The 57,671-nt window shown below is 35.4% G+C and carries 49 protein-coding genes, 1 tRNA gene, 1 pseudogene and 1 CRISPR repeat array (2 of these 52 running past the window's edge); of the genes and pseudogenes, 30 read left to right on the top strand and 21 right to left on the bottom strand.

The window, feature by feature from the left end; genetic code table 11:
* The 4 genes from AC5LXV_RS16025 to AC5LXV_RS16010 form a co-directional block, all read left to right on the top strand.
* Nucleotides 1–1,295, top strand: the 3' portion of a protein-coding gene (locus AC5LXV_RS16025; protein WP_110432528.1) for a citrate/2-methylcitrate synthase. The gene continues 61 nt to the left of window position 1, outside the view; only the last 1,295 of its 1,356 coding nucleotides appear in the window; the start codon falls outside the window, past its left edge; the stop codon is at nucleotides 1,293–1,295.
* 138 nt (nucleotides 1,296–1,433) lie between these two features.
* Nucleotides 1,434–2,972: a murein biosynthesis integral membrane protein MurJ gene (gene murJ, locus AC5LXV_RS16020; RefSeq protein WP_493467015.1), complete on the top strand. Its 1,539-nt coding sequence runs from the start codon at nucleotides 1,434–1,436 to the stop codon at nucleotides 2,970–2,972.
* A gap of 22 nt (nucleotides 2,973–2,994) precedes the next feature.
* On the top strand, nucleotides 2,995–3,918 hold the full coding sequence (locus AC5LXV_RS16015; protein WP_493467014.1) for a hypothetical protein: 924 nt from the start codon (nucleotides 2,995–2,997) through the stop codon (nucleotides 3,916–3,918).
* A gap of 26 nt (nucleotides 3,919–3,944) precedes the next feature.
* Nucleotides 3,945–4,889, top strand: coding sequence for a hypothetical protein (locus AC5LXV_RS16010; protein WP_493467013.1), 945 nt, complete (start codon nucleotides 3,945–3,947; stop codon nucleotides 4,887–4,889).
* 11 nt (nucleotides 4,890–4,900) lie between these two features.
* Here the strand turns inward: AC5LXV_RS16010 and dusC are convergent, their stop codons facing one another.
* The 6 genes from dusC to AC5LXV_RS15980 form a co-directional block, all read right to left on the bottom strand.
* The gene (gene dusC / locus AC5LXV_RS16005) at nucleotides 4,901–5,860 is read right to left on the bottom strand and encodes a tRNA dihydrouridine(16) synthase DusC (RefSeq protein ID WP_493467012.1); all 960 of its coding nucleotides are present in this window, start codon (nucleotides 5,858–5,860) and stop codon (nucleotides 4,901–4,903) included.
* Nucleotides 5,851–6,630 carry a molybdopterin-synthase adenylyltransferase MoeB gene (locus AC5LXV_RS16000; RefSeq protein WP_493468013.1) on the bottom strand — a complete coding sequence of 260 codons (780 nt, stop codon included), beginning with the start codon at nucleotides 6,628–6,630 and terminating at the stop codon, nucleotides 5,851–5,853. The genes dusC and AC5LXV_RS16000 overlap by 10 nt, the downstream gene beginning before the upstream one ends.
* A gap of 76 nt (nucleotides 6,631–6,706) precedes the next feature.
* The gene (locus tag AC5LXV_RS15995) at nucleotides 6,707–8,026 is read right to left on the bottom strand and encodes an amidohydrolase (RefSeq protein ID WP_493467011.1); all 1,320 of its coding nucleotides are present in this window, start codon (nucleotides 8,024–8,026) and stop codon (nucleotides 6,707–6,709) included.
* A gap of 20 nt (nucleotides 8,027–8,046) precedes the next feature.
* Nucleotides 8,047–8,496 (bottom strand): hypothetical protein, encoded by a 450-nt coding sequence (locus AC5LXV_RS15990; RefSeq protein WP_279085003.1) that lies wholly within the window; start codon nucleotides 8,494–8,496, stop codon nucleotides 8,047–8,049.
* 10 nt (nucleotides 8,497–8,506) lie between these two features.
* Entirely contained in the window at nucleotides 8,507–9,283 is a 777-nt protein-coding gene (locus AC5LXV_RS15985) for a DUF3100 domain-containing protein (protein WP_493467010.1), read from the bottom strand.
* A 68-nt stretch (nucleotides 9,284–9,351) separates the two neighbouring features.
* A complete protein-coding gene (locus tag AC5LXV_RS15980; RefSeq protein ID WP_493453038.1) occupies nucleotides 9,352–9,897 on the bottom strand; it encodes a cysteine hydrolase family protein in 546 nt (181 codons plus the stop codon).
* 286 nt (nucleotides 9,898–10,183) lie between these two features.
* Between AC5LXV_RS15980 and aspS the strand changes: the two genes are divergently transcribed.
* The 5 genes from aspS to AC5LXV_RS15955 all read left to right on the top strand — a co-directional run bounded on the left by aspS (nucleotide 10,184) and on the right by AC5LXV_RS15955 (nucleotide 15,653).
* Entirely contained in the window at nucleotides 10,184–11,941 is a 1,758-nt protein-coding gene (gene aspS / locus AC5LXV_RS15975) for an aspartate--tRNA ligase (protein ID WP_493467009.1), read from the top strand.
* A gap of 10 nt (nucleotides 11,942–11,951) precedes the next feature.
* Nucleotides 11,952–12,419 carry a dihydroneopterin triphosphate diphosphatase gene (gene nudB / locus AC5LXV_RS15970; RefSeq protein ID WP_110432538.1) on the top strand — a complete coding sequence of 156 codons (468 nt, stop codon included), beginning with the start codon at nucleotides 11,952–11,954 and terminating at the stop codon, nucleotides 12,417–12,419.
* Nucleotides 12,416–12,832, top strand: a complete 417-nt coding sequence (locus AC5LXV_RS15965; RefSeq protein ID WP_110432539.1) for a hypothetical protein — start codon at nucleotides 12,416–12,418, stop codon at nucleotides 12,830–12,832. The genes nudB and AC5LXV_RS15965 overlap by 4 nt, the downstream gene beginning before the upstream one ends.
* Nucleotides 12,833–12,924: 92 nt before the next feature.
* Nucleotides 12,925–14,388: a 4-hydroxy-3-polyprenylbenzoate decarboxylase gene (ubiD, locus tag AC5LXV_RS15960; RefSeq protein ID WP_493467008.1), complete on the top strand. Its 1,464-nt coding sequence runs from the start codon at nucleotides 12,925–12,927 to the stop codon at nucleotides 14,386–14,388.
* A 191-nt stretch (nucleotides 14,389–14,579) separates the two neighbouring features.
* Nucleotides 14,580–15,653 carry an SEL1-like repeat protein gene (locus tag AC5LXV_RS15955; protein WP_110432541.1) on the top strand — a complete coding sequence of 358 codons (1,074 nt, stop codon included), beginning with the start codon at nucleotides 14,580–14,582 and terminating at the stop codon, nucleotides 15,651–15,653.
* Nucleotides 15,654–15,665: 12 nt separating this feature from the next.
* Here AC5LXV_RS15955 and ppc read toward each other — a convergent pair whose 3' ends face one another.
* A complete protein-coding gene (gene ppc, locus AC5LXV_RS15950) occupies nucleotides 15,666–18,314 on the bottom strand; it encodes a phosphoenolpyruvate carboxylase (protein WP_493467007.1) in 2,649 nt (882 codons plus the stop codon).
* A gap of 330 nt (nucleotides 18,315–18,644) precedes the next feature.
* On the opposite strand from ppc, the gene AC5LXV_RS15945 reads away from it, so the two are divergent.
* The 12 genes from AC5LXV_RS15945 (at nucleotide 18,645) to AC5LXV_RS15890 (ending at nucleotide 30,711) form a co-directional block, all read left to right on the top strand.
* Nucleotides 18,645–19,136: an NADH-quinone oxidoreductase subunit J family protein gene (locus tag AC5LXV_RS15945; RefSeq protein WP_110432543.1), complete on the top strand. Its 492-nt coding sequence runs from the start codon at nucleotides 18,645–18,647 to the stop codon at nucleotides 19,134–19,136.
* Between the two features lies 1 nt (nucleotide 19,137).
* Complete coding sequence (nuoK, locus tag AC5LXV_RS15940) at nucleotides 19,138–19,440, top strand: NADH-quinone oxidoreductase subunit NuoK (protein ID WP_493467006.1); 303 nt, start codon at nucleotides 19,138–19,140, stop codon at nucleotides 19,438–19,440.
* Entirely contained in the window at nucleotides 19,437–21,287 is a 1,851-nt protein-coding gene (locus tag AC5LXV_RS15935; protein ID WP_493467005.1) for an NADH-quinone oxidoreductase subunit 5 family protein, read from the top strand. The genes nuoK and AC5LXV_RS15935 overlap by 4 nt, the downstream gene beginning before the upstream one ends.
* 17 nt (nucleotides 21,288–21,304) lie before the next feature.
* Nucleotides 21,305–22,846 carry a complex I subunit 4 family protein gene (locus AC5LXV_RS15930; RefSeq protein WP_110432545.1) on the top strand — a complete coding sequence of 514 codons (1,542 nt, stop codon included), beginning with the start codon at nucleotides 21,305–21,307 and terminating at the stop codon, nucleotides 22,844–22,846.
* A 6-nt stretch (nucleotides 22,847–22,852) separates the two neighbouring features.
* A complete protein-coding gene (locus tag AC5LXV_RS15925) occupies nucleotides 22,853–24,631 on the top strand; it encodes an NADH-quinone oxidoreductase subunit N (RefSeq protein WP_493467004.1) in 1,779 nt (592 codons plus the stop codon).
* A gap of 122 nt (nucleotides 24,632–24,753) precedes the next feature.
* Nucleotides 24,754–25,086, top strand: coding sequence for a preprotein translocase subunit YajC (gene yajC, locus AC5LXV_RS15920; protein ID WP_110432547.1), 333 nt, complete (start codon nucleotides 24,754–24,756; stop codon nucleotides 25,084–25,086).
* A gap of 57 nt (nucleotides 25,087–25,143) precedes the next feature.
* Nucleotides 25,144–27,000 (top strand): protein translocase subunit SecD, encoded by a 1,857-nt coding sequence (secD, locus tag AC5LXV_RS15915; RefSeq protein WP_493467003.1) that lies wholly within the window; start codon nucleotides 25,144–25,146, stop codon nucleotides 26,998–27,000.
* A 12-nt stretch (nucleotides 27,001–27,012) separates the two neighbouring features.
* On the top strand, nucleotides 27,013–28,011 hold the full coding sequence (gene secF / locus AC5LXV_RS15910; RefSeq protein WP_493461380.1) for a protein translocase subunit SecF: 999 nt from the start codon (nucleotides 27,013–27,015) through the stop codon (nucleotides 28,009–28,011).
* A gap of 126 nt (nucleotides 28,012–28,137) precedes the next feature.
* Nucleotides 28,138–28,213 (top strand) — tRNA-Ala (locus tag AC5LXV_RS15905).
* 948 nt (nucleotides 28,214–29,161) lie between these two features.
* Nucleotides 29,162–29,845, top strand: a complete 684-nt coding sequence (locus AC5LXV_RS15900) for a hypothetical protein (RefSeq protein ID WP_493467002.1) — start codon at nucleotides 29,162–29,164, stop codon at nucleotides 29,843–29,845.
* 308 nt (nucleotides 29,846–30,153) lie between these two features.
* Nucleotides 30,154–30,333: a hypothetical protein gene (locus tag AC5LXV_RS15895; protein ID WP_034883415.1), complete on the top strand. Its 180-nt coding sequence runs from the start codon at nucleotides 30,154–30,156 to the stop codon at nucleotides 30,331–30,333.
* A gap of 63 nt (nucleotides 30,334–30,396) precedes the next feature.
* The gene (locus AC5LXV_RS15890; protein ID WP_493467001.1) at nucleotides 30,397–30,711 is read left to right on the top strand and encodes a chorismate mutase; all 315 of its coding nucleotides are present in this window, start codon (nucleotides 30,397–30,399) and stop codon (nucleotides 30,709–30,711) included.
* 123 nt (nucleotides 30,712–30,834) lie between these two features.
* Here AC5LXV_RS15890 and ureG read toward each other — a convergent pair whose 3' ends face one another.
* From ureG to urtA, 12 genes are all read right to left on the bottom strand, one after another.
* The gene (gene ureG / locus AC5LXV_RS15885; RefSeq protein ID WP_110422592.1) at nucleotides 30,835–31,452 is read right to left on the bottom strand and encodes an urease accessory protein UreG; all 618 of its coding nucleotides are present in this window, start codon (nucleotides 31,450–31,452) and stop codon (nucleotides 30,835–30,837) included.
* A 41-nt stretch (nucleotides 31,453–31,493) separates the two neighbouring features.
* Nucleotides 31,494–32,162 carry an urease accessory protein UreF gene (locus tag AC5LXV_RS15880; protein ID WP_493468012.1) on the bottom strand — a complete coding sequence of 223 codons (669 nt, stop codon included), beginning with the start codon at nucleotides 32,160–32,162 and terminating at the stop codon, nucleotides 31,494–31,496.
* A 1-nt stretch (nucleotide 32,163) separates the two neighbouring features.
* On the bottom strand, nucleotides 32,164–32,631 hold the full coding sequence (ureE, locus tag AC5LXV_RS15875) for an urease accessory protein UreE (RefSeq protein ID WP_493467000.1): 468 nt from the start codon (nucleotides 32,629–32,631) through the stop codon (nucleotides 32,164–32,166).
* A gap of 19 nt (nucleotides 32,632–32,650) precedes the next feature.
* The gene (ureC, locus tag AC5LXV_RS15870; protein ID WP_493466999.1) at nucleotides 32,651–34,354 is read right to left on the bottom strand and encodes an urease subunit alpha; all 1,704 of its coding nucleotides are present in this window, start codon (nucleotides 34,352–34,354) and stop codon (nucleotides 32,651–32,653) included.
* Nucleotides 34,347–34,676, bottom strand: a complete 330-nt coding sequence (locus AC5LXV_RS15865) for an urease subunit beta (protein WP_493466998.1) — start codon at nucleotides 34,674–34,676, stop codon at nucleotides 34,347–34,349. Before AC5LXV_RS15865 ends, ureC begins: the two co-directional genes overlap by 8 nt.
* Nucleotides 34,677–34,688: 12 nt before the next feature.
* Nucleotides 34,689–34,991, bottom strand: coding sequence for an urease subunit gamma (ureA, locus tag AC5LXV_RS15860; protein WP_493466997.1), 303 nt, complete (start codon nucleotides 34,989–34,991; stop codon nucleotides 34,689–34,691).
* 33 nt (nucleotides 34,992–35,024) lie between these two features.
* A complete protein-coding gene (locus AC5LXV_RS15855; protein ID WP_493466996.1) occupies nucleotides 35,025–35,867 on the bottom strand; it encodes an urease accessory protein UreD in 843 nt (280 codons plus the stop codon).
* A complete protein-coding gene (gene urtE, locus AC5LXV_RS15850; protein ID WP_144189901.1) occupies nucleotides 35,864–36,559 on the bottom strand; it encodes an urea ABC transporter ATP-binding subunit UrtE in 696 nt (231 codons plus the stop codon). The genes AC5LXV_RS15855 and urtE overlap by 4 nt, the downstream gene beginning before the upstream one ends.
* Complete coding sequence (gene urtD, locus AC5LXV_RS15845) at nucleotides 36,552–37,412, bottom strand: urea ABC transporter ATP-binding protein UrtD (RefSeq protein WP_065577750.1); 861 nt, start codon at nucleotides 37,410–37,412, stop codon at nucleotides 36,552–36,554. Before urtD ends, urtE begins: the two co-directional genes overlap by 8 nt.
* Nucleotides 37,409–38,509 (bottom strand): urea ABC transporter permease subunit UrtC, encoded by a 1,101-nt coding sequence (urtC, locus tag AC5LXV_RS15840; RefSeq protein ID WP_493466995.1) that lies wholly within the window; start codon nucleotides 38,507–38,509, stop codon nucleotides 37,409–37,411. Before urtC ends, urtD begins: the two co-directional genes overlap by 4 nt.
* 2 nt (nucleotides 38,510–38,511) lie before the next feature.
* Nucleotides 38,512–40,086 carry an urea ABC transporter permease subunit UrtB gene (gene urtB, locus AC5LXV_RS15835; protein WP_493445407.1) on the bottom strand — a complete coding sequence of 525 codons (1,575 nt, stop codon included), beginning with the start codon at nucleotides 40,084–40,086 and terminating at the stop codon, nucleotides 38,512–38,514.
* A 116-nt stretch (nucleotides 40,087–40,202) separates the two neighbouring features.
* A complete protein-coding gene (gene urtA / locus AC5LXV_RS15830) occupies nucleotides 40,203–41,498 on the bottom strand; it encodes an urea ABC transporter substrate-binding protein (protein WP_493466994.1) in 1,296 nt (431 codons plus the stop codon).
* Nucleotides 41,499–41,827: 329 nt separating this feature from the next.
* Here urtA and AC5LXV_RS15825 point away from each other — a divergent pair, with 329 nt between their 5' ends.
* Together AC5LXV_RS15825 and AC5LXV_RS15820 are read left to right on the top strand one after the other, a co-directional pair.
* Nucleotides 41,828–42,343: a ClbS/DfsB family four-helix bundle protein gene (locus AC5LXV_RS15825; protein ID WP_110423284.1), complete on the top strand. Its 516-nt coding sequence runs from the start codon at nucleotides 41,828–41,830 to the stop codon at nucleotides 42,341–42,343.
* 36 nt (nucleotides 42,344–42,379) lie between these two features.
* Nucleotides 42,380–42,613, top strand: coding sequence for a helix-hairpin-helix domain-containing protein (locus tag AC5LXV_RS15820; RefSeq protein WP_493466993.1), 234 nt, complete (start codon nucleotides 42,380–42,382; stop codon nucleotides 42,611–42,613).
* 154 nt (nucleotides 42,614–42,767) lie between these two features.
* Here AC5LXV_RS15820 and AC5LXV_RS15815 read toward each other — a convergent pair.
* Nucleotides 42,768–42,857: pseudogene (locus AC5LXV_RS15815) on the bottom strand (hypothetical protein); the annotation flags it as partial.
* Between the two features lie 210 nt (nucleotides 42,858–43,067).
* Between AC5LXV_RS15815 and AC5LXV_RS15810 the strand changes: the two are divergent.
* From AC5LXV_RS15810 to AC5LXV_RS15790, 5 genes are all read left to right on the top strand, one after another.
* Nucleotides 43,068–43,802, top strand: coding sequence for a DUF4123 domain-containing protein (locus AC5LXV_RS15810; RefSeq protein ID WP_493466992.1), 735 nt, complete (start codon nucleotides 43,068–43,070; stop codon nucleotides 43,800–43,802).
* Nucleotides 43,803–43,831: 29 nt separating this feature from the next.
* Nucleotides 43,832–49,117, top strand: a complete 5,286-nt coding sequence (locus AC5LXV_RS15805) for an RHS repeat-associated core domain-containing protein (protein WP_493466991.1) — start codon at nucleotides 43,832–43,834, stop codon at nucleotides 49,115–49,117.
* Nucleotides 49,117–49,590 (top strand): hypothetical protein, encoded by a 474-nt coding sequence (locus AC5LXV_RS15800; RefSeq protein WP_493466190.1) that lies wholly within the window; start codon nucleotides 49,117–49,119, stop codon nucleotides 49,588–49,590. Before AC5LXV_RS15805 ends, AC5LXV_RS15800 begins: the two co-directional genes overlap by 1 nt.
* 236 nt (nucleotides 49,591–49,826) lie before the next feature.
* A complete protein-coding gene (locus AC5LXV_RS15795) occupies nucleotides 49,827–50,300 on the top strand; it encodes a hypothetical protein (protein ID WP_493466990.1) in 474 nt (157 codons plus the stop codon).
* Nucleotides 50,301–50,553: 253 nt separating this feature from the next.
* Complete coding sequence (locus tag AC5LXV_RS15790) at nucleotides 50,554–51,024, top strand: hypothetical protein (protein WP_493466989.1); 471 nt, start codon at nucleotides 50,554–50,556, stop codon at nucleotides 51,022–51,024.
* Nucleotides 51,025–51,251: 227 nt separating this feature from the next.
* Nucleotides 51,252–52,012: a CRISPR direct-repeat array (repeat unit 29 nt; unit sequence CGGTTTATCCCTATGTGTATAGGGAACAC).
* Nucleotides 52,013–52,136: 124 nt separating this feature from the next.
* On the opposite strand, the gene cas3 is transcribed toward AC5LXV_RS15790, so the two are convergent.
* A complete protein-coding gene (cas3, locus tag AC5LXV_RS15785; RefSeq protein ID WP_493466988.1) occupies nucleotides 52,137–54,851 on the bottom strand; it encodes a CRISPR-associated helicase Cas3' in 2,715 nt (904 codons plus the stop codon).
* Between the two features lie 432 nt (nucleotides 54,852–55,283).
* Between cas3 and AC5LXV_RS15780 the strand changes: the two genes are divergently transcribed.
* Together AC5LXV_RS15780 and AC5LXV_RS15775 are read left to right on the top strand one after the other, a co-directional pair.
* Complete coding sequence (locus tag AC5LXV_RS15780) at nucleotides 55,284–57,209, top strand: extracellular solute-binding protein (protein ID WP_493466987.1); 1,926 nt, start codon at nucleotides 55,284–55,286, stop codon at nucleotides 57,207–57,209.
* A gap of 1 nt (nucleotide 57,210) precedes the next feature.
* A protein-coding gene (locus AC5LXV_RS15775) for a microcin C ABC transporter permease YejB (protein ID WP_493460769.1) crosses the window boundary here: on the top strand, nucleotides 57,211–57,671 show its start. It continues 628 nt past the right edge of the window; 461 of the gene's 1,089 nt are visible here — the first part of the coding sequence; its start codon is at nucleotides 57,211–57,213; the stop codon falls past the right edge of the window.

Raw genomic sequence — 57,671 nt, 5'->3', positions numbered from 1 at the left:
AATCCCAGTTATTCGAACAGTTTAATGTAAAACGTGGATTACGTAATGCTGATCATACCGGTGTGTTAGTTGGATTAACCAAAATTGGTGATGTATTAGGTTATGAACGCTTAGATGATGGCTCACTAAAACCAATTGCAGGTAAATTATTATATCGTGGTATTGATATTGAAGAGCTTGTACATAATGCCCAACAAGAGCGACGAACAGGTTTTGAAGAAACCATTTACCTCTTATTATCTGGTTATTTACCTGATAAAGAAGAATTGCGGGATTTTTCACGTTTACTTTGTGAATCCATGGCATTAGAAAAACAAACTAAGATTGCTATTATGGAACTTGAAGGTCATGATGTAATGAACATTTTGGCTAGAACTGTTCTTGAAATGTACACTTATGATCCTGAGCCTGACGATACCTCACGTGATAATTTAATGCGTCAATCTATTGATTTGATTGCTAAATTTCCGGCAATCATCGCTTATGCTTACAATATGTTAAGTCATAGTGCAAAAGGTAAATCCTTACATATCCGTCACCCACACGAAGATTTTTCGATTGCGGAAAATTTTCTCTATATGATGAAAGGATCAGGACGATATACAGAACTTGATGTAAGAGTGCTTGATTTAGCCATGATAATTCATGCCGAACATGGCGGTGGGAATAACTCAACTTTTACTGTTCGAGTAACGAGCTCAACGGGTACTGATACTTACTCATCGATTGCCGCAGGAATAGGATCATTGAAAGGTCCATTACATGGTGGGGCAAATTTGCAAGTAGGGAAAATGCTCAAACATCTTGCTCAAGAGATTAAAAATTGGACTGATGCCGATGAGATTGATGCCTATTTACAACGTATTTTAAATAAGGAAGTGTTCGATAAAAAAGGGTTAATTTATGGTATTGGCCATGCTGTTTATACTGTATCGGACCCGAGAGCCATGTTATTAAAAGAGATGGCTCATCAGCTGGCTCAAGAAAAAGGACGCGAGGAAGAATATAACTTCTTAAATTTACTTGAGCAACGAGCTATTCATGCGGTAGTGAATCGAAAAAATGCCAGAACGAAAAAACAAGTCTGTGCTAATGTCGATTTTTATTCTGGTTTTGTTTATGACATGATCGGCTTACCTAAAGAAGTATATACACCATTATTTGCTATGTCGCGAATTGTAGGTTGGTGTGCTCATCGTATTGAAGAACTTAATTTTGATGATCGTCGAATTATCCGTCCTGCTTATAAAAATATTGGCGAACTTAAGCCTTTTATCCCTTTAAAAGATCGTTAGCTTATTTGCCGTCAGTATCATTCTGACGGTTATATTAAAACAACTGTTTATTAAAAAATCGTGGTGATTTAGAACAATAGTTTGTAGACTATGTGGAATTAATCGTTTTTGGCTATGTAATAGGTACATAGATCGTATATGAATCTTTTAAAATCTTTAGCTACAGTTAGCTCGATGACAATGGTTTCACGCGTTTTAGGATTTGTTCGTGATGCTATTATTGCCCGCTTTTTTGGTGCGGGAATGGCAACGGATGCCTTTTTTGTTGCCTTTAAGTTGCCTAATTTACTTCGTCGTATTTTTGCTGAAGGTGCATTCTCTCAAGCTTTTGTCCCCATTCTGGCTGAATATAAAAATCAGCAGGGCATTGAGGCATCACGTACTTTTGTGGCCTATATTGCAGGTTTATTAACGTTGGTATTAGCTATTGTTACGTTAATTGGTATTGTGACAGCGCCATTTATCATAATGATAACTGCGCCAGGTTTTATGCAAGAATCAAGCGATAAATTTGAACTTGCAACGGTTATGTTGCGAATTACGTTTCCTTATATCTTTTTTATCTCACTTGCCTCATTAGTGGGAGCCATTCTTAATACCTGGAATCGTTTTTCAGTACCAGCATTTGTGCCAACATTTCTAAATATTAGCATGATTGCTTTTACTTTATTTTTAACCCCTTATTTTAATCCGCCTGTACTTGCGTTAGCGGTTTCAGTCGTTGTGGGCGGTGTTATACAGCTACTTTATCAATTACCTTATTTGAAAAAGATTGGCATGTTAGTTTTGCCTCGGATAAGTTTTAAAGATAGTGGTGTTTGGCGAGTGTTAAAACAGATGGGGCCGGCTATTTTAGGGGTGTCAGTTGGACAAATATCACTGATTATAAATACGATTTTTGCTTCATTCCTAATTTCAGGTTCTGTTTCATGGATGTATTATGCCGATAGACTAATGGAATTCCCAGCCGGGGTATTAGGTGTTGCATTGGGAACTATTTTATTACCATCGTTAGCCAAAAGTTTTGCCAAAGGTGACCAAAAACAATATTCAGAGCTATTAGATTGGGGGCTTCGTCTCTGTTTTTTATTAGCTTTGCCAAGTACCGTAGCATTGGGTGTTATTTCAAAGCCATTAATATCAACTCTTTTTGAGTATGGACAATTTACTTTGAATGATACTTTGATGACTCAACGTGCTTTAGTCGCTTACTCAATTGGTTTACTTGGACTTATTTTAATTAAAGTATTAGCTCCAGCATTTTATTCCCGACAAGATATTAAAACACCGGTGAAAATTGCATTAATAACCCTTATTTTAACACAATTGATGAATCTGGCTTTTATTGGTCCTTTACAACATGCAGGTCTTTCATTATCAATTGGGCTGGCAGCGTGTTTTAATGCTGGGCTGTTATTTTGGCAACTTCGTAAAAAGAAACTCTATCAACCACAGCCAGGTTGGTATCGATTTTTAATCAAGCTCATTACTGCAGTTTTATTGATGTCGGCAGTATTGTGGTTTGGGGCAGAGTTATTACCAGATTGGTCTACTGGCTCAATGTTAACTAGAATTAGCCGGCTATTTTTGTTGGTTATAATTGGTATTGGCATCTATTTTGGATCGCTGGCTTTAATGGGTTTTAAAATAAAACATTTTATTAAACGAATTGAATAAATATAGATAACAAGGAAGTAAGATGGAGAAAATGTCTTTTTTTAAATTGTCGATGATAGGTAGTACAATTTATTTGTTTCTGAGTCTTTTACTGATTATATTGTACCGCTCTTGTCAACCAGATATAGGTTTTTCACAAGAATTATTTTGGCATTATCTTAACTCCGTTAGCTTATTAGATTCGTTTTTTTTATATCAATTTTTCGAAGCGTTATGGCTTTTTGGTTTATTAACATTATTTCTTCATTTTAATAATATTTATCTTGTTAACAAACATAATGTCCTTTTATTATTGCTATTAATATTAGTGTATTCAGGCATCACTTTTTGTATATGGCGTTCTATTGACACTTATATTGATGAGTTATCTTCTTCATCACAGAGTGTATTATGTTATTCTGCATTCATTTTTCTTCATTATATTTTTTATTCTTTACTTTTATATTATTTGGTTGAATTATCGAAAAAATATTTTTTAAAAAATCGGCAAGCTTTTTGTTTAACGTCCGAAAATAGTAGTTTAATTCATGCGATACTTTTTTTAGCATTTATTTGTCCAATTTTGTATAGTGGATTTGAAATAATTGAAAATTTAATTATGGTTTTGGGCCATGGATCTGTTAATCGTGATTTAAAATTTACTTTTATCCTTTTTATACTATTTTGTATGCGTGTTAGTAAAAAAAATTTCATGATTTCTTTTGATGAAATTCAATACGCAAGGTTGTTTAAAAGTGTATTCGTATCTAGTGTCTTGTTGTTACTTAATGTTTTAATTTGTTTACTTCTTAGAGGAGAGTCTAGAAGTTTTTATTTTGATTATTCCTCGTTAATCTTAGATTATGTTAAACTGTTTTTTTTAGTCGTATTTTTTCTTTTATTAACTTATTTAATTTTCAATAAAGTGACTAAATATTATTTTTTAAAATTTGATAATAAAAAATAATTAATGAAATGGGATGCAATATACATATGGAAAAGAGTTTTTTTAAGCTACCGTTGATAGGTTGTTTAATCTATTTTATGTTAAGCATACTATTTAACGTATTTTTTTTATATTTGCACGCAGATGAATTTTTCCTAGGAAATTTTACTTGGTATGTATTTTTTGATGTGCCTTTTTCATTTTTATTAAGGCTTTTTTTTGAACACTATTTTACCGATACCTTATTGATTTTTGGCCTTTTAACTCTATTCTTTCATTCTGCCCATGTTTATATTGTTAATAAAGTTAATATTACTTTGTTGATCATTATAATGTCGGTTTATTCTATAGTTACCTATCTCATTAAAATTAATACAACTGTTTATTTAAAAACAGTATTTTCTTTGTTACCAATATTCCCTATAGCATTGGCTATTATTCATTATTTACTTAATGTGTTACTTTTATATTATTTGATTGTTTTTTGTAAAGGTTATTTTATTAAAAGTCAAAATGAATTTATTTTAACTAAAAAAAACTCCCCAAAAATTCATTTTATTCTTTTTTCTATGTTTAGTTGCTTTATATTGATTAAGTGTTTTATTTTTATGAAACGAGCCTTTTCAATAAATGTATTTAGTGGTTCCATTTATAATCATTTAACAGCTATTTATAACCATTTAATGGTTATTTATCTGGTTGCGATATTGTTTGGTCTGGTGTTTAGCAAACAATCTTTTCATGTTTTCTTTGATAAAATTCAATATGTAAAACTTTTTAAAAGTGTATTAATATCAAATGTTTTAATTTTATCCATTGCTTTAATTGCCTTTATTATCATTGATAATAATCCATCAAAATACTATTTTGACTCATTTATATCTATTTTTGACAATATTAATAAATTACTTTTAGTGATATTGCTTATTTCATTGATTTGTCTAACTCTTAATAAAATAACTAAATATTATTTTGGTAAGGCGGCATTTTGAAAGAGTCAAAATTAGTTAGATTTATTATCTAATTTGGTTTTCAAAAAATTACAGATTTCATTTTGTGATTTTAGTTGTCTGATTTCCGGTAATACTATTGATGCTTGAGGGTAATTTTGCCTTAAATAAGCCAACCACTGTTTTATTCTAGCTGAATGGTAAAGAGGTTTAGCATCTTCGATAGGTGTCATTGCGTAGCGTAGCAGTAATTGCATTACTTCTTGCCAATTTAATGGTGAATGATTAAAGCGAATTGTATTGGCTAAATTAGGAATATTAAGTATTCCTCGACCAAGCATAATGTCATTTGTTTGGCTTTGCGTTAAGCAATTTTGAGCATCTGCAATAGAAAATATTTCACCGTTAGCAATAACCGGAATGGTTAATTTTTGTTTAATTTTACCAATGGTTGGCCAATCAATTTTCTCGGCTTTATATCCATCTGCTTTAGTACGGCCGTGAATAACAATTTCATTAGCTCCAGCTTGTTCAATTGCTTCGGCTATTTGGTAACAGTGGGATTTATTATCCCAGCCTAATCGAATTTTAACCGATAAAGTTGGCATAGTACCAATTGCTGTCCTAACTTGAGTCACAATATTAAATATTTGATCGGGATATTGTAATAGATAAGCACCACCATGGCTGCCAACAACGGTTTTAGCTGGACAACCAAAATTGATATCTATGCCATAAGAACCAAGTTCAAGCGCTTTAATGGCATTTTCTGCCATCCATTCAGGCGATTGTCCTAATAACTGAATACGGACAGGCGTGCCTGATAAGGTTTTGCCGTCATTATACAGTTCAGGACATAGCCGATAAAAAGTACGGTTGGATAATTTATGCTGGGTTACTCTTACAAACTCAGTGACACAATAATCAAATTGATTGATTTCAGTTAATATTTGCCGGACATGATAATCAAGAACCCCTTCCATTGGAGCTAAAATAATGCGATTTAATTGCATTTTAGCTCCTGTTTAGTCTGTTGATTTCCACAAACAATACAATTAGCTTGTTTAGCAAATGTGAATTGGTTAAATTCCATCGTCATGCTATCAACCATTAGTACTCGACCAATTAAAGGTTTGCCATAATGGGTAAGTACTTTGATTGCCTCTAGAGCTTGCATTGAACCGAACATGCCAACTAATGGTGCCATTACCCCGGCTTCAATACAAGTAAGTTGGTTTTTCCCAAATAATTGACTTAAGCATTGATAGCATGGTTGATTATCCTGATAATTGAATACAGAGAGTAAGCCTTCCATGCGGATTGCCGCTCCAGAAACTAATGGTTTCTTTTCGATAAAACAACAGCGATTAATTTGTTCACGGCTGGTTAAATTATCGGTGCAATCAATAACGATATCATGTTGTTTAATTAAGGAAATTAGTTCATTATCACTCAGTTTCTGGTTAATAGCTTCAATAATCAAATTGGCATTAATATTACCCAATGCTTGTTTTGCGACTTCAACCTTATATTGCTTTATTGATTGTTGCGTATATAAAATTTGTCTATTTAAATTCGACTCTGATATGGTGTCAAAATCATTCAATGTCAGTTTACCGATGCCTGATGCTGCCAAATAGGCGGCAGCGGCACAGCCTAACCCGCCTAACCCGATAATTAAGGCTGTACTATTTTTTAAAACTTGCTGCTTGTCGATATCGAAACCTTGCAAAGTGATTTGCCTGTCATAACGAAATAATTCTTGGTCGGAAAGCGTTAACATATGAAGTAATAACAGTTGATAATGAAGTGCATAGTATAACAAAAACTAGGCACAAGATTGTGCCTAGTTTTTTACTTTATTTGTCAAAACCCGATAGGAATTTTAAATATTCTTCTTTTGTCATAAGTGGTTGGTAATTTGCCATTAGCGTTTCTGCCGATTTTGCATCATCATAAAGTAAATCAATAATGGTGCAAGCCATCATTTGAGCAGGGCGGATATAAGCCATCTCTTCATCAAATACAGTATAATCTTTGCCATGTAATACGCCTCTAACTGAACCAATCCAAGGATGACTCACCGGCATAATATGTGACAGATCCCCGGTATCGGTACTGCCTGTCATATGTGGTGCAATTGAAACGTTTTCTTCCCCAATTAAATTTTCAGCATTTTGCTTTAAAAGATCATTGAGTGTTGGGTTGTTATTTAGCGGTAGATAACCAGGAAGATCTTTAATTTCACAAGTGGCACCGACTGCCATTGCGCCAGCTTTTAGTGCTTGATTAATTCTTTCGTTAGCATCAATCATGGCAGGAACATTGCCCGCCCGCACATAACTTTCCATTCTTACATCGCTTGGTACCACATTTACTAAATCACCGCCTTGAGTAATAATTGGATGGAAACGAATATAATCTTTTTCTTGAAAGGTTTCACGAATAGCGTGCACACCCATCATTCCCATCATGGCGGCATTTAACGCATTTACACCAGCATGAGGAGCCGCCGCTGCATGGGAAGCTTCACCTTTATATTTAATTAATTTACCAATAAAGCCATTACTCGTGGTTGAAATCTCAATAAAACCATCTTGGCGTTCATTTGGTACACTGGTTAAATGAATTTGTAATGCCATATCAACATCATCAAAATCACCGCGTGCAATCAGCTCTGGTTTACCACCAATATATTTAATCTTACCTTCTTCTATTAATCGATTTCGATAAGTAATTTCAACATATTCTTCAGCTGGAACGGCAAATGGTACCACATCACCTGCTAAAAATTGCATGGCTCCTGAGTCAATAAGTCCCATAGTGACCGCCATCATGTTGGCGATTTGCGCATTATGTCCACAGCAGTGAGCAGCGCCGGATGTTTCATCAGCAGCAGGGTGGTCAGCACAGATGATCGCATCTAGCTCACCAATAACCGCTATACTATATTTGCTACCTTTACCGCCTTTAAGACGACCTTTTACCCCGGTTAAGGCTAATTTATTTTTAAAAGGAACACCTAATTTCTCAAAAGCATCTTCTACTTTTTTAGCGGTTTTATGCTCTTTATAACCGAGCTCTGGTTCGGACCAAATCGCTTCAGCAATCGATTTGATGTCTGCTTTTCGGTTTGCAATCGCGTCACAAACTTTTTTCTTTAGTTCTTCTTTAGTCATAAATTAAATCCCTATCTAAATTAGATAACGCCTTCCCAATGCAAAGTGACTTGAGCAATTATAGCTGCAAAAATAAATGTACCAGAAAAAACAGCTAAAGATACGGGAATAATGCGCCAAGAGATATTTTTAAATAACGCAAGATCTTTACCGATAGCTAATCCTGCATAAGCAAGTATAGGCGTACAAACTGCAAGTAATGTCACTTGATCAGTAATTGCAACAATTTCTTGATGGTATGGGAATATTGGTGATGACATGATAGCGGCAACCACAGATACCCATAAAATTACCGGTAATTTATTAAATCCGGGTAACTTACTTATTAACAGCCCTACAATAGAGATAATAACTAGCATCGCTACTGCTTCAAGCGATGAAATCAAATCAATTTTATATCCCACAGTGTTACCAGCTGCCATAATAATGGCGACTAAAATAAATACAAAAATCGTCTCGAAAATCTTCATTATGACATCCTTATTTCTTGCGTCGAAAACGGTCTAAAGTGTTATACATAAAAGAAGCGAAAGGCAAAGAAAATAGTGTGTAAATATACATGCCCACCATTCCCGACATTAAATTCGCGGTGGTAGCATAAGCATTAATGTTTTCTGATAATTCAGGATATAATGCACTTATCGGTGCAAGCGAGGCCGCCATCATGCTTCCACTACCCACGCCAGCTCCCATTGCTAGTGCATATGGGTGAAGAATGTTCAATTGTGCTATTAAGCTAGCAAGGATACTCATCCAAATTGCACCATAAAGGGTACCGCAAATATACATAGCCATAACGCCACGACCTTCAGGTGAATCAAGTCCATATTTATCTGCAACAATAGCAATATTAGGTTCGCGGGCAACAGAGTAAGTTGCGCCCACAGCTTCTCGTTTCATACCTAATAACATTGCTAACGGAAGCCCAAGTAAAATGGTTCCGGCAAAATGGCCTAATTCTTGAAAAATTAAGGCTAGCTTGGCATCTTTTAAAATCATATCAATTTTGGGACCTACAGCTAAACCAAGTTTTGCAACGAGTAGAATCAATGTAACCATCATCACTAGACTTGCATTTTGCATATTTTTGTTGGTTAGTATTTTTAGTTTAGGTAAGCTAATGATGCCACCAAAAATCATTGCATATAACATGGGAAAAACGGCAATAATCCATATAAATTGTTCGCCGATAAGCTCACAAATAATTACTACCAAAAAGGCAATTAAATGCAATTTATAGTCTTTTAAAACTTCCATTCTTGCTCCTTCTTATTTTTATCTTTTTTCTCTACATTTCTTACACTACACTTTTGATACTATACTTTTTATACTACAGTTGCCCCTAAGGTATTTTGAAAGTGTTTTAAAGCCCATTGATGACCAATAGGATCAAAGCTTGCAACTGCATTTTGATGAATAACTATTTTATAACCTAAGTTATAGGCATCTACGGCTGTATGTAAAATGCAAATATCCGTACAAACACCAATTAAATGGATTTGAGTAATATCTCTTTCGCGTAAGCGTAGATCGAGATCCGTACCACAAAATGCTGAATAGTGGCGTTTATTGATCCAATAAATATTATCTGAATTCTGATGTTTCTGATAAAGATGATGTAAATTACCAAATAATTGTTGGCCAACACTTCCAACAATATTGTGAGGGGGAAATAGCGAATTTTCCGGATGGTATTTATCTGAAGGGTTATGGGCATCAATAGCAAAAACGATAAACTGATTATTTTTAATAAATGATTGAGTTATATTTAGGATTTCTGATTCAATTTTTTGACCTACAGAGCCAGTTGTTAATGCACCATCATCAGCAATGAAATCATTGGTGTAATCAATTGAAATTAAAGCTTTCATATTCAATAAAATAGTAAAGAAATAATGTTAAAGCTTATTGATAAATAGCTGATATGACAAGTTATTAAATTAATCATTTTTAAAATTTATTTATAAAATAGATATTTCACTTAATTATCTTATTGAATTTAAAATGATTTATAAATAAACCTATAAAGTAAAGTTATTATCATAAACCGAGTATAAATAAAATAAATAGTGATTATTTTAAAACATAGTCTTTATACCCGGATAAATTGCTCTATAATAATTATCATTTTTGGTAATTGTACACAGGATATATTTAATGAGAACAATTTATTGCGGACAATTAAACGCAAGTTATATTAATCAAGAAGTCACACTATGTGGATGGGTCAATAAACGCCGAGATTTAGGTAAAATGATTTTTATTGATATGCGTGATCGTGAAGGAATTGTGCAAGTTTTTTTTGATCCTGATTATCAACAAGCATATCAATTAGCTGGCGAGTTACGTAATGAATTTTGTATTCAAATTAAAGGAAAAGTGAGAGCTAGACCTGAGGGCCAAATTAATAAAGATATGGCAACCGGTGAGGTTGAAGTACTAGCAACTGAACTGGTAATTTTTAATCGTAGTGATGTTTTACCATTGGATTTCAACCAAAACAATAGCGAAGAACAGCGTTTAAAATACCGTTATATAGATTTACGCCGCCCAGAAATGACCTCTATCTTTAAAACTCGCGCACAAATTACCGCATTTGTTCGTTCATTTATGAATGAGCATGGTTTTTTAGATATTGAAACACCAATGTTAACCAAAGCGACGCCAGAAGGTGCGCGTGATTATCTTGTTCCAAGTCGAATTCATAACGGTGAGTTTTATGCACTTCCTCAATCTCCGCAACTGTTTAAACAGTTATTGATGATGTCTGGCTTTGATCGTTATTATCAAATTGTTAAATGTTTTCGTGATGAAGATCTTCGTGCTGATCGCCAACCTGAATTTACTCAAATTGATGTTGAGACCTCTTTTATGAGAGCTGAACAAGTGCGTGAAATTATGGAGAAAATGATTCGCGAACTTTGGTTACATGTAAAAAATATCGATTTAGGCAAGTTCCCAATATTAACTTTTGCAGAAGCAATGAGACGTTTTGGTAGTGATAAACCTGATTTACGTAATCCTCTGGAAATTATTGATGTAGCGGATCTAGTTAAAGATATCGATTTTAAAGTTCTTTCAGAACCTGCGAATGATCCAAAAGGCCGAGTAGCCTTGCTTTGCGTGCCAAACGGTGCTCAACTAACTCGTAAACAACTAGATGATTATACGAAATTAACTTCAGTCTATGGCGCTAAAGGTATGGCATGGATTAAAGTTAATGAGCGTAGTAAAGGCCTTGAAGGTGTGCAAAGTACAATAGCTAAATTCTTTAATGAATCTCAAATGGAAGCATTACTCAATCGTGCTAATGCGAAAGATGGTGATATTTTATTATTTGGTGCTGATAGCTATAAAGTGGTTAGTGATGCATTAGGTGCATTACGTTTGAAAGTTGGCAAGGATTTAGGCCTCACAGATGAAAACAAATGGGCGGTACTTTGGGTCGTTGATTTCCCTATGTTTGAAGAAACCGATGAAGGTTTAAGTGCTATGCACCATCCGTTCACCTCACCAAAAGATTTCACGCCAGAGCAATTGATGAGCAATCCTGAAAATGCAGTCGCTAATGCTTATGATATGGTAATCAATGGTTATGAAGTTGGTGGTGGCTCTGTACGTATTCATCGTAGCGAAATGCAGCAAGCTGTCTTTTCAATTTTAGGCATAAATGAACATGATCAGCGTGAAAAATTTGGCTTCCTGCTTGATGCATTAAAATATGGTACGCCACCACATGCAGGTTTAGCATTTGGCTTAGATAGATTAACTATGTTATTAACAGGAACGGACAATATTCGTGATGTTATTGCCTTCCCGAAAACAACTGCTGCAACATGCTTGTTAACCGATGCACCAAGTCCTGCAAATCCAACCGCTTTAAAGGAACTTGGCATTGAAGTAACTAAAAATTAACGGTATTTATATGCAAAAATATAAGAACCCAGAGTCAGTATTAGTTGTTATTTATTGTAAACGGACTTTGCGTGTTCTTATGTTGCAACGTAAGGATGATCCTAATTTTTGGCAATCAGTCACGGGTAGTATGGAAGATAACGAATCGCCTACAGATACGGCAATTCGTGAAGTTTTTGAAGAAACCGGTATAGATATTAATGGAAAAAATCTTAAATTAATTGATGCAAAACATGTGATTGAGTTTGAAATTTTTCCTCAGTTTCGATATCGATATGCACCAGAAGTAAAGATAAATAAAGAACATTGGTTTTATTTACCTCTAAATGATGAAATAATACCTGTACTTAGTGAACATCTATCTTATCAATGGTTAACTATAAAAAATGCCGCCAATATTACTATATCGCCAAATAATTGTGAGGCTATAAGTAAAATTGATTCAATTGATGAATTTAGTTTGAGGAATCTAAAATGAAACTTAACCATTATTTTATTTTGTTATTTAGTCTATTTTTTTTCGTGTCAAGCAGTCATGCAGACATCGATATCAAAAAATGTAAAGCTAACGAAGGTGAATATGTCATTTTTGATGAATATGATTCACAAATAGCCGAAAAAATTATTGATCATCTATTACATAATCAACCAGAAAAGCGTGAAAGTAGCATCATCAAGATATTTGCTAATGAAAATAGTGATGATCGTAATTACTGGTTATCTTCATTCCAATTTGATGACCAGACACATCAATATCTTTTTTATCAGGTAGATACTGATAATTTTATTGAAATCGATCAAAATCAATTTGAAAATCTATTACCTAATATTGTTGAGTGTAATCAAAATAAACAAACACCTATTTATAGTGAAAATTTTGATGAAGACTAATTGCGTATCGTAGGAATAATTGTCTAGAGGATTATAAGTTACCTTTAGATTTATTTAAGAAAAGGTAAATAAGTAATAGAGAGTGATAATAAATGAACTTTTCAGATTTTCGTGGATTTTTAGATTATCTTGAACAGCATGGAGAATTAAAACGTATTACTTATCCAGTTAACCCTTATCTTGAAATGACCGAAATAGCTGATAGAGTCTTACGTTCACAAGGGCCAGCATTATTATTTGAAAATCCCATAGGTTATGACATTCCTGTGCTGTGTAATCTTTTCGGTACGGCTAAACGAGTCGCTATGGCTATGGGACGAGAAGAAACCACAGAATTGCGAGAAATTGGCGAATTACTCGCTTTTTTACGAGAGCCTGAACCACCTAAAGGTATTCGACAATTTTTTAATGTTTTGCCTAAATACAAACAAGTTCTCAATATGCCGGTAAAACGTCGGTCTTCAGCACCTTGTCAGGAATTAATTTTTAAAGATGATGAGGTCGATTTAAGACAATTACCTATTATGCATTGTTGGCCAGGAGATGTTGCTCCACTATTAACTTGGGGCTTAACTATCACTATGGGGCCATATAAAGATCGTCAGAATATTGGTGTTTACCGCTTACAACTATTAGGTAAAAATAAATTAATTATGCGGTGGTTGTCGCATCGCGGTGGGGCGCTTGATTTTGCTGAATGGCAACAAGCACATCCAAATGAAAAATTTCCAGTTAGTATCGCAATTGGCGCAGATCCTGCTACTATATTAAGTGCAGTTACGCCGATACCGGATACGTTATCAGAATACGCTTTTGCAGGATTGTTACGAAACAGTCGAACAGAAGTTGTAAAATCATTATCAAATGAATTAGAAGTGCCAGCGACAGCTGAAATTATTCTCGAAGGTTATATCGATCCCAACGAACTAGCTGCTGAAGGCCCTTATGGTGATCATACAGGTTACTATAATGAAGTTGAAAAATTTGCAGTGTTCACGGTGACTCATTTAACTAGACGCAAAGATGCAATTTATCATTCTACTTATACTGGTAGGCCACCAGATGAACCAGCAGTAATGGGATTAGCATTAAATGAAGTGTTTATTCCAATATTGCAAAAACAATTTCCTGAAATTGTTGATTTTTATCTACCACCAGAGGGATGTTCTTATCGTATTGCTATCGTCACAATTAAAAAACAATATCCCGGACATGCTAAAAGAGTAATGATGGGTGTTTGGTCTTATTTAAGACAATTTATGTATACTAAATTTATTATTGTCTGTGATGATGATATTAATGCTAGAGATTGGAAAGATATAATATGGGCTATCACAACAAGAATGGATCCGCAGCGAGATACAAGCTTTGTTGATAATACGCCTATTGATTATCTAGATTTTGCTTCACCAATTTCTGGTTTAGGATCTAAAATGGGATTGGATGCGACTAACAAATGGCCGGGTGAAACTAATCGTGAATGGGGTAAAATCATTACTAAAGATGCAAAAGTAGTTACCCATATTGATGAAATTTGGAATCAACTTGGTTTGTGACATAGTTAATTAAATGGCGATTTACTATTTACTACCATGGCTTAACTTAGCGGTTTAAATATATTGGCAATGTATAAAAAACATTAATTTTCATTTAAGTAATGAAAAAAAGTGAATTTTAAAAAACAAAACTATTCCCTTTTTAATCAATTATGTATAATTATTGTTAATATTATGGCATTTAAACAATTATGAAAAAACTTCAAATTATATTAGCGTTGATGTTATCTATCTCTTGTGGCGCAAGTGCAAGTGAAGCTAAAACACAACCCAATACCGAATTAAAAGTAAGTGATCCTAGTTCGTTAATCCCTTCTTTGCTACTTTCAGCGGAAAAGGGCGATATGCAGTCTCAATACACGTTAGCAACAATTTATAAACAGGGATTAGGTATTGAAGTTAATGATCATAGAGCTTTCTTTTGGTTCAGAAAAGCAGCCGAACAAGGATTAGATAAAGCTCAAAATAATTTAGCTTATATGTATCAAAATGGTTTAGGTACTAAAGCTGATTTATCGCAAGCATTCAAATTTTTCAAATTAGCCGCCGATCAAAATTATGCTTTAGCTAAATATAATTTAGCTTTGATGTATAAAAATGGTGAAGGTGTAAAAAAAAATACGCCAACTGCGATTAACTATTTTACCCAAGCTGGTGATCAAGGTATTTATGATGCTTATTTAAATCTTGGCATAATGTACTTTTTTGGGGATGGCGTAGAAAAAGATCGCATGGTAGCGGCTGATTGGTTTAGTAAAGCGGCGAGAGATAATAATCCCGAGGCGCAATATTATCTTGGATTGATGTCCCAAGAAGGTGATGGTTTAACACAAGATAGTGTTGCAGCTGTTTATTTTTACACTCAAGCTGCAGAACGTGGCTATGTGCTAGCAATGTATAATTTAGGCATTATGTATGCAACGGGTACAGGAACAAAACCAGATAATTCTCAAGCTGCCTATTGGTTTAATAAAGCAGCAGAAGGTGGTAATGCTGATGCTCAATATAACATAGCGGTTATGTATGATGTTGGTGGTGGTGTACCTAAAGATATAGCAAAAGCAATAGAATGGTATACCAAAGCTGCTAAACAAGGAAATGTTGATGCTCAATATAATCTCGCGGTTAAATATCTTGAAGGCGAAGGCGTTAAACAAAATAATAACCTAGCGACTTATTGGTTTATTCAAGCCAGCAAGCAAGGTGATGAGGATGCGCAGGCCTATTTAGAAGAACTTTCTCAACAAAATAAAAAGGGCAAATAAGCCCTTTTTTTATTATCCTGAATTTCGCATTCCTGCCGCAATACCAGAGATGGTTATCATTAACCCTTGTTCAACTATGGTATTTTCATCATCATCAGTATTTTGACGCGAACGACTTAATAATTCTGCTTGTAATAAATTTAGCGGTTCAATATAAGTATTTCGTAAAGCTACTGATTCAGCAATCCAAGGTAGGTCTGCCATTAAGCTAATATCATCAGTAATAGTTAGTACTGTATTGATATCATTAGTTAATAAGTTTCGTAATTCCTCACCTAATGGCCATAATGTTGGAGAAACCAATCTTTGTTCATAGTATTCATGAATATTGGGCGCCGCTTTAGCGTAAACCATTTCTAACATTCCTAAACGAGCATTAAAAAATGGCCAATTATGATACATATCCCTAAGTTGCTCTTTTTTTCCTTCATTGATAACTAGTCTAAGTGCACTTCCAGCCCCAAGCCATGATGGAACCATTAAGCGATTTTGTGTCCAAGCGAAAATCCATGGTATTGCTCGTAAACTCTCTATTCCGCCACCGGTTCGACGTTTTTGCGGTCGGGAGCCTAATGGAAGTCTGCCAAGCTCGGTTTCTGGGGTGACGGCGCGAAAATAATCAACAAATTCAGCCTTTTCTCTAATATAACTACGATAACATTGGCATGAATAATCAGACATCTCATCCATAATATCTCGCCAGACTTGCTTAGGCTCTGGAGGTGGAAGTAAATTTGCTTGTAAAATCGCTGATGCATAAAGCATTAAACTACTCAGTGCAACTTCTGGTAACCCGAGTTTGAATCGAATCATTTCACCTTGTTCTGTAACACGTAACCCCCCTTTTAATGATCCAGGTGGTTGTGATAGTAAAGCTGCGTGAGCTGGTGCGCCACCACGTCCAATTGAACCACCGCGACCATGGAATAACACCAAGTTAATATTATATTGTTCAAACAAATTAACTAATTCTTCTTGTGAACGATACTGTGCCCAAGATGCTGCAAGGGTTCCGGCGTCTTTTGCTGAATCCGAATAACCAATCATGACCATCTGTTTGCCATTAATTTTTTCTCGATACCAAGGAATATCTAAAAGTTTTTGCATAACAGATTTCGCATTATTTAAATCTTCTAAAGTTTCAAATAAAGGCGCGACCGGAATATTTTTTTGACAATCAACAATTTTTAGAAGTAAGTATACCGCTAAAATATCAGAAGGCGCTTTTGCCATCGAAATCACATAAGAAGCAATCGATTCCTCACCGGCTTTTTTGATTACGCGGCAGGTATCTAGGACCTCTTGAACCATTTCATCAGGTTGCCAATTGTAGGGTAGTAGTGGTCGATTAGATTGTAATTCAGTCAATAAAAACTGTTGTTTTTCTTCTTCTGACCAGGAAGCATAACTACCTAAATTAAGTTCCTTGGTTAAGGCATCTAATGCTTCAGTATGAACCGAACTATCTTGACGGATATCCAATCTAACTAACTGCAATCCGAAACTTTTAATACGTCTTAATGTATCTAATAACGGCCCATGAGCAATAGTTGACATTCCATTCTCAATTAACGATTCATAACAAGTATAGAGCGGCGTCCATAATTGTTCATTTTTTATTAAAAGATCGTTAGGCGCTAAAACTTGTTCATTATTCAACAGTGCCACTATATAGCTATGAGTTTTAGTCAAACGAGAGCGTAACTGTTTCATTACCGCTCGATAAGGCTCAGATGCGGCTTTATTTTGTTCATCTAATAAATCAATAACTGATTGACTACACTCTGTCATTGATAATTCGCGAACTAAGATTTGAATATCAGCTAAAAATAGCTCTATTGCTTTTAACCTAGCTTGCAACATCACTCTTGCGGTAACTTTTGCCGTTACATTGGGGTTACCATCGCGATCTCCACCCATCCATGAGGTAAATTTAACCGGAACATGTTCGACGGAGAGCTCTTCATTAAACGCATCGACTAATTGATCATTAAATTCGCGTAAGAATAATGGTACACCTTCCCATAAACTATCTTCAATTACCGAGAACCCCCACTTGGCTTCATCAAGAGGAGTAGGACGTTTTTTACGAATTTCATCGGTGTACCATGCCTGGCAAACAAGTTGTTTTAATCGACGCATAATTCGCTCTTTTTCATAATCAGCTAAATCATTATGGTCAAGTTGTGATAAACAACTATTAATTGCGGTGTAAGTATTAATCATCGTACGGCGATTAATTTCTGTTGGATGCGCAGTGAGCACTAACTCAATAGATAAATTATCAATCGCTTGTTTAATTGTTTGAGGCACGAAATTTAAACTTTTAAGGGATTTAAATAGTTCGGTCATCTTTTTCGGGCTACTAGATGCCTCGCCATGTGGAGAAATGCCATAATACTCGGCAGCAGTATTAACTAAATTTAAAAACTGATTAAACGCACGTGCAACATGAAGTAAATCTTGGTTATTAAGATTTTCAATTAACTTAAGTAATTCATTATGCGCTTGCTTATTTCCTTGTTGCGCGGATTTGGATAATTGACGGATTTTTTCGACTAAATCGAATGTTTCATTACCTGTTGCGCGTTTAATCGCATCGCCCAATAGGGTTCCTAACATATTGACGTTGCTTCGCATGGATGAGTATTGATTATTCATTCTATTCTCTACTTGTTAATATTTTGCCTAAGTGCCTTTAAGCTGCTTGCCTCAAAATGACAATTTAAAGAAGAAGGTATAAATATAGGTTAATTGCACAGGATATATACTTTATAACAATGTTGTATTGAATTTAAATAATAAAATTTTATAGTTTTTTTAATTTCTACTGTTTTTATTATATTGGCTAAAGATGCGACTCTGGTTACTATACAAAGTTAATAATTCATTTAGAGATAATTTTTTGTATTAACACAACGTTAGTAAACTGTATATTATCGGCGATTGGGTATATACTAGTAAAATATGAAATAAATATTGGATTATTTAATGATCGTTGTTTTTTATATTGCATCGATAATTGCTGTTGTTGCTAGTATAATAGTGATTTTTTGTAGACGAGTAGAAAAGGCAATTTTATATCTTGCTATTTCACTCTTTGCATCAGCATTGATATTTATTCTACTTAAAACTTATATTTCAGCTGTTTTGTATATCCTCTTTTTTATATGTGGTGTAATACTTCTTTTTTTAGCGGTCTCTATTTTGCTAAAAATTCATAAAGACAGTGTTGAAACCAATAAACATGGTATTAGTCCTAAAATTTGGTTGGGGCCACTAGTCTTAGCGTTTATATTATTAGTTATTCTTATTTATGGTGTAGTGGGTACTGACTATTCGCAATTTAAGCAATCACATGAATTAATGCACCAAATGTCGATATATGCTTATATTTTGATGATTGAGTTAGCGGCATTTTTATTATTAGGTGCTGCAGTTATAGCTTATTATTTTATACATCGAATGTTTTCGGAGAAATAACGTGATACCACTTATGTATGGACTAATTGTTGCTTCTATCTTGTTTGTTATCGGACTTCTAGGGGTAATGATTAGACGAAATCTCTATTTTTTATTGTTAAGTCTTGTCATCATGAATAACGGTGCAATAACGGCGCTTTTTGTCGCGAGTAGTTATTGGCAACAATCTGATGGAGAAGTCCTTGCTATCTTAGCGGTAACTACCGTTTTAGCTCATATAGTTGTTGGACTCACTTTACTTGTCAAATTAATTTATCGCCGTAAAAACTTTAATATTGATTCATTGAGTGAAATGAAAGGATGAATTTACTTTATTTAACTATCATTGTTCCATTGCTATCTTTTCTGATATTGGTTTGTTTTGGACGACAAATACGATCGATTAATGTTATGTTAATCGGAATTTGTACTATCTTTGTTATTGGTTTAATAACCATATTTTCTTGTGTTGATTTTATTACCAACACTGTTCCTGATATGACTCTGGTTTATACGAGAAATTTATGGACTTGGTTTTCTGTCGGGGATTTAGAAGTTCCGTTTTCCTTAACTTTGGACGGTTTATCATTAACATTTTTAGTGTTGATTTCTTTCTTTGGATTATTGATTTATTTTTTTGCTGCTTGTTATCTAAAATCAAAGGAAGATATTTATAATTTTTATGCCTATAGTAACTTACTGATAACCAGCATGTTAACTGTTGTGTTAGTTGATAATTTATTTGTGATGTTGCTTGGTTGGGAAGGTGTGAGTATAAGTACTTACTTACTTATTGGTATCTACTATAAACAAGCGCGTAATAGTTATGCTGCGGTTAAAGCATTTGTTATGATGCATTTAACCGATATTTTTCTAATCATTGGTATATTTTTACTTTATCAAACTTTAGAAACCTTAAAAATCAGCACTTTGTTAATCAAAGCGCAAAATGATTTGGCTATCGATTCAGATATTATCTTTTGGATCACCATTATGTTGTTCCTCGGTGCCATGAGTAAATCAGCGCTTTTTCCTATGCATACTTGGTTTACAGAAACAACATTAGCGCCAATGCCAGCTGTTGCACTATTACAATCTTCGACGGTTATTTTGGCTGGAGTTTATCTCGTTTTAAGACTAAGCAATCTGTTTATGATGTCTAGCGATACCCTCTATATCATGCTTTTATTCGCTTCATTAACTGTCATATTTGCTAGTAGTATTGCTTTAGTTCAAAATGATATAAAACGAATTGTAACTTATATCAATTTAACTCAAATTAGTTATCTATTTTATGCTTTTTCAACGCAAAACTGGAGTTTGTCATTAAACTGTTTGATAAATTATTCAGTAACCAGTACATTGTTGATCCTCGCTACGGCAATTTTAGTAAAACAATGTCGCGGCGAACGTGATATCAGCAAACTTGGTGGCTTATTAAAATCTAACCCGGTATTGTATATTATCTTTTTAATTATAATGCTTTCTCTGAGTGCTTTCCCTTTGATTTCTTCATCATTTTATATCAAAGGTGATATTATTCTTGGGTTAATGGCACAAGGTAATTTATTGGTAGGCACCATTAGTTTATTAGGTATCTTATTATCTAGCTTAAGCATTTTGCGTTTAATCTTTTCAGTTTTCCATCATAAGCCTAATAAGAACAATCAATTTGTTAAAATTAAAAAGTTAAATTATTTACCGATTTTTATCTTAGTGATTTTTACCACCGCATTTTTTATATATTACCCTGTGCCAACTCAAGGGATTCTGCCGATTGCAGCTCTTGATACCCAAGGGCAATTACCATTTCGACTACTGTTAGCTGCGGTGACTTTATTAAGTTTAGTTATTGCTTATATTTTTTATGCATATCCTAACAGTGAAGTCCATGAAATACTTAATACTCCGATGGTGAAAAGTTTAGTAAAACTCTGTAAAAGCAATTGGTGGTTTGATTTTATCTTAAATAATATTTTTGTAAAACCGTATATCTATTTAGCTAATTGGTTGAAAAAAGATCCATTTGCCATATGGGATAATTGGGTAATGTGGGGAATCAAGAAAATAAACTCATATATTGTTAGTCTAGAAAATGGACAAATAAGATGGTATCTGGTTTCGATGGTTATAGGTAGCATTATTATATTAATGTTATTAATTTTTATTTAATAAAGGTGTGAACTTTCATGTTGTTATGGCTTGTCTTCTTACCTGTAATTGGTGGATTCATTGGTTGGCTATGTAATGTATTCTTACAAAGAAATATAGCTGCAACTAATGGGCAATTGCGTTGGCAATGTTTACCAATGATGGTTGCTTTCACGACTATATTAATCACATTAATTTTAGCAATAATTTTATGGATAAATGCAATCAATATAGAACCAAATTCAAGTTGGAATAAAGAAGTCAATATTGACTGGATTCCATTACTTGGGATTCATTTTCATCTGGTTTTAGATGGCTTATCATTAGTCGTGATTACTGTAACACTATTTATTGTACTGTTAGTTATTGTTAATTCCAGTAAAGAAAACCTCAGTAATGTTGGATTATTTTATTTATGTATATCATTTATGACATCCGCCATTATGATGTTATTTGTCATTACTGATCTCTTTTTAATGTTTTTCTTTTGGGAAGCGGTAGCCATTCCAATTTATTTCTTAATCTCTTTGTGGGGAAGGCGAGATTTAAATTCTCAATTACGCTTTAATGGGGCTAATAAATTTTTAATATATACCCAAATAAGTAGCTTATTAATGCTTATATCTATTGTTTCATTGGCATTAATCAATTGGAATTTGACCGCGCAGTGGACTTTTGATTATCAAATTTTAACTAAAACACCAATTTCAACTAATACCGAATTTTTATTAATGTTAGGATTTTTAGCGGCTTTTATTATACGTATTCCGTTAGTTCCATTTCATAATTGGTTTATTGAGGCGCATATTGAATCCTCAACAAGTGGTTCTATAATGATAAGTGGTTTATTGCTCAATACTGCTACATTTGGTTTATTGCGTTTTGTAATACCACTTTTCCCGAACGCATCTTTAGCCATTATGCCGGTTATTTCAACAGTGGCGATGTTTACTGTTTTTTATGCTGCCCTACTCGCATTCAATCAAACTGATATTAAAAAATTAATAGCTTATATTCATATCGCTTTAATGGGATTTGTTACTGCAATTATCTATAGTGGAACAGTGATAGCGTTTCAAGGCGTTGTTATTCAAATGATAGCGATAACTTTAGCGATTGTAGGCATGTTCATGATAAGTGGACTATTGGTTGAATGTTACTTAACCCGAAATATCAACCAATTTATTGGATTAAAAGAAAAAGTAAGATATTTGTCTTCTTTTACTCTATTTTTTATGTTGGCTGTGTTAGGCATACCAGGTACAGCTAATTTTGTCGGTAATTATATGATGTTATTAGGTAGCTATACCTCATATCCTTATTATACAGTATTACTAGTAATCGGCTTGTTATTACTATCAATTTCTTTAATTATGCGCATGCAACCTATTTTTTATGGGGCGGTGGATAACGGTGAAGTGGCCAAACAGTTTATAAGTAAAAAAGATATTCTGTTATTATCAAGTGTATTGATTGTCCTTATCTTTATCGGATTATATCCTAAAGTGGTGTTAGATGTTTCTTATTCTACCGTCAACCAAACAATACAGTATATAACAGCAGAACGAGTGGGAGAGTAATAATTTATGATCGCTTTATTGCCAATATTCATATTGAGCTTTGCCATAATTGTTTTGCTCATAGCGCTGTTTGTTTATAAATTAGAAACAAAAAAATGTGCTATTTTAGCAACATCAGCTTTAATCTGTGCGTTAATTAGTTCTTCTATTTTAGGAATTTTAATTTCCTATAATACCCCAGCAATAACCGATATTAGCAGCGACAATATGCAAATATCAGTGGCTACGCCACAAGATACTTCATCGCAGGATACTTCATCACAAGGTACTACAACGCAAGAAACAACATCACAAGATTCAACTGATACTGATTTATCAACTGAACAGACCATAGCTGTTGATGCAGTACCAACGGAACAAGAAACGTCGTCTGCTCAAAATGAGCAAATTTCAGAGCCAATTGTTCAAGAAATTGATGATTTTGTTGGTCCTCCTCAAAATATTGATGATAACCCACAAGTTGATAATACGCAAAGCAAGTGGCGCGCTCATCAAATTACCGCACTATTTACTTGTGATGGCTATGGATTACTGTATACCAGCTTAATTTTAATTATTGCAATTGTGGTTGCATCGTTGGCTTATCAATGGTTTATTCAGGAAAAGGTTGAACATGGTTTATTTTATGTGATTTTACTGTTTATGGCATTAGGTGGTATAACCCTAGTTTATGCTAGCCATTTGATGTCATTCTGTCTTGGTGTTGAAATGCTTTCGATTCCATTTGTAGGATTGATCGGTTATCAGTATATGCAAACTCATGCATTAGAAGCGGCCATCAAATATATGATTTTATCAGCAATCGCTAGTTCGTTTTTATTAATGGGGATTGCTTTTTATTATGCAGCTACCGGTGAACTGACATTTAGTGGCTTAAGTTATCAACTATCAACAATGTCTTATCCAAGCATATTATTATTAATTGGAATTTGTTTAATATTAGTTGGAATTGGATTTAAACTTTCATTGGTACCTTTTCAACTTTGGCTACCTGATGTTTATCAAGGGGCGCCGACCGTTGTGGCGCTATTATTGTCAACAGTAGGGAAGGTGGCACTATTTTGTGCTATGGCAAGGTTGTTTTTACTTGCGCCGATTGTCAATAATGAAACAATTCGTATCATTCTGGTTAGTATGGCATTTTGTTCAATATTATGGGGAAATTTATCCGCTTTAATGCAGCGTAGCTTAAAACGGTTGTTAGCTTACTCTTCTATCGCTCATTTTGGATATTTATTGATTGCTTTAATTGCCGTGCAATATCAAGTACTTGCTTTAGAAACTATTGGTGTTTATCTAATTGGATACATTCTTGCCAACATCTGTATTTTGGGGGTTATTAGTTTAGAATCACATTCCAATGAGTTACAAGATCATGAAAATGAAATTGATCTTTCGGGCTTATTTTGGCGTCGGCCTGTTCTTGCATTAACCATGGGGATCGGTTTTCTCTCTTTAGCTGGCGTTCCACTTACCGCAGGATTTGTTGGGCGTTTCCTTTTAATCTTATTGGGGGTGACAGCTGAATTATGGTGGTTAATTGCGGCTGTGGTTATTGGTAGTACAATAGGACTCTATTTTTATGCAAGGCTTATTCTCAATCTGTATATCAGGCCAACTCATGATGAACAGTCAAATTATAATTCAAATAACCGATTAAAATGGCAAGATATAACAGTGAGTGAATCGCTGATTGTTCTTGCGGCAGTTTTAACTATTATATGTGGTGTTTATCCTAAATGGTTATTTAACTTAGTTAGTATGGCTCAATATTTAACGACTTAATTGTTTTTGGGCTTTATCGTGATTGATCTAAACGATATTGGCAAGAAATAGTTAATAATCGATTTATTTATTGTGCTATAATTTTACACTTTGATATTTTTATAAAAATTAAGAGGACCAATATGGACTTTTTTATTTCTAATGCATACGCAGCAGATGGCGCAGCAGCTGAAGCAAACCCTTATTTCTTACCTATAATGTTAGTTGTATTTGGGTTATTTTTCTATTTTATGATTATGCGCCCACAACAAAAACGCGCTAAAGCTCATCGAGAGTTAATGGCTGCTATTTCAAAAGGTGATGAAGTATTAACTAATGGCGGACTGATTGGTCGTGTAGCAAAAGTTAATGAAAATGGTTATATTGTGTTAGAGTTAAATGATACAACCGAAGTGGTTATCAAACGTGACTTTATCACATCAGTTTTACCAAAAGGAACAATGAAGTCTCTATAATAAATTTTTTATTATAGATCATTGTATTAATTATCTAATCCCACAAGAGAATATGTCGTGCTAAATCGCTATCCTTTGTGGAAGTACATTATGTTGGTCGTCGTGATCTGCGTCGGCCTACTTTATGCCCTTCCAAATATTTATGGTGAAGATCCCGCTATACAAATTTCAGGTTCAAACAGTACCGAAATTGATGTTGCTACGCAAGATAAAGTCAAACAGCTTTTGGTAAACAATCAAATTGAACCTAAATCGCTTGTTTATGAAAATAAATCTATTTTAATTCGATTAAGTGATAATGATACACAGCTTAAAGCTAAAGAGTTAATATCACAAGAATTAGGTGAAGATTATACTGTTGCACTAAATCTAGCACCGGCAACACCATCATGGTTAACTATGATTGGTGCCGAACCAATGAAATTGGGGCTCGATTTGCGCGGTGGTGTTCACTTCTTAATGGAAGTGGATATGACGACTGCATTAAGTAAATTAACAGAACAGTCGATTGAAAATTTAAAAGCAGAGTTTAATAAAAATAATCTTAATTACAAAACACTTAGCAAAAATGCAAATCAACAAATAACAATGCAATTTGATAATGTTGAAGATCGTAATAAAGCTATTACAAAAATCAATGGATTACAAGATTATGAATTGACATCTCAAAATGATAGCAGCATTGTCATTAGTGTTAGTCAACAGCGATTACAACAAACAAAAAGCGATGCAGTACAACAAAATACCACAATTTTACGTAATCGTGTTAATCAGCTAGGCGTCGCGGAACCTATTGTTCAACGCCAAGGTTCTGATCGAATTGTCGTTGAGTTACCGGGTATCCAAGATACCGCATTAGCTAAACGTATTTTAGGGGCAACAGCAACCCTCGAATTCAGACAAGTTAATGATGACAGTTCAATTAACTTAGCTGCAATTATAAATGGCAATATGCGTGTTCCGTATGGTTCTGAATTAAAGTATATGGAAAACGGCCGCCCAGTTTTACTTTATAAACGTGTAGTATTAACGGGTGATCATATTACCGACTCATCATTTAGAGTAAATGAATATAGCCAACCAGAAGTGTCGATTACACTTGATAGTGCTGGTGGTAAAACCATGCTTGATTTTACCCAGAAAAATCTGAAAAAAGCCATGGCAACACTTTTTGTTGAGTATAAAGATACCGGAAAACGTGATGAAAATGATAAACCTATTCTTGAAAAACAAGAGAGAGTAATTAACGTCGCAACCATCCAAGGTATTTTTAGTGATCGATTCCAAGTAACTGGTATAAGTAGTATTGATGAAGCTAGAAATTTATCTTTATTACTAAGAGCCGGTGCGTTGATTGCGCCAATTCAGATAATTGAAGAGCGTACAGTCGGCCCTTCAATGGGACAAGAAAATATCACTCAAGGTTTAGAATCTTGTGTATGGGGATTATTAATTTCTGTCATCTTTATGTTGGTGGTATATCGTCTATTTGGTGTATTTGCTAGTCTTGCATTAGTCGCAAACTTAATTTTAATTGTTGGTGCTATGTCATTATTGCCAGGTGCAACATTAAGTATGCCAGGTATTGCTGGTATAGTTCTAACCGTGGGTATGGCGGTAGATGCTAATGTACTGATTAATGAGCGGATAAAAGAAGAGCTAAGTAATGGGCGAGGTGTCCAACATGCAATTAACGAAGGTTATGCGGGTGCTTGGAGTAGTATTTTTGATGCCAACATTACCACATTAATCACTGCTGTAATTCTTTATGCAGTAGGTACAGGCTCAATTAAAGGTTTTGCTATTACCTTAGGTATCGGTATTGTAACATCGATGTTTACCTCGATCGTAGGAACTCGAGCATTGGCCAATCTTATTTATGGTGGTCGTCGCGTCAATAAGTTATCAATTTAGAGGTTTATTGTGATTGTTAATCAAAAAGAAAACCATGATGTTAGAGAATTAAATCATGGACGAAGAGTGCTCGACTTTTTAAAATTTGGCTTTATTGCTTTTGTCATCTCAATGTTATTAGTGGTTGCCTCATTTGTAATAATTCTTGTTAAAGGATTCAATCTTGGACAAGATTTTACTGGTGGGACAACGGTTGAATTAACTGTGACTAAACCGATAAATCTTGATGATTTACGCAATAGTTTACGTGATGAAGGCTATCATGAACCAATAGTTCAGTATTATGGAAGCAGTAAGGATATCATCATTCGATTACCAACTACCAACCAGAGCGAAGGTAGTGTATCGTCTGCGATCGATAATGCATTAGGGGTGAAAATTTCAAACTTAGTGCATAAAAATATTGATAGTAACGCTGAAATTAAACGAATTGAATTTGTTGGTCCAACTGTCGGTACTGAATTAGCTCAAGATGGTATATTAGCGATTTGTGCAGCATTAATTTGTATCCTAATTTATATCGCTTTTCGATTTGAGTGGCGATTTGGTACCGGTGCTGTTGTTGCTTTAGCGCATGATGTTGTAATAACCGCAGGATATTTATCCCTATTTAATCGTGAATTAGATTTGACGATTATTGCAGCAATGTTATCCATCATTGGTTATTCGCTTAATGATACCATCGTTGTGTTCGATAGAATTCGTGAGAATTTCAGAAAAATTCGACGGGCATCGCCATATGACGTTATCAACATCTCGTTAACTCAAACATTACATCGAACTTTAATGACATCCGGCACAACTTTAGCGGTAGTTATTATCTTATATATCTTCGGTGGTTCAATGTTAAAAGGTTTCTCTGAAACATTAGGTGTAGGAATTGTGTTAGGGACGATTTCATCAATCTATGTGGCTGCTTATATGTCACTTAAATTGGGTGTTAAACGTGAACACTTTATGCCACCAAAAGTTGAAGTTGAAGGTGCGGATCAAAACGCGATTTTACGTTAATTACTAAAGCTCTGTCATAGTTTGACAGAGCTTTGTTAGATTGTTTTTTAAGCAAATAATATTAAATTATTTGACACTTTCTAACTAGTTGCATATTATTAGCCACAGTTTTATTTCATCCCTTTAGGGGCCATAGCTCAGCTGGGAGAGCGCAACGCTGGCAGCGTTGAGGTCAGGGGTTCGATCCCCCTTGGCTCCACCAATTCAATAAACAATAATACTCTTCTAAATCCTTATATCGGCAATGGTGCAGGTTTAAAACAATCACTGGTGGTGATAAGTTCACAATTGACCTTAAACATAAACAACCCTATTCCGGCAAGATTCTAGCGATAGTGTTAGTAATCAACAACGAAGATATGCGATTTAATGAGCACAATAGTGACATATCATGGTGAAGAGTAATATTTCACTTTGGCAATCTTATACCTGAAAAAAGCGTTATTTACCTTTGGTCAGTAAAATAAAGCAAAACAAAACAAAACAAGAGTTCCTCCTCTATTGTTAGACTGCTACTAAATGAGTTCGCTAAGAATAATGATGGTAAACAATGATTACATAAACAGCAGTAATCAGCAGAAGCAACGACCGCTACTCAACTCACTGAAGCATCACTTTCCACACTATTTCAATCAGCAACTATGCGCTTATCTTAATTGCTACAAAGCATTTATCCGCAACCTTGAACTTAGTATCATATATGACCGCATTAGGCGCAATAAAAGCATTTCGATAGCAGGTGCCCGTAAAAATAAAGGCCTGTTGATTCCAACAGAATGTGTCGAGTTGGTAAAGATGGCAAACCTGAGATATTGATGCATGGTGGGGGACAATATTTAATACTTGGAGAGAATGGCAAGTATTAACTAACCATTAAATCACCTTAGGTAATGGCCGTATCCAATCTAGATCTGTTGTAGAAAACTACGCAAGCAATGTGGAAGTAAGTCAACTGTCTATTGAAGTCGAAAACAGCTCATCAGAATGTCAGTTAAACAGGCTGATCAAAACATATCAGAAATTATATGTAATTATTCCGGTGATGTATGAAAAGCCATGTGTAACTCAACAAATGTTCAGTCGAAATTGTAATTGATATTATTATCTATTTTTCATACTATTACCGAAATTTAATTATCAAGGAGATGGTATGAAAAAAATAATCCTTTTAAGTTTATTTGGCTTGGCTTTAACCGCTTGTAACACGGTGAAGTATAATTATGTAGCCGAAACAAAACAAATAAGCTATCCCGATTTGAATGTTGTTACCAAAACATTTATTGGCGATGATATGGTTAGACAAGGTACAGTAGCAGCGAGGGATGTTGTTTATTTTCCTCAAACTACAGTTGTTAGCGGAGTGGTGGATTTTACTATTCATGCTGGAGAATACCCTAAAGTAGGTGAAGATCAAAAGTATCTGTTTTTTGGTTTAAATGAGTTAAATTCTGGAGTAACAGTGGGAAAATCAGCTTTTGCTGATATACCTGTAGGGATTAGAACTAATAAACACGATAATGACCTATGTATTATTACTGTTAGCGGTAGTGCTTTATGTAAAGGCGATGCTTCATTTTCTTACCAAAAGAAAAATGTAACTTATCAAAACGCGTTCCAGCAGATACTAATATATAACGGTAAAGTAGGAAATAAAATTAATATCGGGTATAAAGAATTTAATAATGATTTTGCTCGCCCTGCATTTTCAAATAATGTTGAATATGACTTATCAGAATCAAAAGTTATAAGATATAAAGGTGCAGAATTAGAAATAATAAAAGCAACTAATCAATTTATTGAATATAAAGTATTTAGTAATTTCAATCTGAGATAAAAAAGCCCTTTAGAACTTTTATTTTGTCTATGATTTATGTAATGAATTCTAGATGGGTACTATTAATTTGTATCTGATAGATTATTGCCGTGTAAGTGGCCAAAAATTCACCATTAAAATTTACAAAAACCACCCAAGTGAAGTGACCCCATAAAGTTGGACACTTTTATTAAGTGGTTTTTTATTTACCCTAATGCAGTCAATAGTTGATGAAATAGACATTTTTATTAAATATGATAGAAATCCCCCAGACTGTAGCAACCGTTCTAAATTGGTAAGAATGGCGATAATTTAGAAGTAGAATAGAGATGAATAAATTTAAGTTAGTCTTAATTATATTAACTATTTTGTTATTTGGTATTAAGCAATGTGAAAATAGACAAAAACAACGAGCTGATGAATTAATAAAAAAAGTAAAACCATTATTGGATAATCCAGAGCTTTACATTAAGGACATTAAAACTAAAGCAACTGAAAATAGCAAATAAATTTCATGTAAATAAATAGAGGGCTATAATGTAGCTAACTGAATAATAAAGTGGGCTAATATTATGAATTATAATCCTATTCATTTGCCAAAAGAGTGCAATGGTATGAGTGATATTCGAGCTGAAATAGATCGAATTGATCACCTAGTGATTGAACTATTATCTACTCGATTTGAATATGTGAAAGAAGCAAGTAAATTTAAGAAAAACACAGTAGATGTGCAAGCTAAAGAACGTTTTAATAGTATGCTTGAACAACGAAAGCTTTGGGCTAATGAGTTAGGTCTTGATGGTAATGTCATTAAAGAGTTGTATGCTAACTTAGTTAGATATTTTATTGATGAAGAATTAAAGCATTTCCAAAACAGAGAAAAATAATTACGCTAAACATTTATTAAAAACTTTGATTTTAGCGTTTTGATTTCTCGGTTTAATGTTTATTCATTGTATCTAACTTTCCCAACATTATTTATCTAGATAACGTTGGGAATGTCATAAAACTTATTTAAATAAGCCAGCGCTTTCAATGAATTCAATAACTTTTTCTAATCCTTGTTTAGTCCGTAAATTAGTAAATGCCCATGGTTTATCAATGCGCATTTTATTAGTATCAGATTCCATCACGGCTAAAGAAGCACCGACATAGGGGGCCAGATCAATTTTATTAATGACTAAAAAGTCTGATTTAGTTATACCCGGTCCGCCTTTTCTGGGAATTTTCTCGCCTTCAGCAACATCAATAACGTAAATAGTCAGATCGGCCAATTCAGGACTAAACGTTGCACTAAGATTGTCACCACCACTTTCAATAAAAATAATATCTAAATCGGAAAATTTTTCCATTAACCCCTCAACGGCAGCTAAATTCATTGAAGCATCTTCGCGAATTGCCGTATGTGGGCAGCCACCAGTTTCAACACCAACAATTCGTTCTGGCTCTAAAGCTTTTGCATCGGTTAATATTCGCTGATCTTCTTTTGTATAAATATCGTTGGTGACAACGGCTAATTGATATTTATTGCGCATGGTTTTACAGAGCATTTCAAGCAGGGCTGTCTTACCTGACCCCACCGGTCCCCCAACTCCAATTCTTAGTGGTGTATGAGCAATGGTATTCATAATATCTTCTCTTATTCTATAATTTTAATAACTCGGTTAATTTATGTTCTAAATAGTCTAGAGTATTGGATTTCGTGGCAACTACTGGCAATAGCAACTAAAGGAGAACCCGCGCCAATATCATTATCTTCAATTGCATTCGCCTGGGTAATTATTGAAGGTAATAATGTTGATAACTGATAAATCAGTTGCTGTCCTGCTTGTTGTCCCAAAGGGACTAGTTTTATTGCTGCCATAATATTGCTTTCGAGCCAACTGTAACTCCAACTTATTTGTAGATCTTCTAATGAAATTTTACTGGTCGCTCCATACCAAGCAAATCCAGCAAGTTGTGATTGCATTAATAAATTTTGCCATGGATAAATAACCCCTAGTCCTTGTAGAAATCTAAAAAAAGCTTTGCCTCGTTGCTGTTCTTCAAGTCTTAATTCGCTTGTTTCTCGTTGACGTAGTAAATTTTTAATCCAATCACTAAAACCTTGTTCATCTTGATTGATAGTACATTGATATAGTCGAGCCAAAATAGGTAAGTCACAAAAGCGCAATGTGCTATACATTTGCTGTATTAACCAATCTTTAGTTTCGATTTGATTGGTTACCCATTTGGCTTCAACAGCCCATTCTAATCCTTGAGAATAGGTGAATCCGCCAACCGGTAAGTTGGCACTGGCTAATTGTAAGTTACGTAAATATTCAAGCATATTTTTTATCTTAATGGTGATGGTGACCGATAGCACTACTTTGATAGGCGCCTGCTTCAGGTTCAAATGGTGCCTGTTCAACAATAACCTTAATACCTAATTGTGTTAACATTTCATCAAGTACATGATCATGTTGATAACGAACAAAGTCTGCGGCAATTTGTAATGGAACATGTCGATTACCTAAATGGTAACATGCTCTGGCTAATAACAATTTATCATTGCAGTAGGCTGTCGATACGGTTTCGTTTGCCGCCAACACTTCAATAATCATTGAGTCATCTTCGGTTGCAAGATAATCACCACCGCGAATCAATAAACCTCTAGGTAATATAACACCTGCTTCCTGTCCACTTTTAAGCACAATTTTAATGCGACTTTTTATGCGGCTATCAATATTTAATATGGTACTATCATTGACTGATTGTAGTTGTCTTTCTGTTAATGGTTTAGTAATGATTTTTGTAAAAATTATCATGATGTTGAATTCCAATTCATTAAAATAAAAAGTATCTTTGCGCCATTGGTAATATAGAAGCAGCTTCACAACTTAGTAAGTGATTATCCGCTTTAACTTCATACGTTTGGGCATCAACTTCAATATTGGGTTGCCATGCATTATGTAGCATGTCTTGTTTTTTAATCTGTCGGCAATTTTTTGCCACACCAATCAAACTTTTTAATCCTAAATTTTGCGCTACATTTAAATCGGCAGCCGCTTGCGAAATAAATGTCATTCTGGATAAAGAGCCTGCTTTACCTAAGGTTGCAAACATTGGGCGATAGTGTACGGGTTGTGGTGTGGGAATTGAGGCATTAACATCACCCATTTCGGCGTAAGCTATCATTCCTGCTTTAAGAATTAAACTAGGTTTGACACCAAAAAAAGCGGGTTGCCAAATGACAAGATCGGCTAATTTTCCTACTTCTATAGATCCTACTTCATGACTGATTCCATGGGTAATAGCAGGATTTATCGTGTATTTAGCCAGATAGCGTTTAACCCTAAAATTATCATTTTGTTCATTATCTGGAGGTAATGCACCACGTTTTACTTTCATTTTATGAGCTGTTTGCCATGTTCTTATAATAACTTCGCCCACACGCCCCATAGCTTGTGAATCTGATGAGATCATCGAAAATGCACCTAAATCATGTAGTATATCTTCTGCGGCAATGGTTTCTCTGCGTATCCTTGATTCAGCAAAAGCGACATCTTCTGCAATTCCGGCATCGAGATGGTGACAAACCATCAACATATCTAAATGTTCATCTATGGTATTGATGGTATAAGGGCGGGTAGGATTAGTCGAGGAAGGTAAAATATTTGCATAACCACAGGCTTTAATGATATCCGGTGCATGACCACCTCCGGCTCCTTCTGTATGATAAGTATGAATGGTTCTATCGCCAATGGCCGCTAAGGTGTCTTCAACAAAACCTGACTCATTAAGGGTATCGGTATGAATAGCAACTTGTACATCCATTTTATCTGCTACATCAAGGCAATTACTAATTGCTTGTGGTGTTGATCCCCAGTCTTCATGTAATTTTAAACCAATAGCGCCAGCATTGACTTGTTCGATTAATGGTTCGATAACACTGCAATTACCTTTAGCTAACAATCCAATATTCACAGGCAAATTATCACAGGCTTGTAACATTTTTTCGATATGCCATTTGCCTGGGGTGCAAGTGGTTGCGTTGGTTCCCGTTGCCGGGCCGGTACCGCCACCGATAAATGTGGTTATTCCTGAGCAAATAGCTTCTTCGGCTTGTTGTGGGCATATGAAATGGATATGAGAGTCAATTCCGCCTGCTGTAACAATGCTATTTTCGCCAGCAATAATTTCAGTGCTAGCGCCAATAGCGATGGTTATATCTGGTTGTATATCTGGATTTCCCGCTTTACCAATAGCCAAAATACGTCCATTTTTAATGCCAATATCAGCTTTAACAATTCCCCAATGATCAATGATTAAAGCATTGGTTATTACAACATCCGCAACCAAATCTGCACATAATTGACTTTGTCCCATGCCATCACGGATCACTTTACCGCCACCAAATTTAACCTCTTCACCATAAGTAGTAAAATCTTGCTCAACTTGTATCCATAACTCGGTGTCGGCTAAGCGAACTTTATCTCCTATGGTTGGGCCAAACATTTCTGCATACGCTTGTCTAGAAATATTACTCATTTTCAATTCCTTTATTATCTAATGCACCCATTACTGCGCCTTGGAATCCATACACTTGCCTTTTACCAGCCAGTTCAACTAACACTACAGTACGACTTTGGCCTGGCTCAAACCGCACAGCTGTACCGGCTGCAATATCTAAGCGATATCCATAGCTTTTGGCTCGCTCAAATTTTAAGGCTTGATTAACCTCGAAAAAATGATAATGAGAACCTATTTGAATCGGTCTATCACTATGATTAGCAACTGTTATTTGAATGGTTTTACGATTTTTATTTAATTCAATATTACCCGGTTGTACAATCACTTGGCCTGGAATCATATAATTTACCTTTTAAATAATAGGATTATGAACAGTAACTAATTTAGTACCATCAGGAAATGTTGCTTCAACCTGAACATCTTGGATCATATCGGCAACTCCCTCCATTACGTCGTTACGCGTTAAGACCTTTCGTCCTAAATTCATTAATTCAGTAACGGTTAAACCATCTCTAGCACCTTCTAAAATTGCGGCACTAATTAGTGCTATTGATTCAGGATAATTTAATTTTACCCCTCGTACTTTTCGCCTTTCGGCTAGTAGTGCTGCTGTAAATAGTAATAATTTGTCTTTTTCTCTCGGTGTTAATTTCATTGTTTTTTTCTCTTCATATTTATAAAAAGTAATTTAGGTTGCCCAAATGCGAGGTGGGCATGCAGGTAGATTGATAATTAATGGCCGTAATAACGACCATAATCGCTGTAAATATTGCTGACAAATCTGATTGTCATTGGCCAACAAACGAACGATTAATAATTGTCCTAGAGCCGTTGCGCCTATTGGAATAATGCTATCTTCAAGCCGTTTTTGTACTAGTTGTAAAATGGTAGGATCAATAGGGTAGGCAAATAAAGTCGCACTATATGTGTAATTACCTATAGGAGCACAATTACCATTAATAATTTTTAAGTGTTCATCAAGACCTAATTCATCAGGTAAATTAATTGTCAAACGGCTTTTGATATTGCCTTGTTGAAATTTTTCATGCATAACTGGTCGACCAAAGCACAAATTTTCCCAACCTAGCAATCGACTTCCTAAAGCTAAATTAAATTCAGTTGTTAAATTAGCGTTGCTGCCATTAAAAAAAATATTTTCTTGAGGTAACCATTCAATAATACTATCTGATGCTAAAGTCACTTTTTGTTTTAACTGCGCAATATTATCGTGACTACGATAAAATTTACTGGCCCCGGGCATAGTCATTAATAGATGGCTATCGTGATCTAAAAAAATATCTAGCTCAAGTTTATCGCCCCCCACAATTCCCCCCGGAGGATGGAGTAAATATATATGGCAAGGTTTTCCTTCTGGATAGAATGGCCGTTGTATAGTTAAAGGCCCTTGTTGTTGACGATCAACTAACTCAGTTCGCTGTAGTTCACCATTTCCAAAACGGTTAGCAAAAGATAGTGATAGTTTACCTAACCAGCCATTAGCATTGTTTTTAGCTGTATTGTTTTGAATCATACTGTTAAATAATTTTTAATTAAATCTGGTGTTAATTGTGCTAAGCAACCATTGGCAATATTACGTCCACGATCAAGCAAATAAAAATCATCAGCAACCATTTGAATAAAAGGTAATTTTTGTTCGACCAATAGTACAGTTAAGCCTAGTTCATGATTAAGTCGATTAATGATCGAACCTATATCATGTACGATATTGGGTTGAATCCCTTCAGTCGGTTCATCTAAAATTAATAAAGAAGGTTCGATAACCAGTGCTCTACCAATGGCTAATTGCTGTTGCTGTCCTCCAGACAGATCGCCGCCACGACGGTTTCTCATCTCTTTTAATACTGGAAATAGTGAATAAACTAAATCAGGTATTTTTGCTGATCGTGATCTTTTAGCCGCAAGACCAACTCGCAAATTCTCTTCAACAGTTAATTGCGAAAAGATTTGTCTTCCTTGTGGCACATATCCTATCCCCATATAGGCACGAGTTTCGATAGATTTATGGGTGATATCGGTGTCTTTAAATTGTATATTGCCTTTTTTGATTTTTAAATTTCCCATAATAGACTGTACCAGCGTGGTTTTACCAACTCCATTACGTCCCATGAGACAAGTACATTTACCTTTAGCTAAAGAGAGATCGATATCCCATAAAATATGCGTCTGCCCATAGAATTGATTTATGTTAGATAATTTAAGCAACATTAACGTTCCTCCCTGTGGTAGATTGTCCTAAATAGACTTCAATCACTTTAGGATTATTCTGTACTTGCTCCATATTACCTTCGGCCAAGATTGAACCCTGATGTAATACCGAAACCGTTTTGGCAATTTGGCGAACGAAATCCATATCATGTTCAACCACAACTAATGTATGTTTGCCGGCTAACGAATTTAATAACTCTGCGGTTTTATCCATTTCTTGAGTCGTCATCCCAGCAACGGGCTCATCAACTAACAGCAGTTGAGGCTTTTGCATTAATAACATTCCCAATTCTAACCACTGTTTTTGTCCATGAGATAAAATAGCGGCAGATTCATTACGCATCTCCATTAAACCGATTAGTAAAAGTATCTCTTCTATCTGTTCTTGTTCTATCTGGTTAACTTGATGGCGAAGAGTATGCCAAACTGTTTTTTTTCCGGCATTGGCTATCATTAAATTATCATTCACAGTTAATGCTTCAAATACTGTCGGTTTTTGAAATTTACGCCCGATGCCAGCTTGGGCAATTTGTGGTTCATCCATGGTTAATAAGTTAAGTTTTTGACCAAACCAAGCGGTACCAGATTGTGGTTTGGTTTTACCTGTGATTACATCCATCATGGTGGTTTTACCGGCGCCATTAGGGCCAATAATGCAGCGTAATTCACCCTGTTTAATATAAAGATTCAATTCATTTATCGCTTTAAAACTATCAAAGCTAACGTTAATTCCTTCTAAATAAAGAATAATACCTTTAGTGGTATCTAAATCGGGTTGCGGTGGCGCTTCATAATCTTTAAGAAATGAGGAGGCCGATTTTAAATTTTGCTTTAGAGGATTTTTATTCATAAACTTGCCTCCTGTGGTTTTAGTTGCGGTTTTTTCGAATGAGTTAGCTTGAGTAAACCAACAATACCTTTTGGTAAAAATAGGGTAACTAATACAAACAGCAGACCTAAAGCAAATAACCATTCGTCAGGGAACCATACGGTGAAAAGTGATTTACAATAATTGACTAAAAATGCACCAACGATGGCGCCATATAAAGTCGCTCGACCACCAACAGCAACCCAAACGACAATTTCAATTGAATTAAGTGGTAAAAATTCAATGGGTGTGATGATTCCGACTTGTGGTACATATAAGGCACCAGCAATACCGGCTAATACTGCCGAGAAAGTAAAAACCGCCAATTTGACATTTTCAACGCGATAACCGACAAACCTAACGCGCGCTTCTGCATCGCGAATGGCAATAATCACTTTACCTAATTTGCTTTTGATTAATTGATAACAGATTAGATAACTAATAATTACCACAATTAACGTAATGAGTAATAACATTACTCGCATCCCATTACTGGTAATTGAAAAGCCTAATAAATATTTGAAGTTAGTTAGACCATTATCGCCACCAACCCCCATCTCATTGCGTTGAAATGCCAACATCAATGCAAAGGTAAGGGCTTGGGTGATGATTGACAGATAAACACCCGAAACGCGAGAACGAAATGTCATATAACCAAATATAAAAGCCAATAAGCCAGGTATTAGCATAACCAGTAGCAAAGTAGATAAGAAATTATTGGTTCCCATCCAGTACCAAGGTAAATTTTGCCAATTAATAAATGAGGCAAATTCAGGTAAAGTGGTTGAGCCATTTTCACCTTGTACAGATAAATACATTCCCATCATATAACCACCTAGGGCAAAAAAGGCACCGTGGCCTAAACTTAGAATACCTAAATAACCCCAAACTAAATCAACTGATAACGCAAGTAAGGCATAACATAAGTACTTACTGACTAAAATAATGGTCTGATTTCCGACATAAAACAGGCTATTGGTTGGGAAAAAAAGATTAGCTATCACTAAATAGATGACTAATAAAATTAGGCAAAATAGTACATAACGCCCATTATCTTGTTTAAAATATTTCGTTAACATATTTATCCCTCTACAGCTCGACCACGTTGTGGGAAAAGACCACGAGGTCGTTTTTGAATAAATAGTACTAAACTAATAAGTACCATAATCTTAGCTAGCATGGCTCCGGTAATTGGCTCTAAAAATTTATTGGCTAATCCTAAAGTTAAACCGGCTATTAACGTCCCCCATAAATTACCAACACCGCCAAATACCACCACCATAAATGAATCAATAATATAATTTTGCCCAAGATTAGGACCAACATTGGTGATTTGTGATAGCGCAACTCCCGCAAGCCCGGCAATGCCTGAACCTAGCCCAAAGGTTAATGCATTTACCCAGCTAGCTTTAACCCCTAAACATCTTGCCATTAGTGGATTCATCGAAATAGCTCGGACATTTAGTCCTAAAGATGTTTTTTTCATAATTAATAGCAGAACAATAAAAATAGTTAAGCTAAAACCAATAACATATAGTCGATTAATCGTGAGTGATAAAAAGTCATTGACCTGAATTGAACCTTGCATCCAACTTGGCGTGATTATCGCTTTATTTAATGGTGAAAATAGGGTTCTAAATAATTGTTGTAATAGTAGGCTAATACCAAAAGTGGCGAGTAGGGTTTCGAGTGGCCTACCATATAGATATTTAATGACACTGATTTCGATTAACATGCCAACCGCACCACATACTAAAAATGCAGCAGGGACAGATAGAATTAACGCTATACCAGGATAGTTAGGCAATAGTTGTTGCATTACATAGGTGGTATATGCACCAATCATAATTAATTCACCATGCGCCATATTAATCACGCCCATAACTCCAAACGTGATGGCTAAGCCAATTGCTGCAAGCACAAGTACTGCACCTAAACTAATGCCAAAATAGACTTGTTCAGTTTTTTCATAAATCGCTTTTTTTTGAGTTATTTTATTAAGTAGGCTTTGCGCTTTTTCTTTAACTATTGGCGAACCCTCTATTGATGTCAATTGTTGCAGTTTTTGTACAAATATAGGATTAGTGACATTACTAAGTTGGGTAAGTAGAACTAAACATTCGTTTTGCTGACAATTCTCAAGTTTTGCAAATGCTAATGCCTCAAGTAATCGTTGTTTAACTTCACTATCTTGCTCTAGTGCTAACCTTTCAACAATGATATTTATTTGTGACGGTGATTGAATATGTCCAAAAAGCGCTTTTGCTGCATTACGTCTTGTTGGAATGGTATTACTACTCAGTTTGATTTGGAGTTGGTATTGAGCAACTAACTGGCGAATGTTATTGTTTATAGTAATACGTTTAAACTGGTTTTTAGGTAGATCAATAACTTGTTTATTACGCCAATTAATAAATTGATTATCCTGTTTAATGGCAAGTGTACTATTGGTATCCAACCAATATAAGTTACCCTCAACTAATGCAGTGAAAAGTGGCTGTATTGATGCATCATTTTCCTTAATCATTTCACTGATTAATTGTTGTTTTTCAGTCAAGGAACCTTTGGCTAACCGCTGGGCAAATTGGTCAGGTAGCGCTGCTGTTGCTAGATTGGTGATCATCCATAACAGACATATCAATATCATTCTTCTCATTATTTATTCCTATGCTTCTGTTTGCTATATTGATTAACCGATTATGCATTGAGAACTTTATTACAGATAAATGGTGAGAGTGACTCACCATGCATAATATTTAGGATTCGAGATGATTAATCTTTTAGGCAAACTTTTTTACTCACATCATATTTACCGCATGCCAACGGTGTACGCCAATCGGCAATCATTGATTTTGAACTGGGTAAATAATCTGACCATTCATCACCGACAATCGTACCAGCTGACTTATCTACCACTTCAAATTGACCATCGTCTTGAATTTCGCCAATCATAATAGGTTTAGTGATGTGATGATTTGGCATCATCACGGCATAACTACCGGTTAAATTCGGTACTGTTACGCCAATTAATGCGTTTTGAACAGCAGTTGGATCATCTGTGCCCGCTTTTTCTACCGCTTTCACCCACATATTAAAGCCGATATAGGTGGCTTCCATTGGGTCGTTGGTTACTCGCTTATCACTTTTAGTAAAAGCGTGCCAGTTATTAATAAATTCACTATTTAAATCATTATCAATTGATTGAAAATAGTTCCAAGATGCTAAATGACCAACTAATGGAGCCGTATCAATACCAGACAACTCTTCCTCACCTACTGAAAAAGCAATTACCGGTAGTTGGTCTGCGCTAATACCTTGGTTAGATAATTCTTTATAAAAAGGAACATTAGCATCACCATTAATAGTTGAAATCACAGCGGTCTTTTTTCCCGCTAAACCAAATTTTTTAATATCAGCAATGATAGATTGCCAGTCAGAATGGCTAAATGGCGTGTAGTTAATCATTATGTCATTATCTTTTACGCCATAATGATCTTTGAGATAAGTTTCTAAAATTTTGTTGGTGGTTCTAGGATAAACATAATCAGTACCGACTAATACCCAACGTTCAATATTAAATTCTTTTTGCAAATAATCCACAGCAGGAATTGCTTGTTGATTTGGTGCTGCACCGGTATAAAAGATATTTTTGGATGATTCCTCACCTTCATATTGAACAGGATAAAATAAAATACCATTAAGTTCTTCAAAGATAGGTAATACCGATTTTCTTGATACAGAAGTCCAGCAACCAAATACCGCTGATACCTTATCTTTGGCGAGTAAATCACGTGATTTTTCTGCAAAAAGGCTCCAGTTTGATGCGGGATCAACTACCACGGCTTCTATTTGTTTACCTAACACACCACCTTTTTTGTTTTGTTCTTCTACCAGCATTAATAGGGTATCTTTTAAAGTACTTTCTGATATTGCCATTGAGCCAGAAAGTGAATGTAATACCCCGATTTTTATGGTATTTTCGGCGGCATAGATTAGATTAGCGGTAAATAATCCTGCGGCGAGAAACGTTAACTTAATGGTGGTATTTATTTTGCTCGTGATTGACATACTATTACCTCTTTATACATAAAAAATAGTGGTGATTTATTTATTATTATTAAAAGTAATGCAAAAGTTATGCCAAATAGTTAAAGACCAGGTTTTTTAAATTACTAGACCTAAACCTAAACTATTTTCTAGCAGGGATAAAAGTTTATTTTATAAGCTAGCAACCACGGTTTTGTAAACGTATAAACAGTATTAATAAAAATGAATAACGCACTTTATTTGCGCGCATGAGCTAAATTGGTGCAGGCATAATATGCTTTTTGACCCAAGCCTATAGTATTGTTATCATTTATAATTAATAAATGATAACAAATGAAGAGTCGTCAGATATGAATTACGAAAACAAACAACAACTATTGGATGAAATTAATAAAACCGCCAAGCTATTTATCGATGAATTCAGTGAACTATCTGAATCTGATAAAGATAAATTTATTGAAGGTGTCGACCGAACCCCAGCGCAGATGATTGCCTATCAATTAGGATGGTTAGATCTGGTCAAATCTTGGGATGATGATGAATTGGCCGGAAAAACGCCAGTTTTACCTGCTGAAGGGTATAAATGGAATCAGTTAGGCGAGCTATATCAACACTTTTATCATATTTATCAAGATTATTCGTTACAACAACTTATTGAATTATTCAAACAGAAACTGGCGATTTGGAATAGTTGGATAGTATCATTAGATGATAATACGCTTTTTACTAAAGATGCCCGCAATTGGACAAAACCTTACCCTTCAGCATGGCCTGTTGCACGTTTTATACACATCAATTCTGTTGCGCCATTTAAATCCTTTAGAACTAAAATTAGGAAATGGAAAAAGCTAAATTTAAATCAATAAAATCATAAAAAGTTTTGCAAAAGAGAGAGGAAAATTATGGCTTTTTCAGAATTAGAAAAAAAACAACTTTTAGAGCTGAAATACGTTGGCGATAAAATAGTAGAAAGATTACAACAGATGGAATTTGATTCCTTTGAAAAATTACGTAATACCAACTTAGATGAAATATTAAATAAAGGCGCTTTATTGACAGGATCATCATGTTGGAAAAATAGCCATCAAGCTAAAATCGCAATCCAAAATATTTTGGCTTTGGTTAATCAAAGTTAATCAATATTCGATTTTAACTAATTGTTATTATGTTTATCCCTATGTGTATAGGTGGAATGTCTACACTTTTTCATACAACAAAATTAAGGGGTAACTGTTTATTAAATGCCATCGTCGTCAAATAACCTAATGATGAATGCCGCCGATTGTTGTTTTACCAATATGCATAAGCAGAAAAACGTTGTCGTAGTTCATTAGTATTGGTGAATATCTCATTTTTGATAAATTCAGTTTTAATTGTCTTAAATGTCGCTTCAGCAACGGTATTATCCTAGAGGGTGACGTTTGATATCCTCAAACAGCTACATTTGCATTTATTGTTCAATATTCATGCGATGAATTAGCTTAAATTTTATCCGTTATTAAACCAATCATATAATTGCCTTATGCAGTTAAAGCACCTATAATCAAGTCAATAACATTATCGATTATCGGTGTTGATTAAGGGGTCAAGATGACTAAGCTTGCACTATCAGACTGGAGTCAAATAACAGCCACGGCAAAGATGCCGCTCTATGCGGTGTTATCGAATGTCAGTGATGCGCAGTCAGTGAAAAACTATTATGTGACTGATGGCTCGCAAACTCCTTATGGGCTTTATACCGGTACGCCCTATACTAATTGGCATAGTGTGATGCCAATGATTGTCCAACTTGATGAAACTAGTCCGTTTTTAAATTGGGTTAGCCAAACTGAATATCAGAATTGGGGGTGGTTGGCACGTTCACATTTGCCCTTTGAATCGATTTGTGCTCATCTGCGCAGTTTAACCCAAGTGATTATGCCGGATGGTGAAACGGTCTTTTTTCGCTACTGGGATGGTACCTATTTGGCTGAACAAATCCGTTTTATGGCCGATAGTTGGGCTGAGGTATTACCGGCGTTTGCCTTTTATTGGGTTAATGGTGAACCTTTTACTGTTTTTGTTCCACTACAGGCAGAGGCGCAAGTTTCCCCTTGGTGGCAAGTGCCGGCTGAACTTATCGATTATCTATCACAAAAAAATAAGACGCCTTTAATTGGTAATATTATTCAATGTTTGCAGGAAGAGTATCCAACTTACTATTTTCAATTTGATGAGGAGATTATACATAAAAAGCTAGCACATCTATTATCGCATCTGGTTATTGAAAAGGGTGAAAACGGCGTAAATAAAGCGGTTCAACAGCTAATTAAATACACATTATAAAAACTCAATACCTCACAGGGATGTAAAATATGGATAAAAAGAATCGAAAACAAGAAGTTTTACAGTCTGTCTTAGCGCGTTTCTCTCGTATTTTAGACGATATCGACCACTCTGTTCACGATAAATATAAAAAGAAATTACAAGAAAGTGGCGTGGCAAGTAGTATTCAGATATTAGCATTAAATGATAAGCTCAGTGAAACGCGAGGGGAAAAGGTTTCGAGAATTTTAAGTGAGATATATCAGTTTAGACATCATGGGCAAGAAAGTGGAATAACTGCACAGTGTCCTTTAAATAAACAGATTATTATTCAATATGGATTTGAACTCTCAACCTCTGTATTTTCCGATGCTCCAGTAGAGACAGCCCAACAGCCTGACGGTCAACGATTTATTAAAGTCGGTAACTTGAAAGGGCAACTTTTGCCGCAATTAGAAAAAGAAGTTGTCGATGAAAATGATTATCAGATTTATACCGAATATTCTCCCGATGAAGAAAATGCAATCCCATTTGAATTGGATGATAACGGCCGGGCAGTTATTGATGGCTGTCAACCCGGCAAGCGTTATTATGTTCGTATTGATCCCTTTACAAATCAACAACAAGTTGATGAGTGGCTAAATGGTTATAAACGTATTATTCAACATTTATCTGAATTTTTAGAATCCGAATGGGACAATGTCCATGAGCAACGGTGGCAAATCTTTGATAAAGCTATGGCTGAAGCCACTCAACGAATTTACGATAATCCCATATCAGAGGAAATCCCATTAGCAACGGCAGTCGGTGGTGATTTTTTTGAGGGGGTTGTGGATCGCGGGGTAGAAAAAACCGGTGAAGTTAAAAAGTCTGTCATCGATGGATGGGATTTCATGATTGACCACCGGTCAATATATGCTTCACTACTTATCCCAACAAATCCATTACTTGCGCAAGCTGCCGGTAAGAAATTATGGGCATCGTATCAGTCATTATTCCAAACTCAAGAACCATCAGAAACACCCAAAACAGAAAACGAAATAAAAGACGTCTATTTTTTTGTTCAAGATGAAGTATATCTGTATATTATAATGGCCGCCCTTGAATATTGGTATGAAATACAGTCGCCAAAAGATAAAGCTTATTTATTGGGTAAAGATTTTTTTGATTTTGCTGTTGATGTGGCGCAGTTTTTTGCCGAATGTTATGTAATAGGGAAAGCTATCCCTATTGCTAAGAGCGTTTTACGAACCTCTTCTTCAACAATCAGTCAAACCACCGCTAATTTACTGGAAAAAGGCAAGAGTTTTATATCAACCAAAACTTCAGTTGCAAAAGCAACTACTGCGGAAATAATTGGTTCGCTTCCTGAACGTTTTATTGAGTTTTTTAATAAAAAACAGCTAAAAACTTCAGTGACAAAGGTAGGCGGTATAACCGACGGTATTGAATTAAAAACGGTTACTAAAAATAAGCAACCAGTTAACGTAGTGACGAATGCTGGCAAAGATGAAAGCGGCGTAACATTAAACAGAAATAATAATATAAGTAACACCCACCAGGAAACGCCAAGTGAAAAACCAAGTGCGACAGGAAAAAAACAAAGAACAGACAACGATCCGGTATCAATGTTAACCGGTGAAGAGCTATTAACCTTAGTTGATGATACCCTATTTAGCCAGTTCCCTTTTGTTTGGCAGCGACTTTATCGAACCAGTGCGGTGGAGTTCAATTGTGGTCTGGGTTATGGCTGGAGTCACAGCCTTTGCCATACGTTAACCTTTACCGCGGATGACCGCGTTATTTGGCAAAATCACGAAAACAATCTTATTAGCTTCCCATTACCTACCGAGTCAGCGCCGGCGATTGTCAACTTATTATCCGAAGCGGCCCTCTATTTAGGTCGCAAACCGAATCACTATCTGGTTAGCAGTGAGTTTGGTATTTATCACTTTAAGCGAGACTCGGCTACCGCCAGCACAGCCAAACTGGTGGCTATCAGTGATAAATATGGCCATGAGCATACCGTGATTTACGATACAGAGGGTAAACTGATAGCCCTTGAGCTGGCTGGTGGCTTAAAGCGGATAGCACTGACTTACTCAGCGCAAACCCCTTCACTTATCACTGAGGTAAGTGAGTTTACTCGCCAGTCAGCAATACAGGAATGGCAACTGCTACGCCCGATTATGCATTATCAGTACAATGACCAGCAAGAGCTGATAGCGGCAAGTAATGCATTAAATCAAACCGAGCATTATCGTTATGGGGAAGGGCATCTTATTGTTCAGCGTCAACTGGCGGGGGGCGCGATATTTAGCTGGCAGTGGCAAGGTGAAGGGAAATCGGCGGTTTGTCATCGGCAAATCACCAACTTTAACGGTATTGAAAGTCGTTATGAATGGGATACCCAGCAGCGTAAATCGACCGTTTACCAGTCAGATGGCACGACCTTAATCTACATTCATAATCAACAAGGTAAACTCATTAGTGAAACCAATGCCAATGGTGACACGACCACCTACGAGTATAATGACAACGGTCAAATGACCGTAAAAACCGATGCGCTCGGCGGTCAGACCCATTATGTCTATAATGAATTTAATAATCTGGCTGAAGTTAACACCCCCGACGGGCAATCGACCTACTATTACTGGTGGGACGAGCAAATCAGTGAGATTATACAAGGCAACCGCAATTGGAAGTTTCGCTACAATGGTTATGGAGACCGCATAGAAGAAATTACGCCAGAAGGGAAAAAGACGCAATATCAGTACAATGAAGATGGACAGTGTATTGCGATTATCTACCCGGATGGTACTAAATTAACTCAAGCATGGGACGCCACCGGTCAACGAACACAAACCACCTATCCGGATGGCCGCATTGAGTATTATACCTATGATGCCCAAGGGCGAATAACGGCCATCAGTGATGGGCAAAACCAGACGATAAGCTACACCTATGACAGTTTGGGGCAAGTTACCCAACTGACCTACCCGAACAAAACCACGCGAGAATATCGCTATAATGCTTATGGCAAAGTGACTTGGTTTAAGGATGAATCGGGCAAGGTGACGGAATATGAGTATGCCTCACCCCTGCACTTAGTAACGGAAAAACGCTTACCTAATGGTGAGCGGCTCAAATTTCGCTATGACAATGTTCACATACAGATGAGTGAGATTGAGAACCAAAAAGGTGAAGTGTATCACTTAAACTATACCCCGACCGGGCAGCTAAGTGAAGAGATAGGCTTTGATGGCATTAGAACCACCTATCATTATGACAACGCCGGGCGTATTATCGAAAAAAGGGAATATGGTAACACACCGGATGCTGAGCCTTTGGTGACACAGTACCAGCGTGATATCACGGGTCGCTTGGTTCGGCGAATTTTTGCTGACGGCGTTATTGAGCAGTATGAATATGATGCATATGGTCAGTTGATTAAAGTTAAAGATGGTCAAAATATACTGGTTTGGGAATATAATCTTGATGGTCAGATGACGGCAGAACATCAAAACTGGGCAACGATTCGTCACCGTTATGATAAAACCAGTGGTTTGCTCGATGGCACCAAACTCCCCGATGGGCAGTGGTTGGAATACCATCACCGTAACGGTCAGCTACGAGGAATGACGCTAGAGGGGCAATCCTTAATTGGCATGTTTTATGACTCAGCCGGACGAGAGCGCGAGCGGCGTCAGGGTAATGGCTTAATTAACCGTTATCACTATGATGAACTCGGCCAGCTCGCGTCACACCAAATCTACCGTGGTTTTGATGTTGAACTCAATGATACCCCGCTGCCGGTCTGGCAACAGCAGTACCAATATGAGCCTGATGGTCAGCTTGCCCAAATCAACGGTAATCAAGCCCGCCATTACCGTTATGATAAGTTAGGTCAACTGCAAACGGTCAGCTATCCCCAAGCGAATCGCGAAGAGCATCATGCGGAAAAAGTAGAGCTGTTTAGTTATGATACCACCGGCAATAAAATCAGTGAGAAACAATCTTTAGCGCAGCTTGAAGCGAAAGTGAACCGTGGCAATCGGCTACTGTTTTTTAGTGATAAACATTTTGAGTATGACCGTTTTGGTAATTTAATTACCGAAAAGCGTGGTAAAAACCAAAGTCTGGTGACGCATTATGAGTATGATTGCCGACATCGTCTAATCAAGGTGATTAAACCCAGTGGTCAAACCATTACCTACAGCTATGACCCGTTTAACCGCCGTACCAGTAAAACGGTTAATGGCAAAACCACGGAATTTATCTGGCAAGGTCATAAACTGATTGCCGAAACCGACAATGACAAGCACTGGCAAAGTTACCTCTATGAGCAGGGCTCTTTCCGGCCACTGGCGTTAGTACAGGGCAATGCCCAACAAGGCAAAACCCAACTCTACTGGTACCAAAACGACCAACTCGGCACGCCGATAGGGTTAACGGATGGATTTGGTGAAACATTATATGAATGCCAGTATAATGGCTATGGGCAGATTATTGATGAAACCTACCATGAAGTTGGCAATCGTGCTATCCCTGATAACCCGCTGCGCTTTCAGGGACAATACTACGATGAAGAGACAGGTCTACACTACAACCTAAATCGTTACTACGACCCCTTTGTCGGGCGGTATATAACCCAAGACCCGATAAAGCTGATTGGTGGTCTCAATTTTTATCAATACTGCCCTAATCCGGTCAATTGGATAGATCCGATTGGGTTTAAAAATATACCGAAGAGTGGCACCGGTGAAGTTATAAATCCCAGTAATACGGCCAATGCCCGTGTACCTAAAAACGTTCCAATGACTCAGAAAAAGTTTGATGAAATTATTAATTTAGAAAGAGGTAACCGACCGAATAATGTCCTTGAATACTTGCCAAAAGAATATGTAGATGCACATCTGGCCTTATTTAAACAAGAAGGTGGCAGTTTTATTGTGATTGAAAGCAAGCTTTCTGAAAAATATACAACATATCCAGCACGAAAGTTTGTGGGTTTAAGATCCGATATGGAAAAAATCGTTGAAGAATACCGAGCAGCAGGTAACGATTGGCGGATATTAAACGAACGATTAGGATTGGGAAACGAAAGTCTTGCCAATACGCGAATATATATCGTTCATATTAAACCAAACGATATTCGTTTTAAGTTTGGAATGTCAACGGGTAATGAATTCGGGGCATATGAAGGACAATGGATCCCGGGGGGATTTACTAAAGGAGGGGTTCCAGAAGCTGTCTTAGAAGGGTCGGAAAAGATTAATACTAACAATCTGGAAACAATATTAAGCCAATTTGAAAACTTTGAGAGATTACAATAATGGGTAAATTTGAACGAGCAGTAAACAATAATGAAATTATTCCCTTTCTTAAAGGTGAAGGTGACTATTTTTCACCAGATGAATGGTGTCGAGGATATCATTGTTATATGATTAATTTTATGGGAATGATGGGAGGTCTTGAAGAGAAAGAGCATCCGTATCAATTGTTGATCAAATATTTTAGATTATACTTAAGTTCACTTGAGGAAAATGTTGAAGACGCTTGGAGTTTATTTGAAAATATAGAATGTTATTATCATCTCAGAAAAGATAATTCCTACTTTTTTTTAACTCAACATGAAGATTTAATTGATGAATTAACCGCGGAAGAGAGAAAGAAAATAGGAGTATTATATCGTTATTTAAGAGATAACTTTGATAAAGTCCCGGATGCAGAAAATATGAACCCTTTAGACATACAATTTAACTTTACTCGTAAAAATGGTTGCCCATATGATCTTTTTTCTTTTTAATGATTAAGGTGTGAGTTGTGATTTAACCGGAGAATAGTTTAAAAAAACAGAGTGTTACCACTTTGGCTATAATGTATTGAATCTAATTACAAATTCCAAACGGTAATGCTTATGTTTTATCCCCGAATGTGAACATCTAAAATAAACCTAGAACTTGCAAGCTGATAAGCATATTAAGGGATACTTTTTTGTCATAAAAATCCTCAGTACTATCACTTTACCAAGGAGGAGTTCCCATGAAAGGTGATTTTGAACAAGCAGTAAACAATAATGAAATTAGTGCCTTTTTTAAAGGTGAAGGTAGCTATTTCTCGCCAAATGAATGGAACCGAGGATATCATAGTCCTATGACTAATTGGATGGGAATGATGGCTAATCTTGAAAAGGGAGAAAATTCCTATCAACTTCTGGTCAAATATTTTAAATTATATTTAAGTTCATTAAAGGAAGATGTTCTAGATGCTTGGGGTTTATTTAATAATCTTGATTGTTTTTATATTCTTCAAAAAGATAATAGCTATTTTTTAACTCAACATGACGATTTAATTAGTGAATTAACAGAGGAAGAGAAAAAGAAAATCGGGGTATTATGTCGTTATTTAAGAGATAACTTTGATAAAGTCCCTGATTCAGCCAATATGAGACCATTTGATGAGCAGATAAAAATAGTAAAAGAAGATGGTTGTCCATATGATCTATTTTCTTTATGACTTTTGACTTTTTAATGGTTAAGTTGTGAGTTGCGATTTAACCGGAGAATAGTTTAAAAAAACAGAGTGTTACCACTTTGGCTATAAAGTATTGAATCTAATTACAAATTCCAAACGGTAATGGTTATGTTATATACCCGCAAGTGAACATCTAAAATATATCTAGAACTTGCAAGCTGATAAGCATATTAGAGATACTTTTTTGTCATAAAAATCCTCAGTACTATCACTTTACCAAGGAGAGGTGACCATAATGGGTAAATTTGAACAAGCAGTAAACAATAATGAAATTATTGCCTTTTTTAAAGGTGAAGGCAGCTATTTCTCGCCAAATGAATTTTGTTGGGGAAATCATAGTTATATGACTAATTGGATGGGAATGATGGCTAATCTTGAAAAGGGAGAAAATTCCTATCAACTTCTGGTCAAATATTTTAAATTATATTTAAGTTCACTAAAGGAAGATGTTCTAGATGCCTGGGGTTTATTTATTAATCTTGATTGTTTTTATTGTCTTCAAAAAGATAACAGCTATTTTTTAACTCAACATGACGATTTAATTAGTGAATTAACTGCGGAAGAGAAAAAGAAAATTGGGGTATTATGTCGTTATTTAAAAGATAACTTTGATAAAGTCCCTGATTCAGCCAATATGAGACCATTTGATGAGCAGATAAAAATAGTAAAAGCAAATGGTTTTCCATATGATCTTTTTTCTTTATGACTTTTAACTTTTTAATGGTTAAGTTGTGAGTTGCGATTTAACCTGAGAATAGTTTAAAAAAAAACATGGCGTTACCGCTTTAGCTATAATGTATTGAATCTAATTACAAATTCCAAACGGTAATGCTTATGTTATATACCCGCAAGTGAACATCTAAAATAAACCTAGAACTTGCAAGCTGATAAGCTGGAACACCCCATACTTTCAGGCATTCATGTGCTATGAATCGGTTTATCCCTATGTGTATAGGGAACACACCAAATCTATCAATAAAAATTTTCTTCAATTCGGTTTATCCCTATGTGTATAGGGAACACAAATTTACTAGCAAGATCATTAGTTTTATTTTCGGTTTATCCCTATGTGTATAGGGAACACGTTTAGTAATCTATACGCCAGACGAAGATTATCGGTTTATCCCTATGTGTATAGGGAACACTCACGAAACCAAAGCCGAAGTTGACGCAATCGCGGTTTATCCCTATGTGTATAGGGAACACGTTCTATAAATTGCCTTAGGTTTTCGTCATAATGGTTTATCCCTATGTGTATAGGGAACACGGGTCTTTTTCAGTACTATATTTGATGCGTTCCGGTTTATCCCTATGTGTATAGGGAACACTTATTACTATTCCGGAAAAAGATAAAACATCACGGTTTATCCCTATGTGTATAGGGAACACTGACAATTTTAATTATTTAATTGAATATCATTCGGTTTATCCCTATGTGTATAGGGAACACCAATATCAGCCCATTTTAATGCACACAGTTCGCGGTTTATCCCTATGTGTATAGGGAACACGGACTTACTAACACCCTCACCATTGTGATAATCGGTTTATCCCTATGTGTATAGGGAACACACGCCTGAGCTTTCGTCAAGTTCAAGTGCTCGCGGTTTATCCCTATGTGTATAGGGAACACATGTTTATAAGCCATGTCCGCATTGAGTATATCGGTTTATCCCTATGTGTATAGGGAACACTCTAATTATAAACATTTGTTTTATAATTGAAATATAAGGAAGCAATTTTTTACCAGTTTTTTCTGTATAAAATTTACTCAACTTATTGCCAGTTAAAATTATTAATATTTAACTTTGAATTAAATTAATTTAGATAAAAGCCTAGTTCCTTAGAATAAAAAGAAGGCTCTTTTTCTGTCTCAATTAACACAATAATGGCATTTGGTCTATGTATTTGTTGTCTCAATTTTTCTAGAGGCTGCTGGTCAAGTTGTGGGACGGCTTTTTTCACTCTAGCCCATTTAGATGCACTAATTGTAACATGGCTTTGTTCCCATGCGTATTCGTCACTACTACAGTAAGGAATAACTTTTCCATCTTGTTGATATGCTAAATAAAGATCAATATTATCTCTTGATAAACGGGTTGAAACTTCAATTTCCTTATCCCATTCTCCATTGAACTGTTCACGGCTATAGCATTTATTAAAATTCAATATAATACTTTTAGCTTGTGAACTTTGTCCTAGTTGTTCTCCTAATGCTTTATAAAAAGCCTCTTGTAAACCTTCTGGTGGTTCAAGATCATGGCGATAAACAGCTTCTATAAGTAGTCTCGCCTCTTCAGGCATTGTTATAACACCTCTTTCACGTAAAACCCGTTGGGTAAACCATAAATAGGCATGATTAGCGTAAACATATTTAGTATTGCGAAATTCTGGATTATCTAGCCAATCTTCGCTTGGATCATCCTGCCATGTTGGCGCAAATACGGTCAATATAGGTGGATTTCGCTCATCACGAGGTGGATTCTGGTGAGTGGCTGATTTGATATTTCCGTGTTTATCGCGCACATGTCGTTGTAAACGCCCAGCACGTTGAATCAATAGATCAATAGGTGCAATGTCACTAATCATTTCGTCAAAATCAAGATCTAATGATTGCTCAATGACTTGAGTCGCAATTATGATTTTTGCCGAGCGAATGGTGTTATTTGAAGTTTTTCCCGCCCATTCGATAGTTTTTTGCTCGATAGCCAAACGATCACAATAAGCAAAACGACTATGAAATAGCAAAATTTGCTTAGTATCAAGATGCAAATTTTGTTTTATTTGTTGATATAAACTAATGGCATCAGCCACACTATTTTTTATCCAACAAATAATTTTCCCTTGCTCAATTGCCTTCTTTATTTTTTCTATACCGGAATTGATATTATCAATCCAGTCAATCTTAACTTGTCGCTTTACTTCATCCCTTGTTTCTATTGCTTGTTCGACTAAGCTTTTTTGATTTAGTTGAGTAAATAAAGGAAAGGGTAAATCTGTATTAACTGTTAAAGATGATGGTGTTGATGTTAATCCACTATAGAAGGCGTTAAGCAATTTTTCGCGCAGAAAAAATGGTAAAGTCGCGGTAAGAATAATTGCACTGCCACCTTGCGATGCATGATAATGCAATAATGATTCTAATAGTTTTACCATATAACTATCATAAGCATGAACTTCATCTAAAATAAGTAATTTATGACGCAACCCTAATAATCGCAGCGATTGATGTTTAAACGGCATTACAGCCATCAATGCTTGATCCAACGTACCAACCCCAACTTCCGCCAGTAATGACTTTTTACGAGTATCGACAAACCATTCATTGCACTCGCTACTGGCTGAATTATCATTGTTAAGATATTTTTGCTGGCTAATATTATCTAAATTAATTATTGTTTGAGTAAAAGTCGGATTCATGTAACTTGCACCATGAGCCAAAACCAGTGATGGATGGCTATCGGCTTGATACAATTGGCCGTAGACCTTTGCCGTTCGTTGATAGATACCATTAGCGGTTGCTTGCGTAGGCATACCGATGTAAATACCTTGTGCTTTCCCCGCAGCCATTAATCGATGAGCCAAAATCATGGATGCTTCGGTTTTACCGGCACCGGTGACATCCTCCATAATAAATAATTCAGGTCCAATATTGGTTAATTGGCAGGATAGTGCTTGTTGTTGTAGTGGTGTCGGCTTTGCTATAAATGGAAACAGGTTTTTAATACCTTTAAAAGGAGTAATCGAGGACCTTTTAGGTAAAGTTGCTACGGCTTTTTCAGCATTGGCGAGTGCATAGTTTGCCCAATACTCTGATAACTCCATTGATTTTGAACAAAAAGGGAAAAATTGCTCATTGGATCCTAACCAATCGCTGATAACTGTTATGGCAGCTAATAACCAACTCAGTTTAGTAAGATTTTTACGAAAGGTTTTGTCAAAAAAGTTGGTCGGGTAACACGTTAATTTAGCATCGACAATAAATAGTTGATTAATCGCTTTAATATAGTCTAGTGATGCTTGTTTATCGTGTGCATTGAATGATGAATTACCATTTATATCATTTAGTAGTTCAGGAGGTTTTCCATGATGACCAGTCATAATTAATAACCAGATATCATATATATCTTTAATATTATTATTGTACTGATCTAATTGAATTTCAGGTTTTTCAATTAGATATTTTTTCCATAACCAGTGTCCAAGTGAGTCATGCCGGGTTAAATAACCTTTAGAGGGATCAGGAGCGACCAGTTTGGGATTATTATGTTGAAATAATTGCTGAAATCCATTGGCGAACTTACCAATATCATGCCAAGCTAAAAAATAGGCAAACCAAAGGGCAGCTTTTTCAATTTCATTGGATGAGAAACCAAGTTGTTCAAATAATTCAGCAGAATTGAAATAATTATTTTTAACAATAAAATAGCCACAAGCCGCGACATCTAAATTATGATAAGCCAGAAGATGATACTTCTCTGAAGTATCACTTTGTTGGCACTTTCCCCAATATTGATAAAATGATTGATTCATTAAAATGGATATCCTTATTTTTAACCGCTAATAGTCAGAAATATTAAGCCGAGCATCGCCATTGAAGGTAAAATAATAAAAGAATATCGACTGAATTGCTAAATTTTTATACAAAAAATCATCTCAATTTTTTTACAATTAATCCTCCCAATTCAAATTCATCACTATAAAATATTTGGTTATTTTTTAAAAAAATAAATCTTAGAATAAATATTGATAACTATTAATGTTATAATTCAGGATTCTTATTAAGTTTATTAATTAGGTTTTGCTCATTCGATTGAAGTTTGGCAAAATAGTTAACTCTCAATATGTTATTTTCAATATTTTAGATAATTTAATTTTTTCTAATAAATCAAGTAAAATCGCAGATTGATAGTTTAATGATAAAACAGGAACTAAACTAGGATGAACAGTCAAAGAAAAATAAATATGAAAAAGTTATTCATCTCAAGCTGCTTGGGTGGATTATTCATGACTTCAATGACTGTTTATGCCAAAAAACAACCGAATATTATGTTTCCTAGAGAAGCAACAGTAAAGTCTAGGTTAACCACTGACACCGTTCAACCGATTGAAAGCATTGAACCTAGTCAACCAGTCGAACATATTTACCATAAAACTATTTTTTCGTTGCTAGGTGATCCAAAATATCCTGAAAATTTTGACCATCTAGAATACGTTAATCCTAATGCTCCCAAAGGTGGAATTATCAAACTACATGAAATAGGTACTTTTGATAATTTTAACCGTTTTGCTAGTCGTGGCGCACCGGAACATTATTCGGATTCGTTATATGATTCACTTTTTACCTCAACCGCTGATGATATTTCCAGCTTTTATCCACTGATAGCAACTTCAATTACTTATTCAGATAGTTATCGTTGGGCTGAAGTTTTTATTAATCCAAATGCCCGTTTTCAAGATGGTAAGCCAATAACTGCCCATGATGTGGAATTTACTTTTCATAAATTTATGACTGAAGGTGTTTCACAATATCGAGTTTATAACAAAGGGGTAAATGTTAAAGCGATAGATGACTATCGGGTTAGAGTGGAATTGCCGGAAACCGATCGTGAAAAACTGCTCTCTTTTGTCGGTAGTATGCGGGTTATTCCTAAGCATTTTTGGCAAAATCATAATTTTTCTGAGCCATTAAGTACCCCGCCTGTTGGTAGTGGCCCTTATTATATTAGTGATTATAAAATGGGGCAGTATGTCGTTTATAAGCGTAATCCTGATTATTGGGCAAAGGATTTACCTGTTAATAAAGGCTTAGATAATTTTGATGAAAAACGTATTGATTATTATATGGATACGAGTATTGCTTTAGAGGCATTTAAAGCAGGGGAATACGATTTTCGCGGTGAAGGGCAACCGAAAAACTGGTTTACGCAATATCAAGGAAAATATTTTGACGCAAAAGATATTATAAAACAAGAAAAAAACGTGGAAACCGCGGTAAATACTAGATGGTTAGCGTTTAATTTGCAAAAAGATTTTTTTAAAGATGTTAGAGTTAGACAAGCAATAACCTTAGCGTTTGATTTTGAATGGTTAAATCACGCATTTTATTATGATAGTTATAAAAGACCAACTAGCTTTTTTGAAAATACTATTTATGCAGCAAAAGATAAACCGAGTGAGCAAGAGCTCAAATGGTTAATACCTTATAAAGATATTATTCCCGAGCAAGCGTTTGATGAAGCCTATACGGTTGCGAAAAATGATGGACAAGGGTTTAATCGCAATAACTTATTAACCGCCGCTAAATTATTGCAAGAAGCCGGTTGGATTATTAAAGACGGAAAACTGATTAATGCCCAAAACCAGCAACCTTTTGAATTTGAGCTATTAACTTATCTTGGTGAAGACATCAAATATGCGATACCTTTTCAACAAAATTTAGCGCGTTTAGGTATTACAATGAAAATAACTTCATTAGATTATGCGCAATTAACGCGCAGGATGCGTGAACGTGATTATGATATGATGCCTCGTAATTATAGTGCGGTAAATTATCCCTCTTCCGATTTAATGATTTTATGGGGGAGCGAATATTTAAATTCTTCATATAATGGTTCCGGTCTACATAATCAGGCGATTGATTCGATTATTGCTCAAATAGTGAAAAATGTTGGCAATCAAAGTGAATTAATACCACTTGGACGGGCACTCGATCGCATTTTGACCCAAGAATATCCGATGATTCCAATGTGGTATAACAGTAAAACCTATTATGCATATTGGAATAAATTTGGTCAGCCAGCCATACAGCCAAGTTATGCAATAGGTATTGATAGCTGGTGGTATGATGCAGATAAAGCGGCTAGCTTGTCAAAGAATAGAGAACACTAATATGCTCAATTATATTATTCGTCGATTATTGCTGATTATTCCAACCTTGCTAATCATTTTGACGATCAACTTTTTTATCGTGCAAATTGCACCCGGTGGGCCGGTTGACCAAGCTTTAGCCATGATAGAAAATGGACCAGAGGCTGGGCAGGTATTGTTACCAGGCAGTGAAAGTAGCCCAACAATATTGAAAGAACAAAAAAAAGAATCAAATTATCGTGGGGCGCGTGGTCTAGATCCAGAAATTGTGGCAATGATAGAGAAACAATATGGTTTTGATAAACCGATTTGGGAACGCTATATCAATACGTTGCGACAATATATTCAATTTGATTTTGGTAACAGTTTTTTTAAAAGTGAATCGGTATTAAGTCTAATTGCCAAAAGTTTACCAGTCTCTATTTCATTAGGGTTATGGAGTACATTAATTGTTTATTTAATCTCCATCCCATTAGGGATTCG

This window comes from Gilliamella sp. LMG 34359, assembly GCF_984569085.1.
Note: the sequence above shows the minus strand (reverse complement) of the source record. Positions and strands in the feature narration are given on the sequence as shown.

Excerpts from the sequence above, each read along its gene's own strand:
- murJ (WP_493467015.1), top strand. The coding sequence starts at position 1,434 with ATGAATCTTTTAAAATCTTTAGCTACAGTTAGCTCGATGACAATGGTT.
- AC5LXV_RS16015 (WP_493467014.1), top strand. The coding sequence starts at position 2,995 with ATGGAGAAAATGTCTTTTTTTAAATTGTCGATGATAGGTAGTACAATT.
- AC5LXV_RS16010 (WP_493467013.1), top strand. The coding sequence starts at position 3,945 with ATGGAAAAGAGTTTTTTTAAGCTACCGTTGATAGGTTGTTTAATCTAT.
- dusC (WP_493467012.1), bottom strand. The coding sequence starts at position 5,860 with ATGCAATTAAATCGCATTATTTTAGCTCCAATGGAAGGGGTTCTTGAT.
- AC5LXV_RS16000 (WP_493468013.1), bottom strand. The coding sequence starts at position 6,630 with ATGTTAACGCTTTCCGACCAAGAATTATTTCGTTATGACAGGCAAATC.
- AC5LXV_RS15995 (WP_493467011.1), bottom strand. The coding sequence starts at position 8,026 with ATGACTAAAGAAGAACTAAAGAAAAAAGTTTGTGACGCGATTGCAAAC.
- AC5LXV_RS15990 (WP_279085003.1), bottom strand. The coding sequence starts at position 8,496 with ATGAAGATTTTCGAGACGATTTTTGTATTTATTTTAGTCGCCATTATT.
- AC5LXV_RS15985 (WP_493467010.1), bottom strand. The coding sequence starts at position 9,283 with ATGGAAGTTTTAAAAGACTATAAATTGCATTTAATTGCCTTTTTGGTA.
- AC5LXV_RS15980 (WP_493453038.1), bottom strand. The coding sequence starts at position 9,897 with ATGAAAGCTTTAATTTCAATTGATTACACCAATGATTTCATTGCTGAT.
- aspS (WP_493467009.1), top strand. The coding sequence starts at position 10,184 with ATGAGAACAATTTATTGCGGACAATTAAACGCAAGTTATATTAATCAA.
- nudB (WP_110432538.1), top strand. The coding sequence starts at position 11,952 with ATGCAAAAATATAAGAACCCAGAGTCAGTATTAGTTGTTATTTATTGT.
- AC5LXV_RS15965 (WP_110432539.1), top strand. The coding sequence starts at position 12,416 with ATGAAACTTAACCATTATTTTATTTTGTTATTTAGTCTATTTTTTTTC.
- ubiD (WP_493467008.1), top strand. The coding sequence starts at position 12,925 with ATGAACTTTTCAGATTTTCGTGGATTTTTAGATTATCTTGAACAGCAT.
- AC5LXV_RS15955 (WP_110432541.1), top strand. The coding sequence starts at position 14,580 with ATGAAAAAACTTCAAATTATATTAGCGTTGATGTTATCTATCTCTTGT.
- ppc (WP_493467007.1), bottom strand. The coding sequence starts at position 18,314 with ATGAATAATCAATACTCATCCATGCGAAGCAACGTCAATATGTTAGGA.
- AC5LXV_RS15945 (WP_110432543.1), top strand. The coding sequence starts at position 18,645 with ATGATCGTTGTTTTTTATATTGCATCGATAATTGCTGTTGTTGCTAGT.
- AC5LXV_RS15935 (WP_493467005.1), top strand. The coding sequence starts at position 19,437 with ATGAATTTACTTTATTTAACTATCATTGTTCCATTGCTATCTTTTCTG.
- AC5LXV_RS15930 (WP_110432545.1), top strand. The coding sequence starts at position 21,305 with ATGTTGTTATGGCTTGTCTTCTTACCTGTAATTGGTGGATTCATTGGT.
- AC5LXV_RS15925 (WP_493467004.1), top strand. The coding sequence starts at position 22,853 with ATGATCGCTTTATTGCCAATATTCATATTGAGCTTTGCCATAATTGTT.
- yajC (WP_110432547.1), top strand. The coding sequence starts at position 24,754 with ATGGACTTTTTTATTTCTAATGCATACGCAGCAGATGGCGCAGCAGCT.
- AC5LXV_RS15900 (WP_493467002.1), top strand. The coding sequence starts at position 29,162 with ATGAAAAAAATAATCCTTTTAAGTTTATTTGGCTTGGCTTTAACCGCT.
- AC5LXV_RS15895 (WP_034883415.1), top strand. The coding sequence starts at position 30,154 with ATGAATAAATTTAAGTTAGTCTTAATTATATTAACTATTTTGTTATTT.
- AC5LXV_RS15890 (WP_493467001.1), top strand. The coding sequence starts at position 30,397 with ATGAATTATAATCCTATTCATTTGCCAAAAGAGTGCAATGGTATGAGT.
- ureG (WP_110422592.1), bottom strand. The coding sequence starts at position 31,452 with ATGAATACCATTGCTCATACACCACTAAGAATTGGAGTTGGGGGACCG.
- ureE (WP_493467000.1), bottom strand. The coding sequence starts at position 32,631 with ATGATAATTTTTACAAAAATCATTACTAAACCATTAACAGAAAGACAA.
- ureC (WP_493466999.1), bottom strand. The coding sequence starts at position 34,354 with ATGAGTAATATTTCTAGACAAGCGTATGCAGAAATGTTTGGCCCAACC.
- AC5LXV_RS15865 (WP_493466998.1), bottom strand. The coding sequence starts at position 34,676 with ATGATTCCAGGCCAAGTGATTGTACAACCGGGTAATATTGAATTAAAT.
- ureA (WP_493466997.1), bottom strand. The coding sequence starts at position 34,991 with ATGAAATTAACACCGAGAGAAAAAGACAAATTATTACTATTTACAGCA.
- AC5LXV_RS15855 (WP_493466996.1), bottom strand. The coding sequence starts at position 35,867 with ATGATTCAAAACAATACAGCTAAAAACAATGCTAATGGCTGGTTAGGT.
- urtD (WP_065577750.1), bottom strand. The coding sequence starts at position 37,412 with ATGAATAAAAATCCTCTAAAGCAAAATTTAAAATCGGCCTCCTCATTT.
- urtC (WP_493466995.1), bottom strand. The coding sequence starts at position 38,509 with ATGTTAACGAAATATTTTAAACAAGATAATGGGCGTTATGTACTATTT.
- urtB (WP_493445407.1), bottom strand. The coding sequence starts at position 40,086 with ATGAGAAGAATGATATTGATATGTCTGTTATGGATGATCACCAATCTA.
- urtA (WP_493466994.1), bottom strand. The coding sequence starts at position 41,498 with ATGTCAATCACGAGCAAAATAAATACCACCATTAAGTTAACGTTTCTC.
- AC5LXV_RS15825 (WP_110423284.1), top strand. The coding sequence starts at position 41,828 with ATGAATTACGAAAACAAACAACAACTATTGGATGAAATTAATAAAACC.
- AC5LXV_RS15820 (WP_493466993.1), top strand. The coding sequence starts at position 42,380 with ATGGCTTTTTCAGAATTAGAAAAAAAACAACTTTTAGAGCTGAAATAC.
- AC5LXV_RS15810 (WP_493466992.1), top strand. The coding sequence starts at position 43,068 with ATGACTAAGCTTGCACTATCAGACTGGAGTCAAATAACAGCCACGGCA.
- AC5LXV_RS15805 (WP_493466991.1), top strand. The coding sequence starts at position 43,832 with ATGGATAAAAAGAATCGAAAACAAGAAGTTTTACAGTCTGTCTTAGCG.
- AC5LXV_RS15800 (WP_493466190.1), top strand. The coding sequence starts at position 49,117 with ATGGGTAAATTTGAACGAGCAGTAAACAATAATGAAATTATTCCCTTT.
- AC5LXV_RS15795 (WP_493466990.1), top strand. The coding sequence starts at position 49,827 with ATGAAAGGTGATTTTGAACAAGCAGTAAACAATAATGAAATTAGTGCC.
- AC5LXV_RS15790 (WP_493466989.1), top strand. The coding sequence starts at position 50,554 with ATGGGTAAATTTGAACAAGCAGTAAACAATAATGAAATTATTGCCTTT.
- cas3 (WP_493466988.1), bottom strand. The coding sequence starts at position 54,851 with ATGAATCAATCATTTTATCAATATTGGGGAAAGTGCCAACAAAGTGAT.
- AC5LXV_RS15780 (WP_493466987.1), top strand. The coding sequence starts at position 55,284 with ATGAAAAAGTTATTCATCTCAAGCTGCTTGGGTGGATTATTCATGACT.